Here is a 56,843-nt window from a genome sequence, read left to right on the forward strand (position 1 = left end):
CACGTCGATGGACTCGGCGGCGAGCTTGGCAACCAGATCCGCCTCCTCGAACAACGCCTTGCGCGCATTGAGGACCTCTGTGACACGCTCCTTGGCAACGTTGATCAGCGCACCGACCTGCGGGCGCTCTTCGGCTGGCAGGTTCCCCAGGGTCTTCATCACCTGAGTCAACTCGCCCTTCTTGCCAAGGTAGTGAACCCGGATTTGCTCCAGGGCATTGATATCTTCAGCGCTTTGCACAGCCTCTAGTGCTTGAGCGACCAGCGCGTCCAGGTTTTCCATGTACAGACTCCAGATACGAAATAGGGGAAGAGCTTTAAGGCTCTTCCCCTATTTATGACGTTTGACACCTGGGCCTACAGATGTAGGCCTCGGTGACTGCCGGGGGTACTTAAGCCAAGGTGGCTTTAGCTTTCTCGACAATCGCAGCAAACGCCGCTTTTTCGTTCACTGCCAGATCAGCCAGAACCTTACGGTCGATCTCGATGGACGCTTTTTTCAGGCCAGCGATGAAACGGCTGTAGGACAGACCGTTAACACGAGCACCAGCATTGATACGAGCGATCCACAGAGCGCGGAACTGACGTTTTTTCTGACGACGGTCACGGTAGGCGTATTGGCCTGCCTTGATTACCGCTTGCTTGGCAACACGGAATACGCGGGAACGCGCGCCGTAGTAGCCTTTAGCAAGTTTCAGAATTTTTTTGTGACGCTTACGGGCAATGACGCCACGCTTTACACGAGCCATGAGTTACTTCCTCTATTCTTGATCCAAAAATTAACGAAGGCGCAGCATGCGCTCGACTTTTGCCACGTCAGACGGATGCAGCAAGCTGCTACCGCGCAGTTGACGCTTACGCTTGGTCGACATTTTGGTCAGGATGTGGCTCTTGAAAGCGTGCTTGTGCTTGATACCGTTAGCAGTTTTCAGAAACCGCTTAGCAGCACCACTTTTAGTCTTCATCTTTGGCATGTTCGGATACTCCGCATTCAGTTGATAAACATAATCGCAAGGCCTGCCGTGCCCTGGTGATTACTTCTTCTTTTTCGGGGCGATGACCATGATCAGCTGGCGTCCTTCCATCTTAGGATGCTGTTCGACCGAACCGTACTCGAGCAGGTCTTGTTCAACCCGCTTGAGGAGTTCCATCCCCAGCTCCTGGTGGGCCATCTCACGGCCGCGGAATCGCAAGGATACCTTGGCCCTGTCCCCATCACTCAGGAAACGTACCAGGTTGCGCAGTTTTACCTGGTAATCCCCTTCCTCCGTCCCTGGACGAAACTTGATTTCTTTTACCTGAATCTGCTTCTGGTTTTTCTTCGCCGCGGCAATCTGCTTCTTCTTTTCGAAGATCGACTTGCCGTAGTCCATCACCCGGCAAACCGGTGGGACTGCGTCTGCGGAAATTTCTACCAGATCAAGCTTGGCTTCTTCAGCAATACGAAGCGCTTCATCAATCGAGACGATGCCAATCTGCTCGCCGTCAGCGCCAATTAACCGAACCTCGCGTGCCGAGATATTCTCGTTGATCGGGGCTTTCGGTGCAGCTCGTTTATCTTGTCTCATTTCACGCTTAATAATAATTACTCCAAATCTGGGCGACCACGCCGGGAAACCGCTTGCGCGAGAAACTCAGCGAATTCGGCGACGGGCATCGAGCCCAGGTCAGCACCTTCACGAGTACGCACAGCGACAGTCTGCATCTCGACCTCCCGATCTCCAATAACCAAGAGAAAGGGAACCTTGAGCAAAGTATGCTCGCGGATTTTAAAGCCGATCTTTTCATTTCTCAAGTCGGACTTGGCACGAAATCCGCTTTGATTGAGAGTTTTTTCGACTTCGGCGGCAAAATCTGCCTGTTTATCAGTGATATTCATGATCACTGCCTGGGTCGGCGCCAGCCACGCAGGGAACGCACCCTCGTAGTGCTCGATCAGAATCCCGACGAAACGCTCGAACGAACCGAGGATCGCGCGGTGAAGCATGACCGGGTGCTTGCGACTGTTGTCTTCGGACACATATTCAGCGCCCAGACGGATCGGCAGGTTGAAATCGAGCTGCAAGGTACCACACTGCCACACACGACCGAGGCAATCTTTCAGCGAGAATTCGATCTTCGGACCGTAGAAGGCCCCCTCGCCCGGCTGCAAGTCGTACGCAAGACCCGCACTATCAAGGGCTGCGGCCAGGGCCGCTTCGGCGCGATCCCACAGCTCATCGGAGCCGACGCGTTTTTCCGGACGAGTGGACAGCTTCATTTCGACTTCGGTGAAGCCGAAGTCACGATAGACGTCCATGGTCAGCTTGATGAAGGCGGCAGATTCGGCCTGCATCTGCTCTTCGGTGCAGAAGATGTGTGCATCGTCCTGGGTGAATGCACGCACGCGCATGATGCCGTGCAGCGCACCCGACGGCTCGTTGCGGTGGCAGGCACCGAACTCGGCCAGGCGCATCGGCAGCTCGCGGTAGCTCTTCAAGCCCTGGTTGAACACCTGCACGTGGCATGGGCAGTTCATCGGCTTGATGGCGTAGTCGCGGTTTTCCGACTGGGTGGTGAACATGTTGTCGGCGTAGTTGGCCCAGTGCCCGGATTTCTCCCACAGGCTGCGGTCCACCACTTGCGGCGTCTTGATTTCCAGATAGCCGTTCTCACGCTGGACCTGGCGCATGTACTGCTCAAGCACCTGGTACAGGGTCCAGCCGTTCGGGTGCCAGAACACCATGCCCGGGGACTCTTCCTGGGTATGGAACAGGCCCAGGCGCTTGCCGATCTTGCGGTGATCGCGCTTCTCGGCTTCTTCAATGCGCTGGATGTAGGCCGCCAGTTGCTTCTTGTCCGCCCAGGCAGTGCCATAGACGCGCTGCAACTGCTCGTTCTTCGCGTCGCCACGCCAGTAGGCGCCGGACAGCTTGGTCAGCTTGAAGGATTTCAGGAAGCGCGTGTTCGGCACGTGCGGACCACGGCACATGTCGACGTATTCTTCGTGGTAGTACAGGCCCATGGCCTGCTCGTCCGGCATGTCTTCCACCAGACGCAGCTTGTAGTCCTCGCCACGGGCCTTGAAGACCTCGATGACTTCGGCGCGCGGGGTGACTTTCTTGATGACGTCGTAATCTTTCTCGATCAGCTGCTGCATGCGCTGTTCGATGGCCGCCATGTCTTCCGGCGTGAAAGGACGCTCGAAGGCGATGTCGTAATAGAAGCCTTCGTCGATGACCGGGCCGATGACCATCTTCGCGCTCGGGTACAGCTGCTTGACCGCATGGCCGACCAGGTGCGCGCAAGAGTGGCGAATGATCTCCAGCCCCTCTTCATCCTTTGGCGTGATGATTTGCAGCGTGGCGTCGCTGTCGATGACGTCACTGGCGTCGACCAGCTTGCCGTTGACCTTGCCGGCCAGGGTCGCCTTGGCCAGGCCCGCACCGATGGATGCGGCGACCTCGGCTACGGAAACCGGGTGATCGAACGAACGTTGACTGCCGTCGGGAAGAGTTATAGTTGGCATGGCGCCTCCTCTCCTAGTGGTGACCCCTACCAAAGGTCACGTGGGTTGGGATGAGCCAGTACAAGATCCAGTCCAGGCCATTCAATGACGAACGCCTGCCTTACAGCGGCAGGAGCCTTGCGGCCAACCGGGGAAACCGAACCAGAGTGACTGGGATTCAAATCAGGGTTATTCGGGTTCTTTGCCGCCGGGACGAGCGAGTCATCCACAGCCTGGAAATAGCCGAGCCCGGCATGCTAGCACAGATGAACGGTCATCGCCGTGCTGGAATTGAAGCAGGCGTAAATCCAGGGTTTTTATGCCAGAGTGCTGAACTGAACCGAGCGCAACGCCTCAGATATCAAGACATCGACCCGAAAGGAGCATCTTCGCATGCGTCTCAATACCTTGTTTGCAGTAGTCGCCCCCCTCGCCCTGCTGCTTCCACTGACCGCCCATGCCGACTGGCCCAAAGGCGAGCGCGAAAAATACATGGCCCAATGCACGGAGGCGGCAACGCCCCAGATCGGCGCGGCCGCAGCCAAGTCCCATTGCGCCTGTGGCGCCGATGCGATCAAGTCCTACCCAGCCTCGGACATCCAGGCCTTGATGGACAACAAGGCCACCCCGGAACTGCAGCAAAAGGCACTGGGCCAGATCGCAAAATGCAAGGCCGACAACAAGCCGAAAAAGTGAGAAAACAGGCTTCCTGAACCGGCCCGGCAGGGTTGAAAAACACTGATTTCAGGCTTTTTTGAACGATTTATTCAGGTTTTACAGCTTTTTTTATCGTCTTCACTTTCGGCTGAAAGCCTTTAAAACCGGGCCTTTCAGCGGGTAAAGGCGGTAAAGTAAACACGACTGATTGGCAAACAGCGCGTCTGGGGGGGTCCCAAATCGAACATTTCGACTATGATACCCGGGTGTGCCCAGTTGGCCTGAGCAGCACAGTACACTGAAAATATATGTTTCTTGGAGATACACCATGTCTAATCGCCAAACCGGCACCGTTAAATGGTTCAACGATGAAAAAGGCTTCGGCTTCATCACTCCTCAAGGTGGCGGTGACGACCTGTTCGTACACTTCAAAGCTATCGAAAGCGACGGTTTCAAAAGCCTGAAAGAAGGCCAGACCGTTTCCTTCGTGGCTGAGAAAGGCCAAAAGGGTATGCAAGCTGCACAGGTTCGCCCAGAGTAATTTCTCGGCGCACTAAAAAAACCCCGTCCATGTGACGGGGTTTTTTATGGGCGATTGAAAACCGCCAATCAGCCGCAGTTCACCCGGTTGACCACCAGATTGGCATCGGTAATGAGGTTCAGGCGGTCGGAGCGGTACTCAAGCGTCACCATGTCGTTGGGCCTGAGAATCCGCGCATTCTGCGCGCCGGCACGGGTACGGGCCTGCTCCAGCAATTGCGGCGAGGCCTGCTTGCCAATGGCGAACTCGGCCGCCTGGGCTTCGCAGCGGCTATGACCGGTCTCGGTCGCCACGGGATCGGGGGTCGACTCGGAGGTGCTGCTGCAACCGCTCAAGACCACGGCGGCCAGCAGAGTACTCAGTGACGCGAGCTTCCAAGGCATGAAGCCTCCTTTTTTCGATAAATAAACAGAGAGCGTGCGACAACCCAAACGGCGCTTGGTTTCAACACCGCCGCCATCGGCCTGGCTCACCCGGAAAACCGGCAGTTTGCCTGAGCCGCCAGCGCTGTTCAGCGCTGAATCGTGACCGGATATGAACACCGCTCAATAAACATCGATGTAATCGAACGGGGGATTCGGCCAGTTATCCTTCAGCGCATTGTAGATCTGCATGACCCAGACCTCGTCGCTGGCAGCGACCCGCCCGACGTATCCCGAGCCCTTCGCCCAGGTTTCGAGCCGAAACAGCAAACCATCGATGTCAGCGCCACCGACCACACCCGAGGACAAATAGGCGATACCGCCCTTGGTCACGCGCAGCTGGGTATGTTCGTCATCACTGGCCGAGGCCAGCAATTGACGAACCGCCTCGAGGGTCAGGCCCTCCGGAGCGTTCAAATCGATCTGCACGGCGGGGCTCCTCTAAAAACAAAAAAAAAGAGTGTCGCACAGCCCTCCCCCAATGCCTAAGTCGCAGTGCCAAACCGGGGGCAAAAATGCTTAACTCCACTTACAGCCCTCCAACTCGCGAGCCCTACCATGAGCACCGTCAGCATCGAAGCCACCATCAATGCCAAATGGTCGGAGGGCCATAGCTCCTATAGCCCCGGCAGCCCCGAGGAACTGGCAATCATCGGCATAGAATTGCTGGTGAGGGAACTGGGGACGGAGGTCGCCCGCAACTTCATCCAGCAGGCATTCGAACGCTACCCAAGCACCGCCGACGCCGTGGACTGATGCTCACGCACCCGCAGGCCAGCCTGCGGGCGCACAGCCAGGCAGATTACTTGAGGCGCGCCAGGCGCTCGGTCAGCAGGTCGAAGAAGCCCTGGGCATCACCGTTTTCCACCCAGAACGCGTTCTTCGGCGCTTTCAGGCCGTCGTACCAGTCGACGATGGTCTGCCCGAACGTCGGGCCCTCGCGACTGTCCACCACGACATTGACCGAACGGCCAGTGAACAACTGCGGCTTGAGCAGGTAGGCAATCACCGTCGCGTCATGCACCGGCCCACCGGTCATGCCGTAATGCTCCATGTCGCCCTTGACGTATTCGTTGAGGATATCGCCCACCAGCTTGCTGGCATTGTTGTTCAGCGCCGCGATCTGCTTCAGGCGCGCTTCGCTGGTGAGGATCTTGTGGGTCACGTCCAGCGGCAGGTATGTCAGCTTCACGCCGCTCTTGGCCACTACCTCGGCCGCCTGCGGGTCGGCGAACAGATTGAATTCAGCCACCGGCGTGATATTGCCGCCGTTGAAATGTGCACCGCCCATGATCACCACTTCCTTGATGCCCTGGACGATGTCGGGCTCCTGCACCAGCGCCAAGGCCAGGTTGGTCTGTGGACCCAGCATGGCGATGGTGATGCTGTGGGGCTTGGCCGCCTTGAGGGTGTCGATCAGGTAGTTGACGGCATTGCCTTCGGCCAAGCCCTTTTTCGGCTCGTGCACGGTGACACCCGACAGGCCTTCCTTGCCATGGATGTTTTCCGCGTAGATCGGCGTGCGCATCAACGGTTTCGGCGCCCCGGCATACACGGGCACGTCTTCGCGCCCTGCCCATTCCCGCGCCAGGCGAGCGTTGCGCGAGGTCTTGTCCAGGCGCACATTGCCGGCAACGGTGGTCAGCGCACGGATATGCAGCTCCTCGGGCGACGCCAGGGCGAACAACAACGCCACCACGTCATCGGCCCCTGGGTCGGTGTCGATGATCAGGTCGATCTTTTCCGCCGCCTGGGCGCTCGTAGCGGTGATCAATGACAAAAGCAGCAGACTCCGGAACAGTTGATGCATTTTCTGAGCATAGCGGTGCATGGCGCACTCCTTGTGCAGGGTTGAACAGGATTAGAACGTCACTCCAGCGACCAGCACGATATTGCAGTACGGAGAGCACTCGCCTGTGCGAATGATCGCCCGCGCCTGTCGGCTGATGATCTTGAATTGTTCGTGGCTGACCAGCACCCGCTCCCCCAGCGCACCCTCGGCATGCAGCGCCTCCAGGGTCGTCAGCGCCGACGGTGGTTTTTCGAGGATCTCCTCGGCCAGGACATGGCTTTCCACCTGCATTTCGCTGAGCACCACCTTTAAGGTACTGACAAAGTCAGGAATGCCATGGGTCAGGGCCAGGTCGATCAATTCGACCTGGGGCGGCACGGGCAGGCCGGCATCACCGATGACCACCTTGTCGCCATGGCCCAGGGAAGCGATCAGTCGTGACAGTGCCACATTCAACAACGGCGTCTTTTTCATGATTTGAAAGCCTGTACTTCCAGCAACGTGGGGATCGAAGGCTGCGCGCCCGCGCGGGTGACCGACAGCGCGGCGGCGGCCTGGCCGAAACGAATCGCGTCGACCTCGCTTTTGCCGCTGGCCAGGGCTGCCGCGAAACCGCCGACAAAGGTGTCTCCGGCCGCCGTGGTGTCCACTGCCTTGACCCGCAGGGCCGGGAAGTGTTCGAAGCTGGCACCGTTGGCGAACATCAACCCCTGGGCGCCCAGGGTCACGATCACCTTGCCGGCGCCGGCGGCGATCAGATGCGCCGCGGCGGCTTCGGCGGTTTCCAGGGAATCCACCGCCAGTTCGCTCAAGACCGCTGCTTCGCTTTCATTGGGAATCAGGTAGTCGATGCAGGCGTACCAGTCGGCCGGCAATGTCCGGGAGGCTGGCGCCGGGTTGAGGATGACGATTTTGCCCAACTCACGAGCGCGCTTGAGGGCGTGGCCGACGGTGGCATCCGGCACTTCGAGCTGGCAGATAATGACATCGGCGCTTTGCAGCACTTCATCGACACTGTCCAGGACCTCGGCGGTGAGCGCACCGTTGGCACCGGCAACGATAACGATCGCATTCTGGCTGTTGTCGTCGACGACGATCAGCGCCACGCCACTGGCCCCCTCCACCACGCTGACCGCCTGGCAGTCGATGCCCTCGGCCAACAGCCCGCCACGCAACTGTTCGCCGTAGGCATCATTGCCCACGCAACCGACCATCGATACCTGCGCCCCCAGGCGCGCGGCGGCCACCGCCTGGTTGGCACCCTTGCCGCCCGGAATGGTGGAGAACGACTTGCCGATCAGTGTTTCACCACCGCGCGGCAGACGCGGCGCCCGGGTCACCAGGTCCATGTTCAGGCTGCCTATTACCACTACTTTTGCTGGCATACATCACTACTCATCAATTCGGTTCAGCGGTATTGGGCGAATGTACCGGACAGCGGTGCAGTCGACTCTCGCAGGACAATACTTGGTGTCACGATCCGCTGCTCGGTGGCAAGGCCCGGCGTCGCAATTCGTCGCAGCAGCACTTCGGCCGCCATCTCGCCGAGCTGCAGGATCGACTGCCCGACCGTGGTCAACGCCGGGTAGACATACCGGCTCATCTGGATGTCATCGAAACCGATGACCGACAGTTCGCTGGGCACGCGCACGTTGCGTTCAGCCGCGGCGCGCAGCACACCGATACCGATCATGTCGTTGGCCGCAAAAATCGCACTCGGCGGTTGCTGTTCAAGCAGTTGCGCGGCGGCGCGGTAGCCACCGGTACTGGTGAAATCGCTCTCGAGCATGCGCCCGACGGGCAGCTCGATCCCGGCCTCTTTCAGCGCACGGCAGTAACCGGCCAGACGCATCTGCGCCACGCTGGTATCGGCCGGGCCACCGATAAAGGCGATATCGCGATGACCCAGCTCCAACAGGTGCCGGGTCGCCAGGTAGGCGCCGTATTCATGATCGATGCGCACCAGGTCTGCGTCGACGCCGTCGAGCCCACGGTCGACAATCACCATGGGCGTGCGTACGTTGGACAGCCCCTCGGCCAGGCCGACATCGCCGCCGGCGGACGCGAAGATCAGGCCATCAATGCGTTTTTCCAGCAGCACCCGCAGGTAGCTGCGCTGCTTGTCCGGGTTGTCGTCGGAGTTGCACAGGATCACGCAATAGCCGTTGCGCTCACAATAATCCTCGATACCCCGGGCCAACTCGGCAAAGTAAGGGTTGAGGCTGTTGGGCACCAGCAGGCCGATGGTCGCCGTGGTCTTGGCCTTGAGCGAGCGGGCCACGGCGCTGGGCACGTAGTCCAGGCGCTCGATGGCCGCCTCGACCTTGAGCCGCACTTCCTCGCTGACCGGCCGCGTCTTGTTCACCACGTGGGACACGGTGGTGTAGGAAATTCCGGCGAGCGCTGCTACATCCTTGATAGTCGCCATGGTTCAGCCCCGCCGACTGGCGCGCTGGCTGCGATAGGTATCGAGCACGACCGCCACCACGATCACCGCACCGGTAATGATGCGCTTGGTCGGCTCAGTGGCGCCGATCTGCGCCAGGCCCGCCGCCAGCACGGAGATGATCAGCACGCCAAAGAAGGTGCTGATGACCGAACCGCGGCCACCCATCAGGCTGGTGCCGCCGATGACCACGGCAGCGATGACCTGCAGTTCAAGCCCTGAACCGGCGTTCGGATCCGCCGCCTCCAGGCGCGAAATCTGGAACAGCGCGGCCACACCGGCCAGCAAGCCCATCAGACTGAACACCAGGATCTTGTAGGGCTTTGGATTGATGCCGGCCAGGCGCACGGCTTCTTCATTGGTGCCGATGCCGATCAGGTAGCGGCCGAACACCGTACGGGTCAGCACCGCCTGGGCAATGAAGATCACCAGCAAGGCGATGATGAACGAAGGCGAGATACCAAAGGCGATGGGGTTGGACAGCCAGGCGAACGTGTCGCCGATGTAGGCAGTCCGCGAGCCGGTCATCTGGTACGCCAGGCCCCGGGCCATCTCCAGCACGCCGAGGGAGACGATGAACGATGGAATCCGCCACGCCACGGTAATCGAACCGGTGACCGTACCCGCCAGCGCCGCCACGGCCATGCCGAGCAAGGCCGATGGCCAGACGCTCCAGCCCCAGCCAAGCACGGCCACGCTGACCGTCGATGCGGCAAGTGCCAGCACCGACCCCACCGACAGGTCGATGCCACCGATGATCAGGATGAACGTCATGCCGACCGCCAGCACCATGAGATCCGGTATCTGGTTGGCCAAGGTGCTGAAGGTGTCATAGGACAAAAAATGGCTGCTCAGGGTCGAGAACAGCGCGATCATGGCCAGCAGCGCGCCAGCCAGGCCCAGGTAGGTCCCGAGGCCATAGAAATTGCCACTCGATTTGCCGACGGCAGATGCGGTTTTCATGAAAAATCCCTAGGCGCTGCTTCGTTGAGCAACGCATCACGTTTCTGGTAGCCGGCGAATGCGGCGGCAAGCAAGTCATCCTGGGTCCAACTGTCGCGCTCGAAGGTGTCGATCAGGCGTCCGGCGGACAGCACGCCGATCCGGTCACAGATCAACATCAGCTCCCGCAGGTCACTGGACACCACGACCAGCGCCTTGCCCTGGCGAGTCAGCTCGCCGAGCAGCGCATAAATGTCGAATTTGGCGCCGACGTCGATGCCACGGGTCGGCTCATCGAACAACATGACCGCGCAATCGCGTTCGAGCCAACGCCCGATCACGACTTTCTGCTGGTTGCCGCCCGACAGCTCGGACACCAACTGGGTCGGGCTGGAGCTGCGGATACGCATGGCATCGACCTGCCGCTGCGCCAAGGCCAGTTCGGCGCTGCCATTGACCAGGCCGGCGCTGGAGATCTCCGGCATGTTGCCCAGGGCAATGTTGGCGGCGATGGACTGGGTCAGCAGCAGGCCTTCGCCCTTGCGGTCTTCGGTGATCAACGCAATGCCATGGGCTACCGCATCCGAGGGGGAGCGAATGCTCACGACCTGGGCCGGCGAACCCAGCGCCACCGTGCCACTGTCAGCGGTATCGGCACCGAAGATCAGCCGCAACAGTTCAGTGCGCCCTGCCCCGATCAGACCGGAGATACCGAATATCTCGCCACTGCGCACTTCAAAGGACACGTCGCGGACCTTGTCGGAGCGTGTCAGGCCTTTAACGGTCAGCGCTGGCGCGCCCATCTGGCGTGGACCCAGGTCGATATGCTCGCCCAGCTCCCTGCCGACCATCAGGGTCACCAGTTGCTCGCTGTCGTAGTTAGCCATCGGCTCGACGCAGACCAGGTTGCCATCACGCAGTACGGCAATGCGCTGGGCGACCCGCGCCAGTTCTTCGAGGCGATGGGAAATGTAGATGATCGACACGCCGCGTGCCTGCAGGCGAGTGATCTGTTCAAAGAGCATCTCGACTTCGCGGGCCGTCAGCATGGCGGTCGGCTCATCGAGAATCAGCACATGGCAATCGCCAATCAGGTTGCGGGCGATCTCGACCATCTGCTGGTGACCGATCCCCAGCTCGCCGACCAGCGTGTCGGGATCGATGGCATCGAGCCCCACCTGGGCCATGGCCTCGATGGCCGCCTTGCGCAATTGCTTGCGACTGATCCAGCCGCCGTGGCTGGGCAGGTTGTCGAGAAACAGGTTTTCAGCCACGGAAAGGGTCGGCAGCAGGTTGAGTTCCTGCATCACCATGCGCACGCCCAGCTCTTCAGCCTGGGTCCGGCTGCCAGGGCGATAATCCTGACCTTGAAATTGCATCTGCCCGGTCGTCGGCGTCACCAGCCCGCCGATGATCTTGGACAAGGTGCTTTTGCCGGCGCCATTTTCACCGGTCAGCGCCAGCACTTCACCGCGCATCAACGTCAGGTTGATATCGGTCAGTACCGGCTGGGCATAGGTCTTGCCGATACCGCTGACGCACAGGACAGCGTTCGGGTCGCGAACGGACATAACAAACTCTCCAATGCGCTCGCCCGGATGGGCGAGCACCGTTGTGTCGCCAGGATAACTACTTGGTCACCAGCTCGACCGGAGTTTCGATAACGCCGTTGGTGCCGCTGTCGACTTTTTCGCCCTTGAGCATCTTCAAGGCCGTCTCGATGCCGAACACGGCCTGTTTGGCGGCGAACTGGTCGGCCGTCGCCAGGACACGACCATCCTTGAGCATCGGCTTGATGGCATTGATGTTGTCGTAGCCGACCACCTGCACCTTGCCCGCCTTGCCCGCCGCGCGCACGGCCGACACGGCGCCGACCGCCATGCTGTCGTTACCGGCCAGCAGTGCCTTGATGTTCGGGTATTCGCTGAGCATCGACGCGGCAACCTGGTTGCCCTTGTTGATTTCCCAGTCACCCGATTGCAGGGAAACGACCTTGACCTGCGCCGCTTCCATCGCATCCTTGAAGCCCGCGGTGCGTGCCTGGGCATTGGTGGTGGTGGACACGCCTTCGATGATGCCGACTTCGTCACCGGCCTTGAGCTGCTTGGCCAGGTACTCGCCCACCAGGCGCGCACCCTTGCGGTTGTCCGGGCCTACGAACGGCACGGTGATGTTCTTGCTCTTGACCACGGCCGGATCGAGCTGGTTATCGATGTTGATCACGGTGATGCCAGCGTCGACGGCTTTCTTGATCACCGGCACCATGGCCTTGGAATCCGCTGGTGCGATGATCAGGGCATCGACCTTGGATACGATCATCTGCTCGACGATGCGGATCTGGTTGGCGGTGTCGGTTTCATCCTTGATCCCGTTGGAGATCAGGTCGAAATCGGCGGAGTGTTCCTTCTGATACGCCTTGGCGCCGTCTTCCATGGTCAGGAAGAACTCGTTGGCCAGGGATTTCATGACCAGGGCGACCTTGGGTTTTTCTGCGGTCTGGGCGAATGCCGAGGAGATAGGCAGCGCAGCGGATGCGGCCGCGAGCATGGCAACAGCGAGAAGGCGTCCAGCGAATGGCAACTTCATGGGTTCACTCCGATCTTATGATTATTGTGAGCAAATCAATGCACGGAACGCCGCGCAAACGTTTGCGTGAAGTGAACTATGGTAAGGCTTCGGGGATTTGTCAACGTTGCGATTTCATCCGCAACGTCGCCGTTCAGACCGTCGTATTGACCACCGTACCTGAACTGGCGCCCTTTGCCAGCTCCGTGACCAAGTGGCCGGTGACCTCCAGCAACGCGCCACTGGTGTCGGCGATCTGTCCCTGGAGCGCCATGACCGCCGAGGTCTTGGCTTCCGGCGTCGGATAGTCCCGCGACTGCGCAGCGGCCAGTTGTTGTTGCTGCTCCCGCATCTGCTGCTGAAGCTCTTGCATCCGCTTGAGCAATACCTGGACGGCAATGCTCTGGGTGCTGCCGCTCTCTTGCGCCTGATCGGTCGCTTCAGCGCCCGTACCCGTACGGACCTTGCCGGGTGTTGGTGTTTCGCCCAGGGTCCCATTGGCGGCCTCGGTACCCGCCTCGTTCAAGGCCTTCAGGGTCGCTGCGGACTGACCGCCGATGGTCACGGCCGCCGCATTGGGAAAGCCGACAGAAAACGACATATCAAAACTCCATGGAGGGGATTCCTATGCAGGGCATCGCCCGCCGAGCCCATTTCTTTAGCGTTCGCGCAAATCCGTCACAGGCCAGGGCGGTTGAGCCACCCGTTTATTCCAGACAATAAAAAATTCCTTTCTCCTACACCAAAACGAAAAAAGCGCTGTCAGACGATTTTCTTGAATTTTAAGTAGTTGCGTAAACGCCTACGGTTAAATACTGTATGCACGTACAGCTTAATAAGGATAACCCTGTGGCCACGCCCTCCGCTGCAACTACCCCCTTAGATTCCTATACGCGACTCGGCCTGCGGGTCTCGAAAATCATCAACGCCCCCACTGCGCAAAAAGCCAAGGCAGCCCTGATTTTCCGCCTTCCCGACGAGCCGGTGGATGAGTGGGAGCGCCTCCTGGAAGAAATCGACGAGAACGACAACGTGACCCTCGCCTATCGCGACGATGGTGGTGTGCAGGTTTTCTGGGTTGTGCCGAAGGAAGATTGAGCCTGATGAGTGTTCGCTGTTTAGCTTTATTGCTTGTGTTTATCGCCATCGGCGCACAGGCCGGTGCACCGCGCACCTTCAACGAAGCCAAGAAAGTCGCCTGGAAACTCTACGCACCGCAATCCACCGAGTTCTACTGTGGCTGCAAATACACCGGCAATCGCGTGAACCTGGCCGCCTGCGGTTATGTACCGCGCAAGAATGCCAGCCGTGCCGCCCGTATTGAATGGGAACATATTGTCCCGGCGTGGCAGATCGGCCATCAGCGTCAATGCTGGCAACAAGGCGGTCGCAAGAACTGCACCCGCCATGATCCGGTCTATCAACGGGCCGAGGCCGACCTGCATAACCTGGTGCCGAGCATCGGGGAAGTGAATGGTGATCGGAGCAATTTCAGTTTCGGCTGGCTGCCGGAACAAAAGGGCCAATACGGCTCATGCCTGACCCAGGTGGATTTCAAGGCCAAGAAGGTCATGCCCCGCCCTTCTATCCGGGGAATGATCGCCCGGACCTATTTCTACATGAGCAAGCAATATGGCCTGCGCCTCTCGAAACAGGACCGGCGCTTGTATGAAGCCTGGGACAAGACCTACCCGGTCGAAAGCTGGGAACGTCAGCGCAACCAGAGCGTGGCGTGCGTCATGGGGCGCGGGAACGAGTTCGTGGGGCCGGTAAATTTGAAGGCCTGCGGCTGACCTCGCATTTATGAAACTGTGGGAGCGAGCTTGCTCGCGATAGGGGCATGTCAGTCAACATCAACATTGGCTGATCCACCGCTATCGCGAGCAAGCTCGCTCCCACAGGTTTTGTGGCTTGACTGACTTGTTTGTGCTGCCCGATTACTGGGCCGTCGGGTAATCCACCACCAACGTCTCGATGTTACGTTTTTTCGCCCGGACCAGGGCAGCCGTCACCTGTTCCTGCTTGGCTTCGGCCTCGGCCTTGGAACTGAAAGGACCGACCAGGACGCGCACCTTGCCGTTTTCCCGCACCACGTTCGACATGAAGCTGTGTTCGATGAGCCAACCGGTCAGGTCGCTGACTGCTTGCGGCGTCTCGCCGCGAACCTCGACGGCCCACTGCGGGGCGGCAGCGGCGGCCGGTGCGGAGGTCGCTACGGGCTTGGGTTTCGATGCTTCGACGTCACGCCCTTCACCGCATCCTGCCAGCACCAATACCGCGATAACCCAAGCCAATTTGCGCACAACGTTTCCCCCGGAAGACATGAGGCACGGATTTTAGCACCCGTGACCGTCAAGATCGCCGCAAACAATGCTCAAAACACGAGAATCCTGCCCGGCGTCTCTGTATAGTCGCACCCTGGGAATTAATGCAGCATCTGCACGTCAGAAAGAGGCACCCACATTGTGACACTTAGCACTAATCTATAAGCAGTACCGACATCTGCACTGTCTGAATCAGGTGCCCTATAAAGCAATCAAGGAGAACACCATGCTGATACTCACCCGCAAAGTCGGTGAAAGCATAAACATTGGTGACGACATCACGATCACCATTCTGGGCGTAAGCGGCCAACAGGTCCGGATCGGCATCAACGCCCCGAAAAACGTTGCGGTGCATCGCGAAGAGATTTACCAGCGTATTCAGGCGGGCCTCACTGCCCCCGATAAGCCGCAAACTCCCTGAGCCTTGCTGCAGTCCGTAGCCAGCCCGTTTGCATCGCCGCAATGGCTGGCTAAAGATTCCGGTCGACCGTGCATCACCCTGCCCGCCCCTCCTTTTTCGTCCAACCCGTTGAACCGATACTAATGACATGGCGCTTAGCATGGCTGTCAGACGTTTCGTTTTAATGATGACGAAGCAGGCGTTCGCGGTCGGTCAACCCAGGCTCACACCGCGCGCCATGCCCGTGGCGGCGACCACCATCAAGATCAGCAGCAAGGCTTCGATGTGGCTGATCCGTGCAAACCGGCCGGCTTTCGAAGGATCGATCGCAGCCCCTTTGCCCAGCGCCATCCGCCATTTGATCAGGGCGATCATTGGCGCGACCTCAAGCAACAGGATCAGCAGGAGCAAGGTCATCTTCAGGTGAAACAGCGGTTGGTGCAGGTAATAGTCCGTGCCTTTTTCGTACCCACCGAACGCACGCATCCCACCGGTCACCAACAGCACCAGCGCCGACAGGCCCCACACGTTGTCAGCGATCAAGACACCCCGAACCGCGTCCACACCGCCCGCCAGGCGCCGCAGCGCCGTGCCGCGCGCCAGCACCGCCCAGAACCCGAGGGCGAACGCCAGCAGATGAATTGCCGCAAGCGACCAATGAGCCAACATGGAAGAACCCTGTCAGAGAGAACGTCGAATCGACCTGACAGTACTAGCTCATAAAACAATGATTGCCAGGCTGGCCACAAAAAAATGTGGGAGCGAGCTTGCTCGCGATGGCGGTGTATCAGTCGACAACAATGTTGCCTGACATTCCGCTATCGCGAGCAAGCTCGCTCCCACAGGGGTACGGCGAGCTTTAGAAGATCTTAGTCCGCCAGACGCCAGGTCGTGCCGCCCTTCCCATCTTCCAGCACCACACCCATGGCGGTGAGCTGGTCGCGGATGCGGTCGGATTCGGCCCAATCCTTGTTGGCGCGCGCAGTCAGGCGCGCCTGGATCAACGCCTCGACTTCGGCGGCGTCCACGCGGCCTTCGGCACCGGCCTGCAGGAAGTCATCAGCTTCGAGCTGCAACACACCCAGTACGCTGGCCAGTTCTTTCAGGCGGGCCGCCAGACCGGCCGCCGCATTGAGATCGCTCTCACGCAGGCGGTTGATCTCACGCACCATTTCGAACAGCACCGCACACGCTTCCGGCGTGCCGAAGTCGTCGTTCATCACTTCGGTGAAACGCGCCACGAACGCTTCGCCACCGGCGGCAGGCACGCTCGGCAGGCCCTTCAACGCGTGATAGAAACGCTCCAGGGCACCCTTGGCATCCTTGAGGTTGTCTTCCGAGTAGTTGATGGCGCTGCGGTAGTGGCTCGACACCAGCAGGTAACGCACGACTTCCGGGTGGTACTTGTCGAGCACGTCGCGGATGGTGAAGAAGTTGTTCAAGGACTTGGACATCTTCTCGCCATTGATCCGGATCATGCCGCAATGCATCCACGCGTTGGCGTAGGTCTTGCCGGTGGCCGCTTCGCTCTGGGCGATTTCGTTTTCGTGGTGCGGGAACTCCAGGTCGCTGCCGCCGCCATGAATGTCGAAGGTCTCGCCCAGGCAGCAGGTGGACATCACCGAGCATTCGATGTGCCAGCCCGGACGCCCGGCGCCCCACGGCGACTCCCAGCTCGGCTCACCCGGCTTGGCGGCTTTCCACAGCACGAAGTCCAGCGGGTCCTGTTTCGACTCGTCGACTTCGATACGCGCGCCGATGCGCAGGTCTTCGATCTTCTTGCGCGACAGCTTGCCGTAGCCCATGAACTTGGCGACGCGGTAGTACACGTCGCCATTGCCCGGTGCGTAGGCGTAGCCCTTGTCGATCAAGGTCTGGATCATGCTCAGCATGCCAGGGATGTGATCCGTGGCACGGGGCTCCAGGTCCGGCTTGAGGATATTGAGGCGCGCCTCATCCTCGTGCATGGCCTTGATCATGCGCTCGGTCAGCGCATCGTAAGGCTCGCCGTTTTCGCGGGCACGGTTGATGATCTTGTCTTCGATGTCGGTGATGTTGCGCACGTAGGTCAGGTCATAACCGCTGAACCGCAGCCAGCGGGTCACCAGGTCGAAGGCGACCATGCTGCGACCATGACCAATGTGGCAGTAGTCGTACACGGTCATGCCGCAGACGTACATGCGGACCTTGTTGCCATCCAGCGGCTTGAAGACTTCTTTGCTCTTGGTGAGCGTGTTGTAGATCGTAAGCACAGGGTTTCCCTTAAGACTTGATCACTGACCCCAGGAATCGCGCAAGGTCACGGTACGGTTGAATACCGGAGCACCGGGTTTCGAGTCCTTGATATCCGCGCAGAAGTAACCTTCGCGCTCGAACTGGAAACGGTCTTCCGGCTGTGCGTTGCCCAACGAAGGCTCGGCACGACAACCAGTGAGTACTTGCAGGGAGTCAGGGTTGATGTTGTCCAGGAAGCTGGCGCTGTCTTCGGCCTTTTCCGGGTTCGGCGAACGGAACAGGCGATCGTACAGGCGCACTTCGCACTCGACGCTGGCGGCGGCCGGCACCCAGTGGATCACGCCCTTGACCTTGCGACCTTCCGGGTTCTTGCCCAGGGTGTCGGGATCGTACGAGCAACGCAGTTCGACGATGTTGCCGTCGGCGTCCTTGATGGCCTCGTCGGCGCGGATCACGTAGCTGCCACGCAGGCGCACTTCACCGGCAGGTTCCAGGCGCTTGTAGCCTTTTGGCGGCTCTTCCATGAAGTCGTCACGGTCGATGTAGATTTCCCGGGCGAACGGCAGGACGCGCACGCCCATGTCTTCTTTCGGGTGGCGCGGCAGCTCGAGGTTCTCGACCTGGCCTTCCGGGTAATTGGTGATCACGACTTTCAGCGGACGCAGCACGCACATGGCGCGCGGGGCGCTGTGGTCGAGGTCGTCACGGATGCTGAATTCCAGCATGCCGAAGTCCACCACGCCGTCGGAACGGTTGGTGCCGACCATTTCGCAGAAATTGCGGATCGACTTGGGCGTGTAGCCGCGACGACGGAAGCCCGACAGCGTCGACATGCGCGGGTCGTCCCAGCCGTTGACGTGTTTCTCGTCCACCAGTTGCTTGAGCTTGCGCTTGCTGGTGATGGTGTAGTTCAGGTTCAGGCGGCTGAATTCGTACTGGCGCGGGGTGGCCGGCACCGGCAGGTGCTCGAGGAACCACTCGTACAACGGACGATGGCTTTCGAACTCCAGGGTGCAGATCGAATGTGTGATGCCTTCGATGGCGTCCGACTGGCCGTGGGTGAAGTCATAGTTGGGGTAGATGCACCATTTGTCGCCGGTCTGGTGGTGATGGGCGTGACGGATGCGGTACATGATCGGGTCGCGCAGGTTCATGTTCGGCGAAGCCATGTCGATCTTGGCACGCAGCACCCGTGCGCCGTCCGGGAACTCACCGGCGCGCATGCGGGCGAACAGGTCCAGGTTCTCTTCCACGCTGCGGTCACGGTACGGGCTGTTCTTGCCCGGCTCGGTCAGGCTGCCACGGTATTCCTTGGCCTGCTCGGGGGTCAGGTCGCACACGTAGGCGTTGCCGGCCTTGATCAGTTCCACGGCCCAGTCGTGCAACTGGTCGAAATATTGCGAGGCGTAGCGCACCTCACCGGACCATTGGAAACCCAGCCACTTGACGTCGCTTTCGATCGCGTCGATGTATTCCTGGTCTTCCTTGGCCGGGTTGGTGTCGTCGAAACGCAGGTGCGTGACGCCGCCGAACTCCTGGGCCAGGCCGAAGTTCACGCAGATCGACTTGGCATGGCCGATGTGCAGGTAGCCGTTGGGTTCTGGTGGGAAGCGAGTGACGATCTGTGTGTGCTTACCCGAGTCCAGGTCCGCCTGGATGATCGGGCGCAGGAAGTTGACCGGCACGGCCGGGCCGGTCTTGGAATTCGAGGTAGGGTCGACAGTGGGCTTGCTCATAGGATCCTTGAACAGACAAGTGCGCGGCCGGGTGCGGCCTGATAAATCAAAGCCCGTATCATAGCCGATGCTGTCAAGCACCTGACAGGCCAGGCCGGCAAACGATTGAATTTAATCGACGGCCAGATGAAAAACAGCCTCGAAATTCGTGCCCGGCACGCTAAACTGCCCAGCCTGGCCGATTACAGCCAGACCGGTTGCGGGCAGTGAAGCCCCGAAACCCACGAATTCCTTGAAAGAGTACCGATCATGAGCAAAGTCAAACTGACCACCAACCACGGTGACATCGTTCTGCAACTGAATGCCGAGAAGGCGCCGCTGACCGTGGCCAACTTCATCGAGTACGTCAACGCCGGCCACTACGAAAACACCGTGTTCCACCGCGTCATCGGCAACTTCATGATCCAGGGCGGCGGTTTCGAGCCAGGCATGAAGGAAAAGAAAGACAAGCGCCCAAGCATCCAGAACGAAGCCGACAACGGCCTGCCGAACAAAAAGTACAGCGTTGCCATGGCCCGTACCATGGAGCCGCATTCGGCCTCCGCGCAGTTCTTCATCAACGTGGCGGACAACAGCTTCCTGAACCACAGCGCCAAGACCGTACAGGGTTGGGGCTATGCAGTGTTCGGTGAAGTGATCGAAGGCACCGACGTGGTCGACAAGATCAAAGGCGTCGCCACCACGTCCAAGGCCGGCCACCAGGACGTCCCGGCAGAAGACGTGATCATCGAGAAAGCCGAGATCGTTGAGTGATATTGCTGATTTCAGACTTGCATCTGGAAGAGGAGCGCCCGGACATCACCCGGGCGTTTCTGGATTTACTCGCCACACGCGCCCGCTCGGCGCAAGCGTTGTACATTCTGGGCGACTTTTTCGAAGCCTGGATCGGCGACGATGCCATGACGCCGTTCCAGCGTTCCATCTGCCAGGCCCTGCGCGAATTGAGCGACAGCGGCACGGCCATCTTCCTGATGCACGGCAATCGCGACTTCATGCTGGGGCAGGCCTTTTGCAAAGCGGCCGGCTGCACCCTGCTCAAGGACCCGAGTGTCGTGCAGTTCAACGGCGAGCCGGTGCTGCTGATGCACGGCGACAGCCTCTGCACCCGCGACGAAGGCTACATGAAGCTGCGGCGCTGGCTGCGCAATCCGGTGACGCTGTTCATCCTGCGGCACCTGCCGCTGGGCAGCCGCCAGAAACTGGCGCGCAAACTGCGCAGCGAAAGCCGCACGCAGACACGCATGAAAGCCAATGACATCGTCGACGTCACGCCCGAAGAGATCCCGCGGATCATGCAGCAATACGGCGTGAAGACCTTGATCCACGGCCACACCCATCGTCCCGCCATCCACAAGTTGCAACTGGGCGAACACGCCGCCCGGCGCATTGTGCTGGGGGATTGGGACAAGCAAGGCTGGGCGTTGCAGGTGGACGAACAGGGCTTTGCGTTGGCGCCGTTTGGGTTTGGTAATGCGCAGTTGGCGTTGCCAGGGACCTAAAGCCCGCAGATCTCCTTTGTGGGCGCGAGCCTGTGGGAGCAAAGCTTGCTCGCGATGAACGATGACACGGTCTTGCAGTTGAACCATGTCGCCTGCATCGCGGGCAAGCCTTGCTCCCACAGGTACGCTCCCGCAGGGTTTTGTGTGTGGATCAATGCCCCGCCGATGCAGGCCCAGCCTTCGCCGCAAACGGCGGCTTCGCCAGCCACACCAGCACGATCAACCCCATGAATGCCCACCCCAGCAGCGTGAAGTAATCCACGGTGGAGAGCATGTACGCCTGGCTGTTGAGGATCTGGTCGAGCTGGGCATAGGCCGGGGCACTCGCGCCGCCGAGCTGGTTGAGTGCCTCGCGGGTGGCCGGCTCGAAGGTGCTGATGCTTTCACTCAAGTAGGCGTGATGTTGGTCGGCCCGGCGGATCCAGATCCAGGTGGTCAGGGACGCGGCAAAGCTGCCGCCCAGGGTCCGCAGGAACGTCGCCAGCCCCGCGCCGTCGGCAATTTGGTGCGGCGGCAGGTCCGACATCAGGATGCTCAGGGTCGGCATGAAGAACAGCGCCACGCCGATGCCCATGAACAACTGCACCAGCGCAATGTGCTGGAAATCCACCTCGTTGGTGAACCCGGCGCGCATGAAGCAGCTCAGGCCGATGGCCAGGAACGCCAGCCCGGCCAACACGCGCAGGTCGAACCGGTGGGCGTACTTGCCGACGAAAGGCGACATCAGCACCGGCAGGATACCGATGGGCGCCACCGCCAGCCCGGCCCAGGTGGCGGTGTAGCCCATCTGTGTCTGCAACCACTGCGGCAGGATCAGGTTGATGCCGAAGAACCCGGCGTAGCCCCCCACCAGCACAATGGTGCCGATGCGAAAGTTGCGATAGGCGAACAGCCGAAGATTGACCACCGGATGACGGTCGGTCATTTCCCAGATCACGAACACCGCCAGGGCAATGATCGAAATCAGCGCACCGATGATGATGAAGTTCGATTCGAACCAGTCCAGGTCGTTGCCTTTGTCGAGGATCACCTGGAGCGCGCCGACCCCGATGATCAGCGTGATCAGCCCCACGTAGTCCATTGGTTGATGGCTGGTGACCACCGGCCGCGCCTTGAGCTGCTGTTTCACCACGAGCGTCGCGAAGAGGCCGATGGGCACGTTAATGAAGAAAATCCACGGCCAGCTGTAGCTGTCGGTGATCCAGCCACCGAGGATCGGCCCGGCAATCGGCGCCACCACCGTGACCATCGCCAGCAACGCCAGGGCCATGCCGCGCCTGGCCGGCGGGTACACGGCTATCAGCAAGGTCTGGGTCATCGGGTACAACGGCCCGGCCACCAGCCCCTGGAGCACGCGAAAGCCAATCAGCTCCGGCATCGAGGTGGAAATACCACACAAGAACGAAGCAAGCACGAACAGCATCGTCGCCCACAAAAACAGCTTCACCTCGCCAAACCGCCGGCTCAGCCAGCCGGTGAGCGGCAGGGCGATGGCGTTGCTCACCGCGAACGAGGTGATCACCCAAGTGCCCTGCTCCGAGCTCACGCCCAGGTTGCCGGAAATGGTCGGCAAGGCGACGTTGGCAATGGTGGTGTCGAGCACTTGCATGAACGTCGCCAGCGACAGCCCGATGGTGCTGAGCAACAGGCTGGGCGGCGTGAAAGACGCGTTATTGCTCATTGCGAAAATCCTATGAAGCGAAGATGGCGAAATCCCTTAGGACAAGACCCAAACCCTGTGGGAGCAAGATCCTTAAACCCTGTGGGAGCAAGGCTGTGTGGGAGCAAAGCTTGCTCGCGAAACAGGCGATGCGGTCTTTCAGAAATCAAGGTGACTGTTTCGCGGGCAAGCCTTGCTCCCACAGGGTCTTGCTCCCACACAGCCTTGCTCCCACAGATTTCAGAGGCTGGCCTGCAATTGCGATCAGCGCTGCGCGGTCTTGCTGGCCACCGCGCTGTTGTCATGGATCAGGCGGGCGATCATCGCGTCGGCATCGGCCAACTGCCGGTCGTAGACCTGGGTGCTGAACGACGCTTTCTGCGGTGGCTGTTGGGCCAGTACCGGGCCGCTCTGGTCGTGCAGGTCGACGTTGACCAGGGTCGACAGGCCAACCCGCAGCGGATGCTTGGCCAGCTCCTGGGCATTGATGTGGATGCGCACCGGCACCCGCTGGACGATCTTGATCCAGTTACCGGTGGCGTTCTGCGCCGGTAGCAAGGCAAACGCGCTGCCGGTCCCGGCGCCAAGGCTGTCGATGGTGCCGCTGTACTTCACATCGCTGCCGTACAGGTCGGCTTCGATGTCCACCGGCTGGCCGATGCGCATGTCGCGCAGTTGGGTTTCCTTGAAGTTGGCGTCGATCCACAGCTGATCCAGCGGGATCACCGCCATCAACGCCGTACCCGGCTGCACCCGTTGGCCCAGTTGCACGGTGCGCTTGGCGACATAACCGGTAACCGGTGCGATCAAGGTACTGCGGGCGTTGGCCAGGAAGGCCTGGCGCAACTGCGCGGCGGCGGACTGCACGTCGGGATGGGACGACACCACGGTATCGTCCACCAAGGCGCTGGTGGTCTTGAGCTGTTGCCGGGCATTGGCCAAGGCGTTCTGCGCCGAGGTCAGGTCATCCCGGGCGTGAGACAGTTCCTCCTTGGAAATCGCCCCGCCGGCCGCCAGGTTCTTGCGTCGGCTGTAGTTTTCCTGGGCCTTCTGCACTTCGGCCTCTTGCGCATTGACCTGCGCCCGCATGCCATCGACATTGCTGTACAAACCACGCACCTGGCGCACGGTCCGGGCCAGGTTGGCCTGAGCACTTTGCAGCCCGACTTCGGCGTCGTTCGGGTCGAACTGCACCAGCACCTGGCCTTCACGCACCAGGTCGCCGTCGTCGGCCCCGATGCTCACCACGGTGCCGGTGACCAGCGGCGTGATTTCCACCACGTTGCCGTTCACATAGGCATCGTCGGTGCTTTCGCTCCAGCGACCATACAGTTCGTGCCAGGCCCAGACGCCCAGGCCCGAAAGAATGACCAGCAGCGTCAGTGTCAGCAGCATGACCTTGCGCTTGCGTGGGTGGCTGTCTTGCGCATGTTCGGATTGAGTCGTTTCGGCAGTCGCCATGACAAGTACCTCGAATCAGTTATTTGGCGTGGTAGAGGCCGGGGTGGCCGCCGCCAGGGTCTGGGCCTCGAAACCACCGCCCAGGGCCTGCATCAGTTGGATCGACAAATCGATCTGCTCGGCATTCAGGTTCGCCAGTTGGCGCTGGGCCTGGAGCAATTGCTGCTCGATGCTCAGCACGTCCAGGTAATTTCCGATGCCCGAGCCGTAGCGCTGGACCACCGTGTCGTAGGAGCTCTGTGCGATATCGGTGGCATGTTGCTGGGCGCCGATCTGGCGAGCGATGTCACGCAATTGGTTAATGGTGTCGCTGACATCGCCAAGGGCCGTGACCAGGCTCTTGTTGTACTGCGCCACCGCCAGGTCGTAATCGGCGTCCCGGGCATCCAGGTCCGCCCGCAAGCGGCCGCCGTCGAAGATCGGCAGCGACACCGTTGGCCCCACATTGAAGAAGCGACTGGCCGAACCGAACATCGCATCGCCCAGCAACGAGCGGGTTCCGGCGGCTGCGCTCAAGTTGAGATTGGGGTAGAAGTTGGTCTTGCCGGCCTCGATGTCCTTGCTCGCCGCCTCGACCCGCCAACGTGCCGCGACCAGGTCCGGACGCCGCCCCAGCAACTCGGCCGGCAGGTTCGATGGCAAAGCGACCGCGCTGGCTTGCAGCACGTTGGGCCGGGCGATTTCACTGCCGCGATCCGGGCCTTTGCCCAGCAGCACCGCCAGGGCGATCTTGGCGCTTTGCAGGCGTTTCTCCGCGTCGATCAGGGTTGCATCGGCGCTGGCTTCCAGGCTTTCGGTCTGCTGGAACTGATATTCGCTGTCGATCCCGGCAGTGAGACGGCGTTTGCCCAGGTCGAGCATCTGCCGGGTGCGCTTGAGGTCCTCGGCGGCCAGGTCATAAATGATGTGGGCCTGGCCCAGGTCGCTGTAGGCCCGGGCCACGTCGGCGGCCAGGGTCAACTGCGCGGCCTGGCGATCGATCTCGGCGGCGCGGGCCTGGCCGAGGGCGGCTTCCCAGGCGGCACGCTGGCCACCCCAGAGGTCGAAGTTGTAATTGAAGTCCACACCTAACGTGCGCAGGGTGCTGTACGCCCCGCCCTGCCCTTGCGGGTCCTGGTCACGGGACAGGCGCGAACGACTGGCGCCGCCACTGGCATCCAGGGTCGGCAGGCGCGCCGCGTTGGCGGCGTAGGCGGCGGCACTGGCCTGATGCACCCGGGCACTGGCGATCTGCATGTCCGGGCTATCGCGCAGGGCTTCACGGATCAGGCCGTCGAGTTGTGGGTCGCCGAGGCTTTTCCACCAATCGCTTTTTGGCCACGCGGCCGGCGACAGCGTGACACCGTTCAGGGATTGCCCGGCCTTGAGGCTCTGGGCCTCGAGGCTGACGCCTTCGGTCTTCAGGCCGCTGTAGCTGGCACAGCCCGCCAGGCTCATGGCCAAGACCACCAGGCTTAATCGGGTACGCAAGGTTTTACGCTTCATTTTCCCCCCATTCGCGACACGACGATGGGATCACCGGCGGCGAGCAGAATTTTCTTGAGAATCTGTTCGAGGGTTTGCAGCTCCTCGGGGCTGATGGCGCAGGCCAACTGGTTCATGGCCTCGGCGCCGATAAACGGCAGGCGGTCGGCGAGGGCCTGCCCGGCTTCGGTCAGCACCAGGCGCACTTGCCGGCGGTCTTGGGCGGAGCGTTCACGGGCCAGGAAACCTTTCTGCTCCAGGCGATCGAGCATCCGAGTCATCGAGCCGCTGTCCAGGGACAGGTACCGGCACAGCTCGGCGGGCGTGTCGATGCCGTACTGGGCCATGATGATCAACACCTTGAACTGCGCGGCGGTGATGCCGACGGGTTCCATGTGGGTGTCGATGATCCGGTCCTTGAGCAGCGCGGTACGGCCGAGCAGCATGCCGAGATGGCAATTGTGAAAGTTGTCTGGGGTGAAATGCTTCATCTGACCACCGTTTGCTGCCTAGGCAGTGAATGTGTGTCGAGATATTACTGCTTAGGCAGCAAATGTCAAACAAATAGTTAGCTTGCTATCCACATAAATTGTGTGGGAGCTGGTCCTGTGGGAGCAAGCTCAGCTTTCATAGGATTGGGGGGACGGGGTTAGAAATCGCGTTTGTAGAAGATGTCCAACGAGCTGGCGACGCCGCTCGCGGCTTCGAGGTAAACCTTCTTGCTGAGCTTGTAGCGCAGGGCGATGGTGTTGGCCGGTTCGAACACACCAACGCCGTAGCGCAGGCTGAGTTTTTCCGACAGGTTGCCGCTGGCGACCACGCTGGTGGCATTGCCGCTGCCCTGGGTGTCGAGCTGGAAATCCTCGATCCCCAGGTTATTGGCCAGGCTGGTGGTCACCCCCGAGCTGCCCATCAACCCCAGGCCCAACGCCGCCTGGGCGAGCATGTTGTTGTCCTCGCCGGTGGTGCTCAGTGGCCGGCCCAGTACCAGATAGGACAATGCCTGCTCCTGGCTCATGGCCGGTTCCGAGAAGATTTGCGTGGCCGGTTGCTCGGCGCTGCCGCTCAAGCGGATGCCGGCGATCACGTCGTCGGTCTGGCGGATCGCTTCGATGTCCAGGTAGGGCTGGTCGATGGGCCCGGCAAACAGCAGCCGCGCCCGTCGCACCGTCAGCCGTTGCCCGTAGGCCCGATAACGACCGTCGTTGAGCCAGAGCTCGCCGCGGGTGTCCATGTTGTCACCGATGTGGACCTGGCCCTGCACGTTGGCGGTCAGGCCGAAACCCGAGAACGCGAGTTTGTCCTGGCCGACGATCACGTCGATGTCCATCGCCATGGCCAGCGGCGCCTTGCCCTCTTCGGTCTGGTGACCGACGATCACCGTGTCATCCGAGACCTTGACGGTGGACGGCGGCAATTCGCGGACGGTGATCTCGCCTTTGGGCACCAGGACCTTGCCGGCAATGGAAAGCCGCTCACCCTGCATTGTGATGCTCAGGTCCGGCGCCACGTCGAGCACTGCATAAGGCTCGACGGTGACTGGCAGTTGCGAGCCCTTGAGGGCCAGGTTCATGGTCAGGGCGTCGCCCCAGCCGATGTTGCCGTTCAAGCTGCCCTGCCCGCTCTTGCCACTTTTCCAATTGCCATTGAGCCGCACCGTTTCGCCGGTAATCGTTGCCCGCATCTGCAAGGCTTCGAGGCTGACCGGCAGCTCAGGGCCAGACACTTCGCCGTCGCTGAGCACCAGGTTGCCGTTGACCTGGGGCGCGAGCAAACCACCGGACAAGGTCCCGCTGCCGTTCAGGTGACCGGTGAGGGTTTCCACCATCGGCACGAATGGCCGGGCCACGGACAGGTCCAGACCGCTCAGGCGGAACGAGCCGCTGATGGGTTTGCTGGCCGGTATCGGGTTGATTTGTGCCTGGAGCATCAGTTCGCCGAGCCTGGCGCCGACAAAATTCAGGTCGGTGTCGATGCGCTTGGGGGTCAGGCGACTGTTGAGCGTGAGGGTCTGGTAGGGGAAGTCCAGCCATTGCACCTTATCGCCCTCCTTGTCCCGGATTCGTAAAGTACCGCCGCTGGCGTCTACCAGGACCCGGCCATTCGGGCCGCTGGCCAGCAGGTCCAGTTGCAGGTCCGCGTTGAGCCGCCCCTGCCAGGCAAAATCCTTGGGCATCCACTGGGCCAGGCTTTCGATGGGGAACTGCTTGAGGTGATAGCGCAGCTTCGGCTCCGGCATCAGTCGCTGGTCTTCACCGCACAGGCTGGCCTCACCGGAACGCCAGCAATGCGCGCCGACGTTGAGCGTGCCATCGGCCAGGCGCTCCAGTTTCGCCGGGGCTTGCAGGCGCCAGGCTTGGCCGCCGACCTGCACGTCGCCGCTGGCCAGGCGCCCGCGCCAATTGCCTTGGTCGAGCGCGCCATCGAGGGCCAGGGTCGTGTCGAGCTGCGGCCCTTGCAGGTCCAGGTTGAGCTTCTGCTGTTTGATATCGCCCTGGCCGCTGACCGTCAGCACGCCCAGTGACGTTTCGCCGACGCGGATGCCGCTGGCCTTGAGGTCGAGCTTGCCGCGCTGGGCGCTGTCGAGGGTCGCGTCCAGGTTCAGGCTTTGCAGGCGATTGTCCTGGAAAGCCAGTTGCGTGCCTTGCAGGCCGAGCTTGCCTTGGGGGGCCTTGAGCGTGCCGGCGACGTCGACACGGCCGACGACTTGGCCGCGCAATTGCGGCCAGAGCTGCGCCAGGCGTGCGAGCTTGATGTCGATCTGGCCGGTCAGTTTCTCTTGCAGGCTGGCACTGCCGTTGATGCGGTTATCACCCAGGCGAATATCCAGCGCGCTGAGGTTCCACTGCTCGCCGGCGCCGCTGGCCTTGGCCTGGAGCACCGCTGGCTGGCCACGCAGTTTGCCCTTGAGGTCCAGGTCCGCGTCGAGATCGAGGCGGTCGTTCCTCATCATCCCTTTGCTGCGCAACGGCCCGGCCAGGGTCCCAGGCAACTCGCCAAGCCAATACGCCGGGTTGATGGCCGACAGTTGCAGCGCCGTGTCCCAGGCGATGCCCTCGGCAAATTGCAGGCTCAGGTGCCCTTCGGCCTTGCCCTGCCCCGCCGCGAGCTTGAGCTGCGGCAAGTGGATTTGCGTCAGGTCGCCGCTGAACGGGCTGCCCAGGCTGAAGGCCCCGGCGGGTCCGTCCAGCGCAGCCTGGAAGTTGCCCAGGTATTGGCCATCGGTGTAGGAGACTTCGCCGTCGAAGCTGCGCAACGTCACCTGCGGCTCGTCGATCAGCGGATAGAGGCGATGCCAGGGAAAATCCAGCCAGGCGACTTTCGCCTCGGCGCGCAGACCTTCGCGCCAGTCCAATTGGCCGCTGAGTTTCAGGCTTTGCTGATCGCCGGCATCCAGATCCAGGCCGGCGATCTGCGCGCCATTGGCGTCCACCGTGCCTTGCAGCAACAACGCCACCGGCCCTTTTTCGGCGGGCAGCGTCGCCCTGCCGAGCAGTTGATAGCCGTTTTTCAGATCGCCTTCGCCGGTCAATTCCAGCTGATTGAGCAACAACGTGTCGGGCAGATCGGCACTGGCCTTGAAGCCATCGGCGCTGATACGCACCTTGGCGGGCAGGTTGTCCGCCAGCGGTTGCAGTTCACCGCTCAACTGGCCTTGCAGGTAACCACTGCTGTCGGCCTTGAGGTTGAGGATCTTGAGCAGGTTGCCGTCGACTTTCAGGTCCAGGGCCCAGGGCGTGGCACCCGGCGCCGGTAAGGTCAACCGGCCCTCGGCGTTCAACGGCCAGTCGCCGCCCGGCTTGAGCAGGCCGGAGAGTTTCAGGCTCAGCTCATCGCGCTGCAATTGCACCGAATCGATCTGCATGCCCTCGGCGGTCCAATGGGCAACCAATTGCAGGCCCTTGAGCTGCTCGCTACCGTTGAACGACAGGCTGCCGACCTGCACATCGCCCAGCTCGATAGCGAGCGGCAAGTCCAGGTCCGGCAAGCTGATCGGGCCGCTGCTCGGTTCATCGGCAGAGGCTGGCAATTGCAAGGCGACCTGGTCGGCCTTGAGCTGTTCGATGCACAGGGTCATGCGTGCCAGGCACAGCGGCGACCAGGCGAATATCAGCCGATCCACCTCCACCCGACTGGCATCCTGCTGCCACAGCACGTGATCGGCGCTCCACTGCCCGCCCAGCCGGCCCTGGAAATTCTCCACGGTCAGCCCCGGCACCAGGCCGAGGGCCCAGCGGCTGCCGAATGCCGTGCCCAGCACAACGCTCAAGGCCAGCACGACCGCCACCAGCACCCCGGCGAGCGCCAGCAGCGTTATCTTCAAACCACGCGTCACAGCTCAGGCCCCATGGAAAAGTGCAAGCGGATGCCGCCGTCGTCGTCCATCGCATGGGCCAGGTCGAGGCGGATCGGGCCCACCGGCGAAACCCAGCGCACGCCGACGCCCACGCCGGTCTTGAGGCTCGGCAGTTCGAGGCTGTTAAACGAGTTGCCCTGGTCGATGAACGTCGCCACCCGCCATTTTTCCGCGATGGAATATTGATATTCGAGGCTGCCGGCGACCATGTAGCGACCACCGATGCGGTCACCCTCGGCGTTTTCCGGCGACAGGCTCTGGTAGTCATAGCCCCGCACGCTCTGGTCGCCACCGGCAAAAAAGCGCAGGGACGGCGGGATGGATTTGTAGCCATTGGTGGCGCTGCCGCCGATCTGCGCCCGGGCCAGCAAGCGATGCTTGTCGAACACCGTGGTCAGGCCCTTGACCATGGCGGTGCCGTATAAAAGGTTGTTGTCCGAGGCCAGCCCTTCCTTGGCGACCTTGGTGTCGAACTGCAAACGGTAGCCGTTGTGCGGATCGATGCGGTTGTCGCTGCGCAGGTAGGAATAACTCAGGCCCGGCATCAGCAGCGTGCTCAAGCCCGCATCGTCGCCGAGGCGATACTCCTCGCGCTGCCATTTGAGCGACACCACCCGCTGCCAGCCGCTCGGCAACTTGCTGTGCCATTCCGGGCCCACGGTGAGCAGTTTACTGAGGCTGTCGGTGCCGGCCAGTTCTTCATATTGATAACCGCCGGCGTAGCGCATCTTGTCGGTCAGCGGCGGGTCCAGAGGCACGTCGTACCACAGGCCGACGTTCTGCCGGGGCGCCGACACTTCCGCTTCCCAGCCATAGCTGTGGCCCTGGGGGTTGACCCAGTGGCGCGTCCAGTTGGCTTTGGCCCTGGGCCCGACGTCGGTGGAAAACCCCAGGCCCAGGCCCATGGTGCGCGGCTTGCGCGTGTCGAGCTTGACCGCCACCGGGATCACGTTATCGGTGGCGGCGGTGGGCGCGGCATCCACCCGCACGCCTTCGAAATAGCCGCTCGATTGCAGGGCCTGGTTGAGCTCTGCAATGAGTTCGGAGTCGTACGCCGTGCCGGCCTTGAACGGCACCATGCGCTGCAACAGATCTTCGTCGAACGGCGTGTTGCCCTCAAAACTCACCGGGCCCAAGGCATAGCGCGGGCCGCTGTCGTAGATCAGCTCAATGTCGGCGATGCCCGCCTGGGGGTCCACCAAGAGTTTCTGCCGGGTGAAGCGCCCGCTGAAAAAACCATAGCGCGAGGCCTGGTTCTGGATGATCCGCTTGGCGTCTTCGTAACGGCCATGGTTGAGCACCGCACCGGGCTTGAGGGCGGCGTTGCTGGGTACGCGAAAGGCTTTGAGCGATGCCGCGGGGCCGTCGATGCGCACGGTGACGTTGCGCAAATGCACAGGCTCGCCGGGGTCGATGGTCAGCACCAGGCGTGGGTCCTTGCCACCCTTGACCTCACTGTCGATCTGCGGCTGGTAGTAGCCCAGCGCCTGGGCGGCCTTGCGCGCCTGCTCCTCGGCACCACGGCTGAAGCGCAGCAAGGCCTCCTCGTCGCGATCACCCACGCCGCCGATATAACCTTCTACGTTGGCCTTGAGTTCATCGTTGGACGGCTTGACGCGTACTTCCAATTCACTGTTTGCCAGCGCCGCGCAGCTGATGGACAGCAAGAGCGCGCCACTGGTCATTCTTCCTGGGAGGTTCATGGCGCGGATGCTATCACGAGCGTAGGTGCCTGATAGAGCCGGACATTTCGCAAAAGTTCGACCGATTATGCCGTTGCGCTTTGCAGGACCTGCGGGTTGGCGTGGAAGAACACATGCTCGCGGATCGGTCCTACCGCCACTTCGCCGATTTCCTCGTAACCCTGGCGTTTATAAAACTCAAGGTAACGCGGGTTACCGGTGTCCAGCACCACGCCCTGGGAATGCTCATCCACCGCACACCAGTTATGCACCGCTTCGAGCAACTGTTCGCCGAAATGCTTGCCCTGGAACTGTGGGTGCACCCCCAGCAGAGGCAATACATGAACCGCATCCGACGGCAGGCAGGCCAGCACCGCGGCGTGGTATTCCAGGTAGCGCCGGGTGCAACGAAAACCGGTGCTCAAGACCATGCGCAGGCGCCAGGCCCAGCTTTCGGTGATGCCCAGGCGCCGCTGCGGCGGAGCGATCAGGGCGATGCCGATCAGCCGATCGTTGACCAGCAGGCCGATGGCCGGCAGGTCCTGGAGAAAATGCTGCTTGACCAGCTCACGTACCGTGGCCCGTACCCGCTGTTCATAACCGGGACGCTCGGATTCGAACAGGTAGCTGAAGGTCGGCTCATGACGATAGGCCTGGTACAGCAACGAACGGGCTTCACGGGAATAACCGCTGTCGAGCATATGGACGTCGGCGATGGCGGTTGCAGTTTCGGGCATGGCGTTGGATCTCCTGGGGCGAGGCTCGGTGAGGCCCTGCTCTTATTGAGTACGAACCCGATAGGGTCGTGATCGTTCCTACATGCAAAGGACATTAGCAGCGCATTTGTCCTACTGCCACGCTGGCTCCCTTCCCACATGTCAGCTAGCATCGCAGTTTTGCCAGGACAGCCGACCATGAAGATCGTCTCCTTCAACATCAACGGGCTGCGCGCCCGCCCCCATCAGTTGGCGGCGCTGATCGAGAAGCACCAGCCGGACGTGATCGGGCTGCAGGAAACCAAGGTCCACGACGAACAATTTCCCCTGGCCGAAGTGCAGGCCCTGGGCTACCACGTGCATTACCACGGGCAAAAGGGCCATTACGGCGTCGCCCTGCTCTCCCGCCAGGCGCCACTGAGCCTGTACAAGGGCTTCGAGGGCGACGACGAGGACGCCCAGCGGCGCTTCATCTGGGGCACCTTCGCCGATGCCAACGGCGTGCCGGTGACCATCATGAACGGTTATTTCCCACAAGGTGAAAGCCGCGACCACCCGACCAAATTCCCGGCCAAGGAACGTTTCTACAGCGATTTGCAGCAACTGCTGGAAAGCCGCTTCAGCAACGACCAGCCGGTGGTGGTGATGGGTGACGTGAACATTTCCCCGGAAGACTGCGACATCGGCATCGGCCCGGACAACATGAAGCGCTGGCTGAAAACCGGCAAATGCAGCTTCCTGCCGGAAGAACGCGAATGGATGGCCCGCCTGAAGAACTGGGGCCTGGTGGACAGCTTCCGTCACCTGAACCCGGACGTCACCGACCGCTTCAGCTGGTTCGACTACCGCAGCCGCGGCTTCGAGGACGAGCCCAAGCGCGGCCTGCGCATCGACCTGATCCTCACCTCCCAGGGCCTGCTGCCACGGGTCAAGGACGCCGGCGTGGACTACGAACTGCGGGGCATGGAAAAACCGTCGGACCATGCGCCGATCTGGTTGCAGTTGAGCTGACTGGCGCACACAAAGCCCCTGTGGGAGCAAAGCTTGCTCGCGATGAACGATGACACGGCCTTTCAGTTGAACCGTGCCGCCTGCATCGCGAGCAAGCTTTGCTCCCACAGAAACTTCTGATGGTGCCCATTGCCCCGCCGCGCCCGACAAGTCGCAACCCTGTCACCTTTCAGTAACCTGACTGACTTAATCTTCCGGCACTTCCTCGGGTTCAACAGGTGTCGGCATGCGGCTGCGCGTTGTTTTTTTCATCGGCCTCTGGCTGCCGTTCATGGCAGCGGCCGGCAATTTGCCCCTTCCCGAACAGGGCCCGGCCCTGCGCCTCCAAGGTTCCAACACCATCGGCGCGGCGCTCGGGCCGGCGCTGGTCAGGGGTTTGATGGAAGATCAGGGGCTGCTCAGGGTCAGCAGCGAAATCACCGGTCACGACAACGAACAGCGCATCGTCGGCCAGACCGCCGATGGCCGGCGGGTGGAAGTGGACATCGCGGCCCACGGCTCCAGCACCGGATTCGCCGCCCTCAAGCAGGGCAACGCCGACCTGGCCGCCTCTTCGCGACCGATCAAGGACAGCGAGCTGAAGGAACTGTCGTCCCTGGGCGACCTGAAAAGTCCCACCGCCGAGCAAGTCATCGCCATTGATGGCCTGGCGATTATTCTTCATCCGCAGAACCCGTTGCGTCAGCTCGATACCGTTCAACTGGCGCGGATCTTCAGCGGCGAGGGGAAAACCTGGGAAGCCGTGGGCGGTGTGGGTGGGCCGATTCATCTGTATGCCCGGGATGAACAGTCCGGCACCTACGATACCTTCAAGGAACTGGTCCTCGGCCGACAGGGCAAACGGCTGGATCCTTCAGCACGGCGCTTCGAATCCAGCGAACAGTTGTCCGACGCTGTCAGCCAGGACCCGCAAGGCATCGGCTTCATCGGTTTGCCCTATGTGCGCCAGGCCAAGGCACTGGCGATTGTCGACGGGGATTCCCAACCCATGTTGCCGTTGAACAACCTGATTGCCACCGAGGACTACCCCTTGTCCCGGCGCCTGTTCTTTTATTTGCCGCCCCAGGCAACCAATTCGTGGGCCGAGGCGCTGGTGGCGTTCACCCAAAGCGACAAAGGCCAGGCCATCGTCGCCGCCAACGGGTTTATCGCTCAAACCGTCCAGGCCATGGCCGTCACGCCGAATGCACTGATGCCCGAGGGTTACCAGGCCCTGAGCCGCCACGCCCAACGCTTGACCGTGAACTTCCGCTTCGAAGAAGGCAGCGCCAGCCTGGACAACAAGGCCCATCAAGACCTGGGCCGCGTGCTCGACTATATAAAGCAGCACGGCAAAACCGATCGACGCGTGACGCTGGTGGGTTTTGGCGACGCCAAGGACGACCCGGCGCGGGCCGACCTTCTGTCCAAACTGCGGGCCATGGCGGTGCGGCGTGAACTGGTCAAATACGGTGTGGCGCTGCGAGAGGTACGGGGCTTCGGCGCATTGATGCCGGTGGCGGCCAACAGCGAGGATGAAGGGCGGGTCAGGAATCGGCGAGTTGAGGTTTGGGTTTACTGAACCTGGTCAAACGGCGCAACACAAATCCCTGTGGGAGCAAAGCTTGCTCGCGATGCAGGCACCTCGGTTCCCCAGGAGACCGCGTCATCTTCATCGCGGGCAAGCCTTGCTCCCACAGCGGGACGGTGCGACGTTTCGCTGAATTCCCTCACCACAAAAACCTGGATGTTTATCACATTAGCCCCGGGGTAGGACCAAGCTCCGTCGTCTTGCGCCATTGCCTACAACTACGCCAGAATCCGCCGGCTTGTGCGCCTTGGGGCCAGGGCTTTATCGTTTCCGGGTCGCTGACGAATCAGCGATCGGGTTTGGTAGCCCGGGTAAAACTGAGGCGCGCAGCTCCGGCATATTCATTATGGCGGCTGTGCGCGGGGCGCCCTTGTGGCGCGCTGGGTTTGCCTTGGTACCCGGTCTACCAACCTGCGTATAGCCGCCACCGAACGATCGAAGCGGCGCAACACAAATCCCAGTGGGAGCAAAGCTTGCTCGCGATGCAGGCGCCTCGGTTCCCCAGGAGACCGCGTCATCTTCATCGCGGGCAAGCCTTGCTCCCACAGCGGGACGGTGCGATGTTTCGATCCTTTAAAAAATGGGCAGCGCGTTATCGTCCAGCCAACTCCATGATCATCCGCGACAGTAGATAGATCCTTGGCACCACACTCTCGACTTCGGCGTATTCCTCCGGCGTATGGATGTTGCCACCCACGATGCCGAAGCCATCCAACGTCGGCGTGCCAACCCCGGCCGACAGGCTGGCATCCGCCGCCCCACCGCTGCCTTCTTCAGTCAGTTTGCGCCCCAGTTCGCCATAGATGCCTTGGGCCATGGCCATCAACCGGTCCGACTCCGCCGTCTGCGGCATCGGTGGCAGGCCGCGCTTGAGGCTGGTGGTGACTTCGGTGTCGGCGATCAACTTGTCCTGTGACACCCGGGCCAGGTCTTTTTCGATGCGGTCGAACTCTTCCGGCACCGCCGCCCGCACATCCGCCTTGGCGCTCGCCTGGTCGGGAATCACATTGGTCCGGTCGCCGGCCTTGATCACCGTGAAGTTGATGGTGGTTTTCTTTTCCGCGTCGCCGAGCTTGCCCAGTTGCAGAAACTGGTGCGCGGCTTCCATCGCCGCATTGCGCCCCAGTTCCGGCGCGACACCGGCGTGGGACGCCTTGCCCTTGACCTCCACCAGCGCCGTGGCACTGCCCTTGCGCCACACCACCAAACCATCGGCCGGGCGCCCCGGTTCAAGGTTGAGGGTCACGTCATGGGCCTTGGCGGTTTTCTTGATCAGGTCGGTGGCGGCGTCCGAGCCGGTTTCTTCGCTGGCGTCGAGCAGGAAAGTAATCTGCGCGTAGTTCTTGAAGTCCTGGTTCTTGAGCACCTTCAGCGCATAGATCCCGGCAACGATGCCGCCCTTGTCGTCCATCACCCCCGGCCCATAGGCCCGGCCATCCTTGATGTGGAAGGGACGCTCGGCGGCCGAGCCTTCCTTGAATACCGTGTCCATGTGGGCCATCAGCAGGATTTTTGCCTTGCCGGTGCCCTTGAGGGTCGCCAGGATGTGCTGGGTGCCGTCCGAGTTGGGCACCTTTTCGATGGTGGCGCCCAACTTCGTCAATTCATCGATCGCAATATCACCGACCTGGGTCAGCCCCGGCACATAGCCTGAGCCGGAGTCGATGTTCACCAAGCGTTCGAGCAGTTTCAGGGCCTCGCCCTTGTACTGTTCGGCGTCGTTCAGGACTTGTTGATGGGGCTGCGCGAAAGCAACGGGGGCGAAGGCGCCGAGGGCCAGGCTCAGGCCGAGACTGACGGCCAGACGGGAGCGAAGAGCGGTCATCATGATGATTTCATCCTTGTTCCGTATCGAAAGAGTGCCATAGGCACCCTACCCGACAACGGGCCAAGGCTCTAGACCGCAGGTGGCCACTTCAAGGGGAAATGACCGATGCCTCCAACGCCTGCCGATGCCGGTAACACGTGACCCGGTTGCGCCCGCCGGTCTTGGCCTCGTAAAGCGCCTGGTCGGCATCATTGAGCCAATGGGTCGCATCGCCATAGGCCGGGTTGAAGGCCGCCAGGCCAATGCTCAGGCTCACCTTCAGCGCCGGGTTCTGTTCATAGCTGAGCGTCGCAAAGCGCTCACGCAAGCCATCCATGGCCTGCACGGCGTTGTGAAGCGTCAGGTCCGGCAGAATCACACAGAACTCGTCCCCGCCATAACGCCCGACCACATCGGCGGCGCGCAGGTTTTGCTTGAGCATCTTGCCAAGCTGGCGCAGCACGATGTCGCCGGCGACATGGCCATAAGTGTCATTGATGGCCTTGAAGTGATCGATGTCGATCAGCGCAATCGCGCCGCGCCCTGCCCCATCATTCGGGTGACGCTGGCAGCGCTGGAACTCCTCGTTGAGGCGATCTTTCCAGGCGCCATGGTTAAGCAAGCCGGTCAGGCTGTCGGTGCGACTCAGGGCCAGCAACTCGCGCTTTTGCCGGCCCAGAGTGTAGGCCTGGCGGTAGCAGAACCAACCCAGCGCCATCGGGTACAGGCACAGCAACGGCAAACAGGCATAGATCTGCGCCGGGCTGGTCATGGGCACGCTGGTCAGCGGGAAGATCAACTCACCCACGACAATGCCGGCCACTTGGGCCAAGGCCCCGATGAGCAGGAAACGCAGGCCGCCAATGGCGACGTTGTTCATCGCCATCATCGCCAGCGTGACGGCTGCGGGCAGCGGGTTGAACTGCATTGCCGCGACCCAGAAGCCGCCAAGCGCCGCATCGATCAATAAATTGAGGTGCTCGGCGTGGTACGGCCTCGAGCAGCGCCGGGCCCACCAGTAGGACAAGTGTGGCCAGAGCAGGCCGTTGAACAGCATGAAACCCCAGACCCACGGAGCAGGTTCGAGGGGAAAGATGGCAGCACTCACCAACAGCAACCCCAGCGTCAGGCCCAGAATGCGCGAAATATAGAGCCTCCTGGCCAGCGTCCGTCCCTTCTTTCCCGTTTTTAGCATAGAAGCCTCTGCACCGCGGGTTTCCCAAGTCATTGGGACGGGGGGTAGCTTGGAGTCTATCAGGGGAGCATCAAATAGCCACTACTGAATGCAGGGGCATTTATTCTCCTTCAAATATCGAGCCCTGCCGCAAATTTTGGCTATACATGAGTCATCCGGCGGCTGTCATGGTTGGTATCAAAGCAAAGCGGCCATGTCATCGCGATGTGCTCGGGTTTCAGCTTCACTTAACACTGTCTGGGTCGTCGGCTCAGACTGGCCGATCACATTCTGTCCCGACCCCTGGAGGGCAAAACATGCTGGTGTTGTGGGTAGTCCTTGCCGTGTTTATCGCCTGGAGCTGGTTGACCTATCCAGGCATCGGTCATGTGTTGTACGACATGGGCATGGCGCTGGAGGCACGTCTCTATCGGTTGCACAAGATCACCGTCCCCATCAGCGAGATGACTGTGTCGACCTGGCAAGGCGGGCCCTATGAGGCGTCCGGCAGCATCCTGATGCTGCATGGCTACAGCGCCGACAAGAATCTCTGGCTGCGCTTTGCCCGACATTTTGTCGGCGACTACCGGGTGCTGGTGCCCGATCTGGCCGGCCATGGCGAAACCGGCTTCAAGGCCGGTGGCGGCTATGACATCCCGACCCAGGCCCGGCGGGTGATCGAATTGCTCGACGCCTGTGGCCTGGACAAGGTCCATGTGATCGGCAATTCCATGGGCGGTTACCTCGCCGCATGGCTGGCGGCCACGTCGCCCGAGCGCGTGCTGACCCTGGCGCTGATCGATCCGGCCGGCGTCACTGCCCCCGAAGCCAGCGACATGGAACGCCACCTGGCCGCCGGGCATAACCCGTTCCTCGTCGACTCGCGGGACGATTTCGCGCCGTTCTACGCAATGACCATGGCCTCCCCGCCCTGGGTGCCCAGCGTGGTGCTGGCGGCAATGGCCGAACGTTACGAACAGCGTCGCGATGAACTGGCGGAGATCTTCGTCGATTTTCGCGCCAGCCCGCCGATGGAACCGCGCCTGGCCGACATCCGCGCCCCATCGCTGCTACTCTGGGGGCGCAAGGACCGGCTGATCGACGTCAGCAGCGTGTCGGTGTGGAGCAAGGGCATCGCCGATTTGCGGGTGGAAATCTGGGACGGTATCGGCCACATGCCCATGGTCGAACGACCGGGGAAAACCGCGGCGCTGTACCGGGAGTTTCTCAAGGGGTTGGGGCAGTGACGGCGAGGCAAAAATAACAAAATGAACCCTATGTGGGAGCGAGCTTGCTCGCGATAGCGGTGACACATTCAACATGAATGCAAGCTGACCCACCGCCATCGCGAGCAAGCTCGCTCCCACAGGGATTCGAGCCGACTCAGAGGTATCGACTTCATGAACATCCTCTACGACGAACACCTCGACGGCCCCTTGCCCAAGGTCGACAAACAGGCCCTGCTTCAAGCCTTGCAGGCACAGATTCCAGACCTGGACATCCTGCACCGCGAGGAAGACCTCAAGCCCTACGAATGCGATGGCCTGTCGGCCTACCGCACCACGCCCCTGCTGGTGGCATTACCCAGGCGCGTCGAGCAGGTGCAAGCGTTGCTCAAGCTCTGCCATGGACAGAATGTGCCGGTGGTCGCCAGGGGCGCCGGAACCGGTCTGTCCGGCGGCGCCCTGCCCCTGGCAAGCGGCGTGTTGCTGGTGATGGCGCGGTTCAACCAGATCCTGCACATCGACCCCGATGCCCGCACCGCACGGCTTCAGCCAGGTGTACGCAACCTGGCGATCTCCCAGGCGGCGGCACCGTTCGGGCTGTATTACGCACCGGATCCCTCATCGCAGATTGCCTGTTCCATCGGCGGCAATGTCGCGGAAAACGCCGGCGGCGTGCATTGCCTCAAGTACGGCCTGACGGTGCATAACCTGTTGAAACTGGAAATCCTCACCGTCGAAGGCGAACGCCTGACCCTGGGCAGCGAAGCCCTGGATTCGCCGGGCCTGGACCTGCTGGCACTGTTCACCGGTTCCGAAGGTTTGCTGGGGGTGATCACCGAAGTGACGGTCAAACTGTTGCCCCGGCCCCAGGTCGCCAAGGTGCTGCTGGCCAGTTTCGATTCGGTGGACAAGGCCGGGCGGGCGGTGGCCGACATCATCGCCGCAGGGATCATCCCCGGCGGCCTGGAGATGATGGACAACCTGGCGATCCGCGCCGCCGAGGACTTCATCCACGCCGGCTATCCAGTGGAAGCCGAAGCGATCCTGCTGTGTGAACTGGACGGGGTCGAGGCCGATGTCCATGACGATTGCGAACGGGTCCGTCAGGTGTTGGAGCAGGCCGGAGCCACCGAGGTGCGCCAGGCGCGGGACGAGGCCGAACGGCTACGGTTCTGGGCCGGGCGCAAGAACGCCTTCCCGGCGGTGGGTCGCCTGGCGCCGGATTATTACTGCATGGACGGCACCATCCCGCGACGCGCCTTGCCCGAGGTACTGCAGCGCATCGCCAGCCTCGGTGCCGAGCATGGCCTGCGCGTCGCCAACGTCTTTCACGCCGGTGACGGCAACATGCACCCGCTGATCCTGTTCGATGCCAACCAGCCCGGCGAACTGGAGCGCGCCGAAACCCTGGGCGGGAAAATCCTCGAACTGTGTGTCCAGGTGGGTGGCAGCATCACTGGCGAACACGGTGTGGGCCGGGAAAAAATCAATCAGATGTGCACGCAATTCAACAGCGACGAACTGAACCTGTTCCACGCGGTAAAAGCAGCGTTCGATCCCCAAGGCCTGCTCAACCCCGGCAAGAATATCCCCACCCTGCACCGCTGCGCCGAGTTCGGTGCCATGCACATCCATGGCGGGCAGTTGCCGTTTCCTGAACTGGAGCGTTTCTGATGAGCCGCGAAGCCGACCAGGACGCCAGCGACCTGCTGCTTGAACAGGTCAATCGCGCCCGGGCCAACGTTACGCCGCTGCGTATCCAGGGTTCGAACAGCAAGGTCTTCCTGGGGCGCGAAGTGGCCGGCGAAGTGCTGGACACCCGTGTGCATCGTGGCATCGTCCACTACGACCCCACCGAGTTGGTCGTCACGGCCCGGGCCGGCACCCCGCTGCGGGAACTGCTTGCCGCCCTCGACGCTGCCGGCCAGCGGCTGCCCTGCGAACCGCCAGCGTTCGGTGACGACGCCACGGTCGGCGGCATGGTCGCCGCCGGGCTGTCGGGGCCGCGTCGCCCGTGGGCCGGCTCGGTGCGAGACTTCGTCCTGGGCACGCGCCTGATCAGCGGCCACGGCACGTTGCTGCGTTTCGGCGGCGAGGTGATGAAAAACGTCGCCGGCTACGACCTCTCGCGCCTGTTGGCCGGCAGTTTCGGTTGCCTGGGGGTGATCACCGAAGTCTCCTTGAAGGTGCTGCCCAAGCCCCGTCACAGCCTGAGCATTCGCCTGGAACTGGACAGCACCGAGGCCCTGGAAAAACTCGCCGAATGGGGCCGTCAGCCCCTGCCCATCAGCGCCGCCAGCCATGACGGCGACTGCCTGCACCTGCGCCTGGAGGGTGGTGAAGGCTCGGTCAGCGCCGCTCATCAGCGTTTCGGTGGCGAGGTGATCGGCGATCAATACTGGACGGCACTCAATGAACATCAGTTGGCCTTCTTCGATGAAGGCTTGCCCCTGTGGCGTCTATCGTTGCCCAACCATACCGGGCCGCTCACCCTGCCCGGCGCGCAGTTGATCGACTGGGCCGGCGCCCAACGCTGGTTGAAAACCGAGGCCGACACGGTGCAAGCCCTGGCCCATGAAGTCGGCGGCCATGCCACCTGCTATCGTCAGGGTGCCAGCGACACAGCGTTCCAGCCACTGGCCCCGGCGCTGCTGCGCTATCACCGGCAACTCAAGGCCCAGCTCGATCCCCTGGGGCTGTTCAATCCTGGTCGGATGTACCCGGAGTTCTAGCATGCAGACCCGTTTCAGCGATGAAGCCAAGCATCTGCCCCGCGCCGAAGAAGCCGAACGGATCCTGCGCAGTTGCGTGCATTGCGGTTTCTGCAACGCCACCTGCCCCACTTACCAATTGCTCGGCGATGAACTGGACGGCCCGCGCGGCCGCATCTACCTGATCAAGCAGGTGCTCGAAGGCCAGCCGGCGACGGCCAGCACCCAGCTGCACCTGGATCGCTGCCTATCCTGTCGCAACTGCGAGACCACCTGCCCGTCCGGCGTGGATTACCACAACCTGCTGGACATCGGCCGGGCGGTGGTCGACCAAGCCGTCCCGCGTCCCGCCGGCCAACGCGCGCTGCGCCTGGGGCTGCGAAGCCTGGCCACCAGCCCCGAGCGGTTCAAGGCCCTCCTGCGCCTTGGGACAGTGTTCCGTCCGCTGCTGCCGACGAACCTGGCCACCAAGTTGCCCCACCCTTCCCCGCCTCACGGCGAGCGCCCACCTCTGCGGCATCGGCGTACGGTGTTGATGCTCGAAGGTTGCGTACAACCGGGCCTGTCGCCCAACACCAATGCCTCGGCAGCGCGGGTTCTGGATCGACTCGGCGTCAGCGTGATCCCCTGTGCGCAGGCCGGCTGCTGCGGTGCGCTGGATTATCACCTCGATGCCCAGGCCAGCGGGCTGGACCGCGCCCGACAGAACATCGACGCCTGGTGGCCGCACCTGGAAAACGGTGCTGAAGCCATCGTCCAGACAGCCAGCGGCTGCGGCGCGTTCATCAAGGACTACGGGCACCTGCTGGAACATGACCCAGGCTATGCCGCCAAGGCCAAACAAATAAGCGAACGGGCACTGGACCTGGTGCAAGTGCTCGGCAAGGAACCGCTGGAACAGATCTGCGCGGCCAGGAACCAGCGCATTGCCGTGCATTGCCCCTGCACCTTGCAGCACGCGCAGAAACTCGGCGGCAGCATCGAGGCGCTGCTGACGCGGCTGGGTTTCAACCTCACCGAGGTGCCCGACGGCCATTTGTGTTGCGGCTCGGCCGGCACCTATTCGCTGACCCAGCCGGCCCTGGCGCGGCAATTGCGGGACAACCGCCTCAATGCGCTGGAAAGCGGCCAGCCGGAGCTGATCGTCACCGCCAACGTCGGCTGCCAGAACCACCTCGACGGCGCCGGTCGCACGCCCGTGCGGCACTGGATCGAGCTAGTGGATCAGTCCCTGGCAGAATGAAGTCCTGAAGATTCTTCGTTTGCCGGGGCCGGCGAAGGCTGCGATCTTTCGTCCAACTTTCCCACAGCCCTCGCCAGGAATTCTTACGATGAGCTTCGTCAGCCCCGACCTGATCCGCCAACGCTTCTCCAGGGCGATGTCCGACATGTACCGCGACGAGGTGCCGCTGTATGGCGCCCTGATGAAGCTGGTGGAACACACCAACGCCCAAGTGCTGGCCGAAGACCCGGTCCTGGCCGCACACCTGCGCAGCACCGGCGAACTCGAGCGCCTGGACCTGGAACGCCACGGCGCGATCCGCGTCGGCACCGCCGCCGAGTTGGCGACCCTGGGGCGTCTGTTTGCGGTCATGGGCATGCAGCCGGTGGGCTACTACGACCTCACGCCTGCCGGGGTGCCGGTGCATTCCACCGCCTTCCGCGCCGTGCACGAAAGCGCGTTGCAGGTCAGCCCGTTCCGGGTGTTTACCTCGCTGCTGCGCCTGGAACTGATCGAGAACGCCGAGCTTCGGGCTTTTGCCGAATCGGTGCTGGACAAGCGGCAGATCTTCACCCCCAGCGCCCTTGAGCTCATTGACCAGGCCGAACGCCAAGGTGGCCTGAGCGAGTCCCAGGCTGAGGACTTCGTCCTACAGGCCCTGGAAACCTTCCGCTGGCACCACAGCGCCACCGTCACCGCCGAACAGTACCGGCAACTGAGCGCCCAACATCGCCTGATCGCCGATGTGGTGGCGTTCAAGGGCCCGCACATCAATCACCTGACGCCACGCACCCTGGACATCGACATCGTCCAGGCCCGGATGCCCGTGCACGGCATTACCCCCAAGGCCGTGATCGAAGGCCCACCCCGCCGCCAATGCCCGATCCTGCTGCGCCAGACCAGTTTCAAGGCACTCGACGAACCCGTCGCCTTCACCGACCAGCCCCAGACCCAAGGCAGCCACAGCGCCCGCTTCGGCGAAATCGAACAACGTGGCGCGGCCCTCACGCCCAAGGGCCGCGCGCTCTACGATCAATTGCTGAACGCCGCGCGCGATGCGCTGGGGGCGTTTCCCAACGAAGCCAACGCCGAACGCTACAACCAGCTGATGGCCGAACACTTTGTCGAATTCCCTGACAACCACGACGAACTGCGCCGACAGGCATTGGCGTACTTCCGCTATTTCGTGACGCCCGAGGGGCTCGCCGCCAAGGACACCCTTGAGCAAGCGGCCTCCGTGGAGCACTTGCTTGAACAGCAATACCTGCGCGCCGAACCCTTGGTGTACGAGGACTTCCTGCCCGTCAGCGCCGCCGGCATTTTCCAGTCGAACCTCGGCGATGCCGCCCAGAGTCATTATGCCGGCCAGTCCAATCGCCAGGCCTTCGAAGAGGCGCTGGGGCGATCGACCATCGATGAGCTGGGTCTGTACGCCCAGACGCAACAGCGCTCCATCGATGAGTGCAGGGCTGCATTGGGCGTGTAGGAATAAGCCGAAGGACAAAACGGCAAAAAACTGCCTGACAGGCGTGCGCGCGGTGCGCCTTTCTTGGCCACCCGACCCGGGTATCGCGGTGTCTGGTCGAGCCGCGAAGCGCTGCAATGGGCCGGGCAAGCCTTTGAGCGCTTTCTCGCTTGTCCGCAGGGAGGCGCTTCCCGATATAAGATCAACCTATTGATATTTATAGGTTTTTAAAAAATGGCATAGCTCTTGATAACCGTGAGGCCACCTCGGGGCGACTCCCGTCCCAGGCCCCATCGTTATCCAGGAAGGAGAGCATCCATTGGCTACCCCCGCGTACATGACCATTACAGACAACAATCAAATATTGCTGACCGAGAAGGCGTTTACCGCCGACTCGGTGGGTAACATTTATCAGGAAGGTCATAAAGACGAAATCATGGTGCAAGGTTTCCAGCATCAGGTGACCATTCCACGAGACCCCCAGTCCGGTCAGCCAACCGGTCAACGCATACACCAACCTTTGGTCATCACCAAAGTCTTTGACAGAGCCTCACCGCTGCTGCAGCAAGTCCTGTGCTGCGGCGAAGTCCTGACCAAAGTTGAAATCAAGTGGTACCGCACTTCGGCGGCCGGCACTCAAGAGCACTACTACACCACCACACTGGAGGACGCGATCATCGTCGAGATCAAGGACTACATGCTCAACTGCCAAGACCCGGCGAACACGCATTTCACCCATTTGGAAGACGTACACTTCACCTATCGCAAGATCACCTGGACCCACGAAATCAGCAATACCACGGGCTCCGATGACTGGCGTTCGCCCGCCGTCGGTTGAATCGACGGCAGCCGCTCAGGCATCGGCCAACTCTGTGGGTCGATGTGCAGTTGAAAATAATCGATAGTTTTTGATTCGGGGTGGTGTTCGCCCAGTGCGATGGCCTCGGCAATCCATGCACTGGTAAAGAGCCTGACACTGGGCGAACGGGAACAATAATAATCGAACTTTTAAAATATGTCCGTGAGACTGTTTAAATAATTATTCATCGTTACATCTATCCCGCTCAAGCGCAGCGGGTGCAAACATCCTCGTCACAGGTTCGGTGTGTGGACGTCACTCATGGGGACGGCTATACAGCAGTTATGCAAAAACATGGACAAGTACAAAAGTTATCCGCACAACAAAGTTAAACAGTCATTTAAAAACTCTTTTTAATACCAGTCAGCGTGGTGAACCTCAGCCACGCCGACCGGTTTTCTGCGCATCGGTATCCCCTGCCTCAGGGTCGCCGCGCTGTTGTTTGCGCTTGGCCGGGTCATTGGGCCGCAAGGCATCGTTATCGCGTTCCACTTCACCAGGCAATGCCGGTGCGTCGGGGTTTTGCCGGGTTTGATCGGGGCGGTGCTGCATGGCGAACTCCTTGAATCTTTCAGGCCTGAGGTCAGGCGTCAGGGTCGGCGACTTCTTCAGCGACGTTGGCATCCGGGGAGCGCTGGTGCAGTTGCTCGGCCCTGGTCTTCAAGGCCTGCCACTGCGCCAGGTCGATGGCGCCCTGACCGAACAGGTCATTGGCCACCCGCATCAGCTCGGTGAAGTGGGCATCGGGGGACTGCTGCCAGTAGGCCTTGTCGTCGAACAATCGCTGCCAATCGGCCAGCGACGCAAGTTTGAGGTCATCGCTCATGACGGGCTCCTGCGGGACATTCATAAACTATGAGGGTCGACGTTCGCGGGGAGTTCCGGCGATTCTCAGTAGCCGGTCATTTCCAGGTAACCGGTGCCGCCCTGGCTACCACGCAGTCGCACCGGTCCTTCCCAATAGGGAATGCGCAGGTTCATCCAGGCATTGGGATTGAGCGCGTGGAGGGTGATGTCGAGTTGCTTGCTGGGGATCTTGATCGTCCAGACTACCGGCATCGAGCGGCCGGCGACCTTGGCGGTGTCCTGGGGCACAAGGCTGATTTCCCCGGCGTGCAGGGTTTTCGCGTGGCCTTGGGCGTCGATCCAGGTGCCGGTGAGGTACGGCGCACCGTCCTTGTGGCGCATGCGGTAGAGCATCAGGTGCTCGCCGTTGTCCAGGTGCAGGGAAAACCAGTCCCAGCCGGTCTGGTTTGCGGTCAGGGGCTGGCTGCTCCATTCACGGTCGAGCCAGGCCGGGCCGCTGACCGTGTAACGCTGGCCATCGATTTCCAACTCACCGCTGGCCTGGAAGAACGGCTGACTGTAGTAGTACGACGCTTGCCCCTGTTCGGATTTCTGGCTGAAACCTTGCTCGCCCTGCAACACCAGCGGCCGGCTCGACGTCAGCCGCAATGCATAGCTGAAGCGTGGGTCGCGCGCCTTCAATTGCATGTCCGCCAACGGCTCGGCCGCTGAAGCCTGGGTACTGAATTGCCAGTCGTCGATCCAGGCATTGAAGGGCAGCGCCTGCACCCCGGCCTGCCCCACCCCGCCTCGTGCATAACGCTCGGCGGCATGGTGCACGGTGGCGGACGTGACCGCCGCGTGGCCGAGCCAGATCGTCTGGTTGCGCCAGCCGCCGGCCTGGGGCGCGGCATTCAAGGCACTGCGGAACAGCGTCCATTGCACGCCGAACTCATGCCCCTGGGCATCCTTGAGATTGGCGGTGACGTACCACCACTCGATGCGAAAACCTTCATGAAGGCCATGGTCGGCGGGGAAACTGAACACCCGCCCAGGCACAACCGGCGTGAACGCGACAGCCTGGTCGCCGAGGCCGGCAAAGCCCTTTTGCGCTGGCGCTGAGTCATCACAACCGCTGAGCAACGCCAGCAGCAACAACACGCCGACTCTAATTTTCATGGGCAAAGGTCCTTAGCAAATCCGCCGGCTGCGTGCGGTACAACGCGTACAGCGGCCAGGCCGATGCCAGTAGCGTGGCGAGCATCGCCAGGGCCAGCAACTGCACCAATTGCAACGGGAACACCCGCAATGGCAGGCGCCAACCGAAGGCCTGCACGTTGATCACCGTGTCCAGGCACCAGGCCAGGGCGATGCCCAGCGGCAACGCCAGGACCAAGGTCAGCAAGGCCAGCAGCCAGGTCTGGCCGAGGTTGAGCAGCATCAACTGCCGACGCGTCACCCCCAGCGCCCACAGCGGCGCCAACTGGCCGAGACGACTCTGGCTCTGGGTCAGCAGGCTGATGAACAACGCCACTGCGGCCACCGCCAGGGTCAGGCTGTTGAGGGCGGCGGTAGCGGCGAAGGTGCGTTCGAACACCTGGGTCGACCAGCCCTTGAGCCGCGCCTGGTCGACGATGCGGCTGTCATCCAGGCTGAACCGGCCTTGCAACGCTGTCAGTAGCGCCGGAATCGCGGACGGCTCGATGCGCAGGTTGAAACGGTTCGGCGTCAGGTTCGGCCAGTGCGCCAGCAAGTGGTCGGTGTTGACCAGCACATGACCCTTGGGATTGCCGTAGTCGGCGTAGATGCCGACGATGCGCAGTGCCCATGGCCCCTGAGGGGTCGGCAGGGTCAACTGATCGCCGATCCTCACTTTGAGGCGCCGGGCCAGTTGTTCGCTGAGCATGAGGGTGTCGGCGGCGGCCAGTTGCTCCCACGGCTTGTCGCCGGCCGATTCCAGCAGCGGCCAATGCTGTCGATAGTGGGGGTGATCGATGATCCCATGGATGTCCGTCGGCCAGCCCTGCAACGGGACCGACACTTGCCAGAGGGGAACGACTGCAGTGATCGCCGGTTGCTGCTTGAGCCAGGTGTACAGTTCGTTTGCCTGGGCCGGGGTTTGCGGGTTGATGTACAACTCGGCGGTCAACCGTTGTTCGAGCCAATTGCTGAACGTCTGGCGGAAACCGGCAGTCATGCTACCGGCACCGATGTTCGCCGCCAGCGCCAGCAACAAGGCCATCAGCGCCAGGCTCAATGTCGGCAATTGCTGGCGGCAATCGGCGAGAAACCATTGCCCGAGCACCGAGCGGCTGTGGCGCAACAACCGCTTCAGTGCGCTGTTGAGCAGCACCGGCAAGGCCAGCGCCGCGCCCAGCAACAAGGCGCTCATCAGGACAAAACCGCTGGCCAGGCTATCGCCCCAGATCAACGCCGATGCGGCAATCAACGCCGCCACCGTCGCCACCCAACCCTGGCGTCGCAGCCATCGCGCATGGGCCTGATGCCAGGCTTGGGGGTTGGCCAGCACCAGCAAGGGCAGGCGCGCCGCGCGCAGCAGGCTGTCAGCGCCGGCCAGCAGTGCACCGAGCAGGCTCAGGCCGACACCGCTGAACCACCACCACGGGCTGAGGTTCAAGTGCCCGGCCACTTCGGCGCCGTACAAACCCCGCAGGCTCGCCGCGACATCGGGCAACAACAGGCTCGCCAGCCAATAGCCGCTGAGCACCCCGGCTATCCCGCCCAGCAAGGCCAACGCGCCCAGTTCGATGGTCAGGCTGGTGACCAGCACCCGCGCACTGACGCCACAGGCGCGCAGGGTCCGCAACAGACTGCGGCGTTGTTCCAGGGCCAGGCCGATGGCCGCGTGGACGATGAACAGACCCACCACGAAGGATAAAAAACCCAAGGCATCGAGGTTCAGGTGAAAACTTTCGGTCAGGCGCGACAGGTTGTTTTCTTCATCGGCGTGCTTGAGTTGCAGGCGACCGTTGAACGCTTCCGGTAATTCGGCGCTGAACGTGGCAGGCAACAACAGTCGCGACAGTTGCTCCGGCAACCCGAGTACCTGTTGGGCAAAACCGATGTCCATCAACAGCACGCCCGGCGCCATGTCCTCCTGGGCATGCAGCGGTGGCAGGGATTGCCCATCGACGCTCTGGGGGCGGTCACCCTCGGTCAGCCCCAGGGCTTGCAAGGTTTGCGGGGCGATCCAGGTGCGGCCGGGGTCGGTAAAGAACGCCACTACCTCGGTCATCTCCCGCGCCTGCCCCGCCAGCGCCGCACCGGGCGGCAGCGACACCGGATCGATGCCCATCAGTTGCAGGCGCTGATCCTCGTGGTCCTTGAGCTGCACCCGAGCCTGCAACACTGGCGACACCGGCCAGCCCTGGCGCCGCAGCTCGACAAACCATTGCTGGGGGAAGGTGCCGCCACCGGGTGCACCGAGGCTGGCCTGGGGTTCGCCGCCGATCAGTTGGCTGGCCCGGGCGTAGCTGTCCCGGGCCTGACTGTTCAGCGCTTGTACGCCGGTGAGCAGGCTGGTGGCCAACCACAGGCCAGTCAGCACGCTGAAGAATTGCACCGGGTGCTGGCGCCAATGGCTGAGCAGGGCCTTGAGGGTCTGGCGAAAAATCATCACCCCTGGGCCACCTGCGCCAACTGCCCGCCATGCAACACCACGCGCTGGGCCAGGCGAGCCGCCACCCGTGGACTGTGGGTCACCATCAGCAGGCTGGTGGGGCTACCCTCCAGCAGTTCCAGCAGCAGTTGTAGCACTTCGTCGCTGGTGGCTTCGTCGAGGCTGCCGGTGGGTTCATCGGCCAGCAACAAGGGCGGTCGCGAGGCCAACGCTCGCCCCAGCGCCACCCGCTGTTGCTGGCCGCCGGACAGTTGCTCGGGATAACGCCGCAGCAGCGCTGAAAGCCCGAGCCGCTGTACCAGATGGGCTTGCCACGCTGCGTCATAACGGCCGCACAGACGCGCCTGGAACGCCAGGTTGTCCTCCACCGACAAGCTGCTGATGAGGTTGAACTGCTGGAACACCAGGCCGATTTCCGTGCGTCGCCAATTTGCCAACTGGCTTTCACTCATGCCATCGAGCCGATACTCGCCACTGCGAATGCTGCCGCGATCGACTTTGTCCAGCCCGGCGACCAGATGCAGCAAGGTGCTCTTGCCACTGCCCGACTCCCCCATCAGCGCCAGGCTGCTACCGGGCATCAGCGTCAGGTCGATGCCTTGCAGTACCGGCAATGGGCCCTGAGGCGTGGGGTAGCTTTTGAAAACATCGCGGACTTCAAGCATGAAAAGGCTCGATGGATGAACGTGGGGTCAGGATAGCGGAGTTGAGGGGCTGGCCCCATCGGCCAATACAGCTCCGCTGGTGAGCCTTGGTATTTGCTCGTCGGGTTGGGGTGTATATCCGTTGCTGCGGTAACGGCCGCTTATGGTTCCGCTTTTACAGCGGCTCACTTTTGAAAAGCGCAAAAGTAAGCAAAACGCTTTTGCCCCACCACTTGGTGCCTCGCCTAGGCTCGGCATGCCCTCACTCCGGCATTGCTCCGTGGGCCCGCCGCGAAGGGCCATCCATGGCCCAGCGCGGCTATCCCGGCATCCATGCCGGGATGCCCACTGCACAATGCCTGCGTTCGGCCAGCGTGGTTAACGGGGCATCCGAGATCAACGTCCACCGCGAGGCGGCCTTATAGCCGACCTGGTTCTTGGTGGGACCGCGTTTCTACTGTGGGAGCGGGCTTGCTCGCGAAGGCGGTAGATCAGTTTGCAGTGATGGTGGATGTGCCGACGTTATCGCGAGCAGGCTCGCTCCCACAAGGGGGCTGCGGTGTACATAAAGTTTGTGGCTTCTGAAGACCCAATGTGGGAGCGAGCCTGCTCGCGATAGCGGTGGCTCAGCCACATAGATGCCGACATGTGTCCCGCTATTGCTCTTGCTCTTGCTCTTGCTCTTGCTTTGGACGTTGATCTCGGCGCCCCGTTAACCACGCTGGCCGAACGCAGGCATTGTGCAGTGGGCATCCCGGCATGGATGCCGGGATAGCCGCGCTGGGCCATGGATGGCCCTTCGCGGCGGGCCCACGGAGCAATGCCGGAGTGAGGGCACACCGAGCCTAAGCGAGGTGCCGAGTGGTGGGGCAAGCCTTTTTTGCTTACTTTTTTTGGCGTCTGAAAAAAAGTGAGTCGCCGTAAGGGCGAAACCCTAAGTGGCCGTTACCGCAGCAATGGATATGTACTCAATCAACAAGAGCTCAGCACCAGTCAATGCCCCTCCGCCATCTCAACCTGGCCGGACTGCGGTGTAACGATGTCGCCCAAGTCGATGTGTTTCCAAGCCGGTTTCGCCCCCAACCGCGCATTAAAGCGATAGTTGAAAGTGAAATCATCATCGGTCGGTTGGCTCAGGGATTTCCCATAGGCCGATTCAACCCCGGCCGGGTCGTAACCCATCAACTGCAACAGTGTCGGGAAGATGTTGTAGTGGCTCGAACGGTCCTTGTTCCGGGCCCAGGCATCGCGCCAATCGAGGGTGTGCAATTGGCTGCCCTGGATCACCACCAACGGCACCAGGCCTTCTTCGGCCACCGGGTCACCGCCGCAATGGGTGTTGAGCCCGGGGTTGCCGCGCTCGTGCAAATCCTGGCCGTGGTCGGAGGTATAGATCAACACGGCATGGCTCAAATCGGCCTGCTGGAAGATTCGCTTGAAGAACTCGCCGACGTTCCACAGCAAGGTGTTCTGGTAAGCGTTGCGGTACAGCAACCAGTCATCTTTCTGGCCGTTGAAGCCATCGCGGCTGCCGGTGTCCGCCACTTCCTGGAACTGCCCTCGTGGCAAGGCCGGACGGTAGGTCATGAAGTCGTCGGGGTATTTGTCGTGTACCGGGAAATGCGCCCCCACTTTGTTGATCACCACCAGTTCGGCCTGGTTGTCGCCCAACAGCTCGATCAACTTCGCCGCAGCCGCCATGTCGCGGTCGCGCACGCTGGCCTGGTCGAATTGGACGAATTCGTCGATGTCCTGTATTTCCAGCTCGCTCATCAGGTTCTGCAGGGAGCCACCGGTGCGCTGGGCGTCGATGTAGACGGTACGCAAACCGGCCTTCTTGGCATACTGCCAGATCGACGGTCGGGTGCTGTTGATGCGCACGTAGTCGGTGCGCGTGCCGCCGTAGCGCAGGGTGACGTTGGTGTCGGCACTGCAATTGGCGATGGAGGCCGCATAGCCGAAATTGAAGACATCCACGCCCTCGGGCGGCGTCTTCAGGCCGGTGTGCACGCCGAACGGCGTGTTGATATCTAGGTAATTGCCGCCGATGCTTTCATCGATGATCAGCACGATATCCTGTTCGATTACAGACGATCGTCGTACCAGGGTGACCGGCTCCCGAGGGCCGACGGTGTTGTGCAAGGACTCGTAGGCAAACAGATTCAAATAGGCCAACGGCGTGTACATCACCGGCAGGCCGCGTGCGCCCTCACCCGCCCGCACGAACAACACGCCACTGAGCAACAACACGCCCAGCACGGGCGCCGCCATGGGCAGGTAACCAGGCAACCGCACCGACCGTCGAGGCTTGAGCGCGATGCCGAACAACAGCAGCAAGCCACTGATCACCGCGCTGATAATCACCTCGCGGTACTGATAGGCCGCCTCCTGGATAAATCCCCCCGAGTACACCAGCGAAACGAACTGGCTATAGGTCAGGTAACTGTCCGTGACCCGGGTGTACACCTCGAAAAACACCGCTGAAACAAACATCACCAAGGCAAACACATGCCTCACCAAGGTCTGGCGTATGTAGGCGCTCATCCACAGCGCCAGCACCAACAGCACAAACATGGCGCCGAACAGCAAGGTCGCCAAGCCCAAGCCCAACGCGTCGAGACGGTCGAGGTAATAGTCGTATCCCTTGAGCAGGTACAGAACCAGCAGCAGTTCCTTGAGGTAACGGGCCATGTTTTCCTCGACCGGATCGCAGTGTCGAAAGCGCTTCGTTCCTGCACGTTAGCAGCCGATTTTCAAAGCGCAAGAAATGCTTCATCCGAACCATGCGTCAAAAAAAAGTTACCCCAAAAATGACACGAAATGCCGTCACAAAATGTAAAAAACTATGGATTACTACCGTTTATCGCTTTGTCAAATTCCCGTAAGACCCAATAAAACAGCCACTTTACTAAGACAGTCAAGGACTTGATATCAAAAGGCCCGATTTCACTTGAATTGCCAACACTGACAACTGTCATTTTGCTGACACGCTTTTCTGAAGCTGCGCTATACCCCTCTAAACAGTTTCATCCGAGTTACATCATTCGGTCTGCGAGGCGCGCCAAAAATGGACGTGAGCGTATTTGGTACGGGGTATGTGGGATTGATCCAGGCGGCCGCAATGGCCGACGTCGGACACCGCGTTTTGTGCATCGACATCGACCCGAAAAAAATCCAGCAACTGCAACAAGCCGTACCCACCATCAGCGAGCCGGGGCTGTCCAGCTTGCTCGAAGACAACATCAAGGCCGGACGCTTGTCGTTCAGCTCCCAGGCCAGCGACGCGGTCAATCATGGCGAGCTGATTTTCATCGCCGTCGGCACCCCCGCCGATGAAGACGGCTCGGCCGACCTGAGCCATGTGCTGGCCGTCACCCGGCAGATCGCCGACTTCATGGACAGCGACCGCACCCTGGTCATCAAGTCCACGGTGCCGGTGGGCACCGCCGACAAGGTCGCCGAATGCGCTCGCCAGGCGTTGGCGCGGCGAGGCCTGAAACAGCTGAACGTGCGCGTGGTGTCCAACCCCGAGTTTCTCAAGGAAGGCAGTGCGCTGGCCGATTGCATGCGCCCGGACCGGATCATCGTCGGCACCGCCGACCCGCTGGCCCGCGACCAGATGACGGAGCTCTACGCGCCCTTTTGCCGCAACCACGAAAAACTGATGTTCATGGACAACCGCAGCGCCGAACTGACCAAGTACGCTGCCAACGCCATGCTCGCCACCCGCATCAGCTTCATGAACGAACTGGCCAACCTCACCGAACGGCTGGGCGCCGACATCGAAGCGGTGCGCAAAGGCATCGGCTCGGACCCACGCATCGGTTATCACTTCATCTACCCCGGCTGCGGTTTCGGCGGCTCGTGCTTCCCCAAGGACCTGCGGGCCCTGCTGCACACCGCCGAGCAAAGCGGCATGCCACTGCGCCTGCTGCGCAGCGTCACCGACGTCAACGACAGCCAGCGGCACATCCTCTTCGAGAAACTGACGAAACAATTCCAGGAGGGCCTGGCCGGCAAGTCGATTGCCATCTGGGGCCTGGCGTTCAAGCCCAACACCGATGACATGCGTGAAGCCCCCAGCCGCTACCTGATGGAAGCGCTGTGGCGCGAAGGCGCCCGGGTCCAGGCCTACGACCCGGAAGCCATGTCCGAATGCCGGCGCCTCTACGGCTATCGCAAGGACCTGAACCTCTGCGCCACCCGCGACGACACCCTGGAAGATGCCGACGCCCTGGTGATCTGCACCGAGTGGAAGAATTTTCGCGTGGTGGACTTCGACCTGCTGGCCAGCAAGTTGCGCGCCCGGGTGATCATCGATGGCCGCAACCTGTACAACCCCGAACACCTGGCCGCCGCCGGGTTGCTGTATCGCGGTATCGGCCTGCGGCACACCGTGCCGGGCACCCCGGCATCAGGGCCGCAAGCGTGAACATCCTGGTCACCGGCGCAGCCGGCTTCATCGGCGCCCACGTCGTGCTGCGACTGCTGCGCGACGGCCATCGGGTGTGCGGGCTGGACAATTTCAACGACTACTACGACCCGCAGCTCAAGCACGACCGCGTGGCCTGGGTGCACGAGAAGGCTGGCGAATTCCCCTTGGCGCGAATCGACCTGGCCGACGCACCGGCCATCGATGAACTGTTCCAGACTCGGCGCCCGGACGTCGTGATTCACCTCGCGGCCCAGGCCGGCGTGCGCTACTCCCTGGAAAACCCGCAGGCCTATGTCGACAGCAACATCACCGGGTTCCTGAACATCCTGGAAAACTGCCGCCGCTATCCGGTCAAGCATCTGATCTACGCCTCCTCAAGCTCGGTATACGGCGCCAACTCGCGCACGCCTTATTCGGTGCAGGACAACGTCGACCATCCGCTGTCGCTGTACGCGGCCAGCAAAAAAGCCAACGAACTGATGGCCCACAGCTACAGCCACCTGTTCGGCATTCCCTGCACCGGCCTGCGCTTCTTCACGGTGTACGGCCCTTGGGGCCGGCCGGACATGTCGCCGATCCAGTTTGCCCGCGCCATCGCCGAAGACCACGTGCTGCAGCTGTTCAACCACGGCGAACACCAACGCGACTTCACCTACATCGACGACATCGTCGAAAGCATCGCCCGCCTGATCGAACGTGCGCCCCAGGTCACGCCACTGTTGGATCACGAACAACCGGACCCGGCCACCAGCCGCGCGCCCTGGCGGATCTACAACATCGGCGGGCAGCACCCGGTGGCGCTGCGCACCTATGTCGAGCTGTTGGAAAAACACCTGGGCCGAACCGCCCGCATCGAATTGCTGCCCCTGCAAGCGGGGGATGTGCTCAACACCTGCGCCGATGCCAGCGACCTGGCACGGGCCACCGGCTTCAAGCCGTGTATCGAACTGGACGACGGCCTGGGTCGTTTCATCCAGTGGTTCCTCGATTACTACGCAGTACCCATCGCCCATACGCCGTTCGCGGCTGAAGTTCAGCGGAGGAGTCTATGACCCGACATGAGCAAGTCATCGAGATCAACGCCCCGGGACGCGACAAACGTGTCGATCCCGACCACCGCAGGCGCCTGGACGCGGCCATCCACCGCCAGGGCCGTGGTTGGTTGACCGGTCGCGACGGCGGCCGGCCCTGGACAGTCTCGCGCACCAACCGCGTAGTGGCCTGCCTCGGTGCACTGGCGATCCTGCTGCTGTTCTGCCCGCTGCTGCTGGGCCTGGCGCTGCTGGTCAAGCTCTCCAGCCCCGGTCCCGTGCTGTTCGTGCAAAAGCGCACCGGGTATCGCGGTCGGGTCTTCGGCATGTACAAGTTCCGCACCATGGTTGCCGACGCAGAGGCTCTCAAAGAGTCGCTGCGCCACCTCAACAAACACGGCGCCGATGCCATCGACTTCAAGATCGACAACGATCCGCGCATCACGCCCATCGGCCGGTTCCTGCGACGAAGCAGCCTCGATGAACTGCCGAACCTGATCAATGTAGTGACCGGCGACATGCGCCTGGTGGGCCCGCGGCCGACCTCGTTCAACGCCTATCGCTACAAGGACAACCATCTTGTGCGCCTGAGCATCTACCCCGGCATGACCGGCCTTTGGCAGATCTCCGGGCGCAGCAATATCGACTTCGACCAGCGCGTGGAATTGGACCTCAGCTATATCGCTGAACAGAGCCTGTGGCTGGATTTGAAGATCCTGATGATTACCCCCTTCAAAGTTTTCAGCGGCCACGGAGCGAGTTAAATGGACGGTTCAACCAATATCCTGACCATAGCAAGCCCGAGCGAGACCAACCTGACCTCGACCGTGCTCGACCCTTCCCTGCGGATCCTGCTCTTGACGGCCGCCAACACCGG

54 protein-coding genes (2 of these 54 cut by a window edge) are annotated in these 56,843 nt (G+C 61.7%); 20 read left to right on the plus strand and 34 right to left on the minus strand.

Going from position 1 to position 56,843, the window contains the following annotated elements; genetic code table 11:
- The 5 genes from pheS to thrS all read right to left on the minus strand — a co-directional run.
- A protein-coding gene (gene pheS / locus HU749_RS19605) for a phenylalanine--tRNA ligase subunit alpha (protein ID WP_046064612.1) crosses the window boundary here: on the minus strand, nt 1–282 show its 5' portion. The gene continues 735 nt to the left of window position 1, outside the view; 282 of the gene's 1,017 nt are visible here — the first part of the coding sequence; the start codon lies at nt 280–282; its stop codon lies beyond the left edge, outside the window.
- A gap of 109 nt (nt 283–391) precedes the next feature.
- Nucleotides 392–748 (minus strand): 50S ribosomal protein L20, encoded by a 357-nt coding sequence (rplT, locus tag HU749_RS19610; RefSeq protein ID WP_002553161.1) that lies wholly within the window; start codon nt 746–748, stop codon nt 392–394.
- A 30-nt stretch (nt 749–778) separates the two neighbouring features.
- Nucleotides 779–973 (minus strand): 50S ribosomal protein L35, encoded by a 195-nt coding sequence (rpmI, locus tag HU749_RS19615; RefSeq protein ID WP_002553160.1) that lies wholly within the window; start codon nt 971–973, stop codon nt 779–781.
- Between the two features lie 60 nt (nt 974–1,033).
- On the minus strand, nt 1,034–1,585 hold the full coding sequence (gene infC / locus HU749_RS19620) for a translation initiation factor IF-3 (protein ID WP_169432615.1): 552 nt from the start codon (nt 1,583–1,585) through the stop codon (nt 1,034–1,036).
- Complete coding sequence (thrS, locus tag HU749_RS19625; RefSeq protein WP_003203626.1) at nt 1,585–3,507, minus strand: threonine--tRNA ligase; 1,923 nt, start codon at nt 3,505–3,507, stop codon at nt 1,585–1,587. The genes infC and thrS overlap by 1 nt, the downstream gene beginning before the upstream one ends.
- Before the next feature lie 372 nt (nt 3,508–3,879).
- Between thrS and HU749_RS19630 the strand changes: the two genes are divergently transcribed.
- Both HU749_RS19630 and HU749_RS19635 read left to right on the plus strand, forming a co-directional pair.
- On the plus strand, nt 3,880–4,182 hold the full coding sequence (locus HU749_RS19630) for a hypothetical protein (protein ID WP_095962812.1): 303 nt from the start codon (nt 3,880–3,882) through the stop codon (nt 4,180–4,182).
- 289 nt (nt 4,183–4,471) lie between these two features.
- The gene (locus HU749_RS19635; protein ID WP_003179963.1) at nt 4,472–4,684 is read left to right on the plus strand and encodes a cold-shock protein; all 213 of its coding nucleotides are present in this window, start codon (nt 4,472–4,474) and stop codon (nt 4,682–4,684) included.
- Nucleotides 4,685–4,752: 68 nt separating this feature from the next.
- Here the strand turns inward: HU749_RS19635 and HU749_RS19640 are convergent, their stop codons facing one another.
- Together HU749_RS19640 and HU749_RS19645 are read right to left on the minus strand one after the other, a co-directional pair.
- Nucleotides 4,753–5,067, minus strand: coding sequence for an I78 family peptidase inhibitor (locus HU749_RS19640; protein WP_186651498.1), 315 nt, complete (start codon nt 5,065–5,067; stop codon nt 4,753–4,755).
- Between the two features lie 162 nt (nt 5,068–5,229).
- Nucleotides 5,230–5,535 (minus strand): hypothetical protein, encoded by a 306-nt coding sequence (locus tag HU749_RS19645; RefSeq protein ID WP_186651500.1) that lies wholly within the window; start codon nt 5,533–5,535, stop codon nt 5,230–5,232.
- Nucleotides 5,536–5,664: 129 nt separating this feature from the next.
- Between HU749_RS19645 and HU749_RS19650 the strand changes: the two genes are divergently transcribed.
- Entirely contained in the window at nt 5,665–5,862 is a 198-nt protein-coding gene (locus tag HU749_RS19650) for a hypothetical protein (RefSeq protein ID WP_079304563.1), read from the plus strand.
- 46 nt (nt 5,863–5,908) lie between these two features.
- On the opposite strand, the gene HU749_RS19655 is transcribed toward HU749_RS19650, so the two are convergent.
- From HU749_RS19655 to HU749_RS19690, 8 genes are all read right to left on the minus strand, one after another.
- Entirely contained in the window at nt 5,909–6,937 is a 1,029-nt protein-coding gene (locus HU749_RS19655) for a nucleoside hydrolase (RefSeq protein WP_186651502.1), read from the minus strand.
- Between the two features lie 30 nt (nt 6,938–6,967).
- Nucleotides 6,968–7,372 (minus strand): D-ribose pyranase, encoded by a 405-nt coding sequence (rbsD, locus tag HU749_RS19660; RefSeq protein ID WP_186651504.1) that lies wholly within the window; start codon nt 7,370–7,372, stop codon nt 6,968–6,970.
- Nucleotides 7,369–8,283 carry a ribokinase gene (gene rbsK, locus HU749_RS19665; RefSeq protein WP_095962810.1) on the minus strand — a complete coding sequence of 305 codons (915 nt, stop codon included), beginning with the start codon at nt 8,281–8,283 and terminating at the stop codon, nt 7,369–7,371. The genes rbsD and rbsK overlap by 4 nt, the downstream gene beginning before the upstream one ends.
- A gap of 23 nt (nt 8,284–8,306) precedes the next feature.
- Nucleotides 8,307–9,326, minus strand: coding sequence for a LacI family DNA-binding transcriptional regulator (locus tag HU749_RS19670; protein ID WP_014337544.1), 1,020 nt, complete (start codon nt 9,324–9,326; stop codon nt 8,307–8,309).
- A gap of 3 nt (nt 9,327–9,329) precedes the next feature.
- Nucleotides 9,330–10,307, minus strand: coding sequence for an ABC transporter permease (locus HU749_RS19675; protein WP_186651506.1), 978 nt, complete (start codon nt 10,305–10,307; stop codon nt 9,330–9,332).
- The gene (locus tag HU749_RS19680; RefSeq protein WP_186651508.1) at nt 10,304–11,857 is read right to left on the minus strand and encodes a sugar ABC transporter ATP-binding protein; all 1,554 of its coding nucleotides are present in this window, start codon (nt 11,855–11,857) and stop codon (nt 10,304–10,306) included. The genes HU749_RS19675 and HU749_RS19680 overlap by 4 nt, the downstream gene beginning before the upstream one ends.
- A 58-nt stretch (nt 11,858–11,915) precedes the next feature.
- On the minus strand, nt 11,916–12,872 hold the full coding sequence (locus tag HU749_RS19685; protein WP_046064605.1) for a sugar ABC transporter substrate-binding protein: 957 nt from the start codon (nt 12,870–12,872) through the stop codon (nt 11,916–11,918).
- A 133-nt stretch (nt 12,873–13,005) separates the two neighbouring features.
- Nucleotides 13,006–13,452: a hypothetical protein gene (locus HU749_RS19690; protein WP_186651510.1), complete on the minus strand. Its 447-nt coding sequence runs from the start codon at nt 13,450–13,452 to the stop codon at nt 13,006–13,008.
- A gap of 218 nt (nt 13,453–13,670) precedes the next feature.
- Here HU749_RS19690 and HU749_RS19695 point away from each other — a divergent pair, with 218 nt between their 5' ends.
- Nucleotides 13,671–13,949 (plus strand): DUF1654 domain-containing protein, encoded by a 279-nt coding sequence (locus tag HU749_RS19695; RefSeq protein WP_079304573.1) that lies wholly within the window; start codon nt 13,671–13,673, stop codon nt 13,947–13,949.
- Between the two features lie 5 nt (nt 13,950–13,954).
- Nucleotides 13,955–14,644 (plus strand): endonuclease, encoded by a 690-nt coding sequence (locus HU749_RS19700; RefSeq protein WP_095962808.1) that lies wholly within the window; start codon nt 13,955–13,957, stop codon nt 14,642–14,644.
- A gap of 144 nt (nt 14,645–14,788) precedes the next feature.
- Here the strand turns inward: HU749_RS19700 and HU749_RS19705 are convergent, their stop codons facing one another.
- Nucleotides 14,789–15,154: an SPOR domain-containing protein gene (locus HU749_RS19705; RefSeq protein ID WP_014337537.1), complete on the minus strand. Its 366-nt coding sequence runs from the start codon at nt 15,152–15,154 to the stop codon at nt 14,789–14,791.
- 247 nt (nt 15,155–15,401) lie between these two features.
- Here HU749_RS19705 and csrA point away from each other — a divergent pair, with 247 nt between their 5' ends.
- Nucleotides 15,402–15,596: a carbon storage regulator CsrA gene (gene csrA / locus HU749_RS19710; RefSeq protein ID WP_003179932.1), complete on the plus strand. Its 195-nt coding sequence runs from the start codon at nt 15,402–15,404 to the stop codon at nt 15,594–15,596.
- A 192-nt stretch (nt 15,597–15,788) separates the two neighbouring features.
- Here csrA and HU749_RS19715 read toward each other — a convergent pair whose 3' ends face one another.
- The 3 genes from HU749_RS19715 to HU749_RS19725 form a co-directional block, all read right to left on the minus strand.
- Nucleotides 15,789–16,244 carry a DUF2214 family protein gene (locus tag HU749_RS19715; protein ID WP_095962806.1) on the minus strand — a complete coding sequence of 152 codons (456 nt, stop codon included), beginning with the start codon at nt 16,242–16,244 and terminating at the stop codon, nt 15,789–15,791.
- A gap of 200 nt (nt 16,245–16,444) precedes the next feature.
- Nucleotides 16,445–17,827 (minus strand): cysteine--tRNA ligase, encoded by a 1,383-nt coding sequence (gene cysS, locus HU749_RS19720; protein WP_079304579.1) that lies wholly within the window; start codon nt 17,825–17,827, stop codon nt 16,445–16,447.
- 21 nt (nt 17,828–17,848) lie between these two features.
- Nucleotides 17,849–19,546, minus strand: coding sequence for a glutamine--tRNA ligase/YqeY domain fusion protein (locus HU749_RS19725; protein WP_079304581.1), 1,698 nt, complete (start codon nt 19,544–19,546; stop codon nt 17,849–17,851).
- Between the two features lie 249 nt (nt 19,547–19,795).
- Between HU749_RS19725 and HU749_RS19730 the strand changes: the two genes are divergently transcribed.
- Nucleotides 19,796–20,299, plus strand: coding sequence for a peptidylprolyl isomerase (locus tag HU749_RS19730; RefSeq protein WP_014337533.1), 504 nt, complete (start codon nt 19,796–19,798; stop codon nt 20,297–20,299).
- Nucleotides 20,296–21,045, plus strand: coding sequence for a UDP-2,3-diacylglucosamine diphosphatase (locus HU749_RS19735; RefSeq protein ID WP_095962805.1), 750 nt, complete (start codon nt 20,296–20,298; stop codon nt 21,043–21,045). The genes HU749_RS19730 and HU749_RS19735 overlap by 4 nt, the downstream gene beginning before the upstream one ends.
- A gap of 151 nt (nt 21,046–21,196) precedes the next feature.
- Here HU749_RS19735 and HU749_RS19740 read toward each other — a convergent pair whose 3' ends face one another.
- From HU749_RS19740 to HU749_RS19770, 7 genes are all read right to left on the minus strand, one after another.
- Nucleotides 21,197–22,726: a DHA2 family efflux MFS transporter permease subunit gene (locus HU749_RS19740; RefSeq protein WP_046064598.1), complete on the minus strand. Its 1,530-nt coding sequence runs from the start codon at nt 22,724–22,726 to the stop codon at nt 21,197–21,199.
- Between the two features lie 243 nt (nt 22,727–22,969).
- On the minus strand, nt 22,970–24,166 hold the full coding sequence (locus HU749_RS19745; protein WP_095962804.1) for an HlyD family secretion protein: 1,197 nt from the start codon (nt 24,164–24,166) through the stop codon (nt 22,970–22,972).
- 15 nt (nt 24,167–24,181) lie between these two features.
- Complete coding sequence (locus tag HU749_RS19750; protein ID WP_046064596.1) at nt 24,182–25,651, minus strand: efflux transporter outer membrane subunit; 1,470 nt, start codon at nt 25,649–25,651, stop codon at nt 24,182–24,184.
- Nucleotides 25,648–26,121 carry a MarR family winged helix-turn-helix transcriptional regulator gene (locus HU749_RS19755; RefSeq protein WP_186651512.1) on the minus strand — a complete coding sequence of 158 codons (474 nt, stop codon included), beginning with the start codon at nt 26,119–26,121 and terminating at the stop codon, nt 25,648–25,650. Before HU749_RS19755 ends, HU749_RS19750 begins: the two co-directional genes overlap by 4 nt.
- 158 nt (nt 26,122–26,279) lie before the next feature.
- A complete protein-coding gene (locus HU749_RS19760; RefSeq protein WP_186651514.1) occupies nt 26,280–29,966 on the minus strand; it encodes a translocation/assembly module TamB domain-containing protein in 3,687 nt (1,228 codons plus the stop codon).
- On the minus strand, nt 29,963–31,690 hold the full coding sequence (locus HU749_RS19765; RefSeq protein WP_202888917.1) for an autotransporter assembly complex protein TamA: 1,728 nt from the start codon (nt 31,688–31,690) through the stop codon (nt 29,963–29,965). The genes HU749_RS19760 and HU749_RS19765 overlap by 4 nt, the downstream gene beginning before the upstream one ends.
- Nucleotides 31,691–31,755: 65 nt before the next feature.
- A complete protein-coding gene (locus HU749_RS19770; RefSeq protein ID WP_014337525.1) occupies nt 31,756–32,406 on the minus strand; it encodes a GNAT family N-acetyltransferase in 651 nt (216 codons plus the stop codon).
- Between the two features lie 177 nt (nt 32,407–32,583).
- On the opposite strand from HU749_RS19770, the gene xthA reads away from it, so the two are divergent.
- Both xthA and HU749_RS19780 read left to right on the plus strand, forming a co-directional pair.
- Entirely contained in the window at nt 32,584–33,396 is an 813-nt protein-coding gene (gene xthA / locus HU749_RS19775; RefSeq protein ID WP_079304595.1) for an exodeoxyribonuclease III, read from the plus strand.
- A gap of 226 nt (nt 33,397–33,622) precedes the next feature.
- Nucleotides 33,623–34,957 (plus strand): substrate-binding domain-containing protein, encoded by a 1,335-nt coding sequence (locus HU749_RS19780; protein ID WP_186651516.1) that lies wholly within the window; start codon nt 33,623–33,625, stop codon nt 34,955–34,957.
- 601 nt (nt 34,958–35,558) lie between these two features.
- On the opposite strand, the gene HU749_RS19785 is transcribed toward HU749_RS19780, so the two are convergent.
- Nucleotides 35,559–36,794 (minus strand): M20/M25/M40 family metallo-hydrolase, encoded by a 1,236-nt coding sequence (locus tag HU749_RS19785; protein WP_437127821.1) that lies wholly within the window; start codon nt 36,792–36,794, stop codon nt 35,559–35,561.
- An 88-nt stretch (nt 36,795–36,882) separates the two neighbouring features.
- Nucleotides 36,883–37,968 carry a diguanylate cyclase gene (locus HU749_RS19790; protein WP_046064589.1) on the minus strand — a complete coding sequence of 362 codons (1,086 nt, stop codon included), beginning with the start codon at nt 37,966–37,968 and terminating at the stop codon, nt 36,883–36,885.
- A 296-nt stretch (nt 37,969–38,264) separates the two neighbouring features.
- Between HU749_RS19790 and HU749_RS19795 the strand changes: the two genes are divergently transcribed.
- The 6 genes from HU749_RS19795 (at nt 38,265) to HU749_RS19820 (ending at nt 45,409) form a co-directional block, all read left to right on the plus strand.
- Nucleotides 38,265–39,194, plus strand: a complete 930-nt coding sequence (locus HU749_RS19795; protein ID WP_095962798.1) for an alpha/beta fold hydrolase — start codon at nt 38,265–38,267, stop codon at nt 39,192–39,194.
- 153 nt (nt 39,195–39,347) lie between these two features.
- Entirely contained in the window at nt 39,348–40,847 is a 1,500-nt protein-coding gene (gene glcD, locus HU749_RS19800) for a glycolate oxidase subunit GlcD (RefSeq protein WP_046064587.1), read from the plus strand.
- The gene (glcE, locus tag HU749_RS19805; protein ID WP_095962797.1) at nt 40,847–41,905 is read left to right on the plus strand and encodes a glycolate oxidase subunit GlcE; all 1,059 of its coding nucleotides are present in this window, start codon (nt 40,847–40,849) and stop codon (nt 41,903–41,905) included. The genes glcD and glcE overlap by 1 nt, the downstream gene beginning before the upstream one ends.
- A gap of 1 nt (nt 41,906) precedes the next feature.
- Nucleotides 41,907–43,127: a glycolate oxidase subunit GlcF gene (gene glcF / locus HU749_RS19810; RefSeq protein ID WP_095962796.1), complete on the plus strand. Its 1,221-nt coding sequence runs from the start codon at nt 41,907–41,909 to the stop codon at nt 43,125–43,127.
- An 88-nt stretch (nt 43,128–43,215) separates the two neighbouring features.
- A complete protein-coding gene (gene hglS / locus HU749_RS19815) occupies nt 43,216–44,592 on the plus strand; it encodes a 2-oxoadipate dioxygenase/decarboxylase HglS (protein ID WP_186651518.1) in 1,377 nt (458 codons plus the stop codon).
- Nucleotides 44,593–44,890: 298 nt separating this feature from the next.
- Nucleotides 44,891–45,409: an Hcp family type VI secretion system effector gene (locus HU749_RS19820; RefSeq protein WP_046064583.1), complete on the plus strand. Its 519-nt coding sequence runs from the start codon at nt 44,891–44,893 to the stop codon at nt 45,407–45,409.
- Between the two features lie 399 nt (nt 45,410–45,808).
- On the opposite strand, the gene HU749_RS19825 is transcribed toward HU749_RS19820, so the two are convergent.
- From HU749_RS19825 to HU749_RS19850, 6 genes are all read right to left on the minus strand, one after another.
- Entirely contained in the window at nt 45,809–45,982 is a 174-nt protein-coding gene (locus tag HU749_RS19825) for a hypothetical protein (RefSeq protein ID WP_172436074.1), read from the minus strand.
- Nucleotides 45,983–46,013: 31 nt separating this feature from the next.
- Nucleotides 46,014–46,256, minus strand: a complete 243-nt coding sequence (locus HU749_RS19830; RefSeq protein ID WP_046064582.1) for a hypothetical protein — start codon at nt 46,254–46,256, stop codon at nt 46,014–46,016.
- A 65-nt stretch (nt 46,257–46,321) separates the two neighbouring features.
- Nucleotides 46,322–47,395: a lipocalin-like domain-containing protein gene (locus HU749_RS19835; RefSeq protein ID WP_095962794.1), complete on the minus strand. Its 1,074-nt coding sequence runs from the start codon at nt 47,393–47,395 to the stop codon at nt 46,322–46,324.
- Nucleotides 47,385–49,853: an FtsX-like permease family protein gene (locus tag HU749_RS19840; protein ID WP_095962793.1), complete on the minus strand. Its 2,469-nt coding sequence runs from the start codon at nt 49,851–49,853 to the stop codon at nt 47,385–47,387. Before HU749_RS19840 ends, HU749_RS19835 begins: the two co-directional genes overlap by 11 nt.
- A complete protein-coding gene (locus HU749_RS19845) occupies nt 49,853–50,521 on the minus strand; it encodes an ABC transporter ATP-binding protein (protein ID WP_046064579.1) in 669 nt (222 codons plus the stop codon). Before HU749_RS19845 ends, HU749_RS19840 begins: the two co-directional genes overlap by 1 nt.
- Before the next feature lie 972 nt (nt 50,522–51,493).
- Nucleotides 51,494–53,191 carry a sulfatase-like hydrolase/transferase gene (locus tag HU749_RS19850; RefSeq protein ID WP_186651520.1) on the minus strand — a complete coding sequence of 566 codons (1,698 nt, stop codon included), beginning with the start codon at nt 53,189–53,191 and terminating at the stop codon, nt 51,494–51,496.
- Between the two features lie 376 nt (nt 53,192–53,567).
- On the opposite strand from HU749_RS19850, the gene HU749_RS19855 reads away from it, so the two are divergent.
- The 4 genes in view from HU749_RS19855 to HU749_RS19870 are tightly spaced (each overlapping or abutting the next) and all read left to right on the plus strand, a layout consistent with a single transcriptional unit that may run on beyond the window.
- Nucleotides 53,568–54,932, plus strand: a complete 1,365-nt coding sequence (locus HU749_RS19855) for a UDP-glucose dehydrogenase family protein (protein ID WP_186651522.1) — start codon at nt 53,568–53,570, stop codon at nt 54,930–54,932.
- On the plus strand, nt 54,929–55,987 hold the full coding sequence (locus tag HU749_RS19860) for an NAD-dependent epimerase (RefSeq protein WP_186651524.1): 1,059 nt from the start codon (nt 54,929–54,931) through the stop codon (nt 55,985–55,987). The genes HU749_RS19855 and HU749_RS19860 overlap by 4 nt, the downstream gene beginning before the upstream one ends.
- The gene (locus HU749_RS19865) at nt 55,984–56,730 is read left to right on the plus strand and encodes a sugar transferase (RefSeq protein ID WP_046063510.1); all 747 of its coding nucleotides are present in this window, start codon (nt 55,984–55,986) and stop codon (nt 56,728–56,730) included. The genes HU749_RS19860 and HU749_RS19865 overlap by 4 nt, the downstream gene beginning before the upstream one ends.
- Nucleotides 56,731–56,843 carry the 5' end (the start) of a CpsD/CapB family tyrosine-protein kinase gene (locus HU749_RS19870; protein ID WP_095963363.1) on the plus strand. Its footprint extends 532 nt past the window's final position, so 113 of the gene's 645 nt are visible here — the first part of the coding sequence; the start codon lies at nt 56,731–56,733; its stop codon lies beyond the right edge, outside the window.

The sequence above is a fragment of the Pseudomonas ogarae genome (assembly GCF_014268695.2).
Lineage (GTDB): Bacteria > Pseudomonadota > Gammaproteobacteria > Pseudomonadales > Pseudomonadaceae > Aquipseudomonas > Aquipseudomonas kilonensis.

Excerpts from the sequence above, each read along its gene's own strand:
- HU749_RS19795 (WP_095962798.1), top strand. The coding sequence starts at position 38,265 with ATGCTGGTGTTGTGGGTAGTCCTTGCCGTGTTTATCGCCTGGAGCTGG.
- HU749_RS19715 (WP_095962806.1), bottom strand. The coding sequence starts at position 16,244 with ATGTTGGCTCATTGGTCGCTTGCGGCAATTCATCTGCTGGCGTTCGCC.
- HU749_RS19855 (WP_186651522.1), top strand. The coding sequence starts at position 53,568 with ATGGACGTGAGCGTATTTGGTACGGGGTATGTGGGATTGATCCAGGCG.
- HU749_RS19755 (WP_186651512.1), bottom strand. The coding sequence starts at position 26,121 with ATGAAGCATTTCACCCCAGACAACTTTCACAATTGCCATCTCGGCATG.
- HU749_RS19730 (WP_014337533.1), top strand. The coding sequence starts at position 19,796 with ATGAGCAAAGTCAAACTGACCACCAACCACGGTGACATCGTTCTGCAA.
- HU749_RS19865 (WP_046063510.1), top strand. The coding sequence starts at position 55,984 with ATGACCCGACATGAGCAAGTCATCGAGATCAACGCCCCGGGACGCGAC.
- HU749_RS19835 (WP_095962794.1), bottom strand. The coding sequence starts at position 47,395 with ATGAAAATTAGAGTCGGCGTGTTGTTGCTGCTGGCGTTGCTCAGCGGT.
- HU749_RS19770 (WP_014337525.1), bottom strand. The coding sequence starts at position 32,406 with ATGCCCGAAACTGCAACCGCCATCGCCGACGTCCATATGCTCGACAGC.
- HU749_RS19830 (WP_046064582.1), bottom strand. The coding sequence starts at position 46,256 with ATGAGCGATGACCTCAAACTTGCGTCGCTGGCCGATTGGCAGCGATTG.
- HU749_RS19685 (WP_046064605.1), bottom strand. The coding sequence starts at position 12,872 with ATGAAGTTGCCATTCGCTGGACGCCTTCTCGCTGTTGCCATGCTCGCG.
- glcD (WP_046064587.1), top strand. The coding sequence starts at position 39,348 with ATGAACATCCTCTACGACGAACACCTCGACGGCCCCTTGCCCAAGGTC.
- HU749_RS19695 (WP_079304573.1), top strand. The coding sequence starts at position 13,671 with ATGCACGTACAGCTTAATAAGGATAACCCTGTGGCCACGCCCTCCGCT.
- HU749_RS19690 (WP_186651510.1), bottom strand. The coding sequence starts at position 13,452 with ATGTCGTTTTCTGTCGGCTTTCCCAATGCGGCGGCCGTGACCATCGGC.
- HU749_RS19670 (WP_014337544.1), bottom strand. The coding sequence starts at position 9,326 with ATGGCGACTATCAAGGATGTAGCAGCGCTCGCCGGAATTTCCTACACC.
- HU749_RS19750 (WP_046064596.1), bottom strand. The coding sequence starts at position 25,651 with ATGAAGCGTAAAACCTTGCGTACCCGATTAAGCCTGGTGGTCTTGGCC.
- HU749_RS19765 (WP_202888917.1), bottom strand. The coding sequence starts at position 31,690 with ATGAACCTCCCAGGAAGAATGACCAGTGGCGCGCTCTTGCTGTCCATC.
- HU749_RS19850 (WP_186651520.1), bottom strand. The coding sequence starts at position 53,191 with ATGGCCCGTTACCTCAAGGAACTGCTGCTGGTTCTGTACCTGCTCAAG.
- HU749_RS19845 (WP_046064579.1), bottom strand. The coding sequence starts at position 50,521 with ATGCTTGAAGTCCGCGATGTTTTCAAAAGCTACCCCACGCCTCAGGGC.
- HU749_RS19825 (WP_172436074.1), bottom strand. The coding sequence starts at position 45,982 with ATGCAGCACCGCCCCGATCAAACCCGGCAAAACCCCGACGCACCGGCA.
- HU749_RS19725 (WP_079304581.1), bottom strand. The coding sequence starts at position 19,546 with ATGAGCAAGCCCACTGTCGACCCTACCTCGAATTCCAAGACCGGCCCG.
- HU749_RS19700 (WP_095962808.1), top strand. The coding sequence starts at position 13,955 with ATGAGTGTTCGCTGTTTAGCTTTATTGCTTGTGTTTATCGCCATCGGC.
- HU749_RS19785 (WP_437127821.1), bottom strand. The coding sequence starts at position 36,794 with ATGATGACCGCTCTTCGCTCCCGTCTGGCCGTCAGTCTCGGCCTGAGC.
- rbsD (WP_186651504.1), bottom strand. The coding sequence starts at position 7,372 with ATGAAAAAGACGCCGTTGTTGAATGTGGCACTGTCACGACTGATCGCT.
- HU749_RS19675 (WP_186651506.1), bottom strand. The coding sequence starts at position 10,307 with ATGAAAACCGCATCTGCCGTCGGCAAATCGAGTGGCAATTTCTATGGC.
- xthA (WP_079304595.1), top strand. The coding sequence starts at position 32,584 with ATGAAGATCGTCTCCTTCAACATCAACGGGCTGCGCGCCCGCCCCCAT.
- glcE (WP_095962797.1), top strand. The coding sequence starts at position 40,847 with ATGAGCCGCGAAGCCGACCAGGACGCCAGCGACCTGCTGCTTGAACAG.
- HU749_RS19790 (WP_046064589.1), bottom strand. The coding sequence starts at position 37,968 with ATGCTAAAAACGGGAAAGAAGGGACGGACGCTGGCCAGGAGGCTCTAT.
- rbsK (WP_095962810.1), bottom strand. The coding sequence starts at position 8,283 with ATGCCAGCAAAAGTAGTGGTAATAGGCAGCCTGAACATGGACCTGGTG.
- hglS (WP_186651518.1), top strand. The coding sequence starts at position 43,216 with ATGAGCTTCGTCAGCCCCGACCTGATCCGCCAACGCTTCTCCAGGGCG.
- rpmI (WP_002553160.1), bottom strand. The coding sequence starts at position 973 with ATGCCAAAGATGAAGACTAAAAGTGGTGCTGCTAAGCGGTTTCTGAAA.
- HU749_RS19840 (WP_095962793.1), bottom strand. The coding sequence starts at position 49,853 with ATGATTTTTCGCCAGACCCTCAAGGCCCTGCTCAGCCATTGGCGCCAG.
- rplT (WP_002553161.1), bottom strand. The coding sequence starts at position 748 with ATGGCTCGTGTAAAGCGTGGCGTCATTGCCCGTAAGCGTCACAAAAAA.
- glcF (WP_095962796.1), top strand. The coding sequence starts at position 41,907 with ATGCAGACCCGTTTCAGCGATGAAGCCAAGCATCTGCCCCGCGCCGAA.
- csrA (WP_003179932.1), top strand. The coding sequence starts at position 15,402 with ATGCTGATACTCACCCGCAAAGTCGGTGAAAGCATAAACATTGGTGAC.
- HU749_RS19655 (WP_186651502.1), bottom strand. The coding sequence starts at position 6,937 with ATGCACCGCTATGCTCAGAAAATGCATCAACTGTTCCGGAGTCTGCTG.
- HU749_RS19680 (WP_186651508.1), bottom strand. The coding sequence starts at position 11,857 with ATGTCCGTTCGCGACCCGAACGCTGTCCTGTGCGTCAGCGGTATCGGC.
- HU749_RS19635 (WP_003179963.1), top strand. The coding sequence starts at position 4,472 with ATGTCTAATCGCCAAACCGGCACCGTTAAATGGTTCAACGATGAAAAA.
- HU749_RS19740 (WP_046064598.1), bottom strand. The coding sequence starts at position 22,726 with ATGAGCAATAACGCGTCTTTCACGCCGCCCAGCCTGTTGCTCAGCACC.
- HU749_RS19780 (WP_186651516.1), top strand. The coding sequence starts at position 33,623 with ATGCGGCTGCGCGTTGTTTTTTTCATCGGCCTCTGGCTGCCGTTCATG.
- HU749_RS19640 (WP_186651498.1), bottom strand. The coding sequence starts at position 5,067 with ATGCCTTGGAAGCTCGCGTCACTGAGTACTCTGCTGGCCGCCGTGGTC.
- HU749_RS19745 (WP_095962804.1), bottom strand. The coding sequence starts at position 24,166 with ATGGCGACTGCCGAAACGACTCAATCCGAACATGCGCAAGACAGCCAC.
- HU749_RS19650 (WP_079304563.1), top strand. The coding sequence starts at position 5,665 with ATGAGCACCGTCAGCATCGAAGCCACCATCAATGCCAAATGGTCGGAG.
- HU749_RS19630 (WP_095962812.1), top strand. The coding sequence starts at position 3,880 with ATGCGTCTCAATACCTTGTTTGCAGTAGTCGCCCCCCTCGCCCTGCTG.
- thrS (WP_003203626.1), bottom strand. The coding sequence starts at position 3,507 with ATGCCAACTATAACTCTTCCCGACGGCAGTCAACGTTCGTTCGATCAC.